Raw genomic sequence first — 57,671 nt, forward strand, 5'->3', positions numbered from 1 at the left:
ACAACCGGCGTTCGCGGCAATGTTCGCGATGGCTCAACCGACCTCACCGCATTTGGCGAACCCATGCACAACTGGGCCTGCCACCAGCTTGTCAATCTTTAAGGAGAATTGCGAATGACACGACTTGTTGTCGTCCCCGGAACCCGTGGCATCATCTTGCCTAATGCCCCGAAAATCCAGATGACGGATTTCGAAAAAACCATCGCCAACATTCCCGGTCTGCGCTTCGTGATTGATCCCGCCACGCTCGCCAGCGACGGCTCCGGCCGGGACAGGTTTAGCCAGACGCTGATTGCGCCTCGTGGGACAGGTAATTCCCGGATCGCAAACGATGCCGATTTCAACGGCCTGCCGGTGATTTCAATCGCTAACGGCTCATCTGGCCTCGGTTTGCCTCCCGGCAGTCTCACGTCGAGCTTCACCATGATCGGTGTGGCCCGGTTGGACACTGCACGTTACGACGCCGCCACGACCAGCATCCTGTTCGCGTCATCAATCAATGACGGAACGCAAATATCCTCGCTGCGGGCAAACTCGGCCAACGATCCAACCTTTGTGCCTGTGGAAGGGGTAAACTCCAACAATATTGCAGTGTCTGGAAAGCCGGGTCGCGGCGCAACCGCAGTCTGGGCGCTGTCCTTTGATTATGACACGAAGGAGTCCGCGCTGGTCACTGGAAATGGCACCGTGATCAAACTGTTTACCCACGCGTCTTCGCATCAGGCCGTTGACGGAGACCGCTGGCATTACGGCGGCAACCGTAACACCGCCGCAGGCTGGGTTGGGAAGATCGGCATGGGCCTGATCTGTGACCGCGCTTTGCACAAGTCCACTCTATTGCCGTATCTGCAGGGAGCGATAGCCGTCCTAAGAACTCGATACGGAATTGTGTAGCGTGACCCATCCCTGAAACGGTTCTCATCTGCCTCAGCGATAAACCCTTGGCGATAAAGGGGTCTCGTGATTACGATCACTGTGTCACGCTGAGGCAGAGGGTAAGGGATGAACCGGCAATATCTGAAAGAGGCAAAGGAACGCCTGCGCGCAATGGAGCGCGGAATGGAAAGTCTAAATCGGCTCGATGAATTAAGCGACATTAATACGGCATGGACAAACCTCATTGCCGCTGGCGACATAATTTACGAGAAACTGAAGCTTGCTACACGAGATACGTCGTTTAGCGACTGGTATGGCAAAAAGATTAAGCAGCGCCGCTCTGATCCGCTGCTCAATTATCTGTGGCAAGCACGGAACGTGGAGCACCACGGTGGGTCCAGTCTTACAGTTCTCAAGTTCGGTCCGGCCTACGAACCCGTTCCGAAAGATATCGCGGTGCGGATCAAGAACATACTATTACTGAGTGATGTCGACGTGAACATTGCCGAGCACGATGATGCAAATGATGTGATGGAAATGGCATACGAGCTGGACGATGGAACCGTATTCGTCCCAAAAGGAAAACCTCGTCAAGCCGCCATCATGCTGGAGAAGTTTTCGTCGCGTGGAGTTGTCTACGTTCCGCCAACGGAGCATTTGGGCATAAAGGCGGATTTCACTGTCCACAATGCAGCTGCGGCTTATGTTGCCTTTATGAAAGAGCTTCTATCGGAAGCAGTGACCTTAGCTAATAAGTCAGCATGAGAGGGATGCGTCTGCCACGCTATCGTTTTCAGTTTTGGTGTCCAGAAGCTGATGCCATTTTGTCCAGAAGCCGCCGCCGCGCCACAGCAAACGGGAGAGCAACGGTTTTCCACAGACGGCGAAGCCTGGTGCAAGGTTGGAGGCGATTGAAACGATTATATTCGGCTTCTTTGCCCAAGCTGCTGAAAAACCGCGAGAAATCGGCATTTTTCGTGATAAATTCACTTTACACCTACACGTGGCTGTCGCATCCATTTGCCAGACATATCTTTCTATCCAAGCAAAGGAGAGCCACAATGGCCAAACAGAAAGTCGCAATGCTGACCGCGGGTGGCCTTGCTCCCTGTCTCTCTTCAGCCGTTGGCGGCCTGATCGAGCGTTATAGCGACGTCGCGCCTGATATTGACATTGTGGCCTATCGTTCCGGCTATCAGGGCGTGCTTCTGGGCGACCGGATCGAGATCAACAAGGACATGCGCGAAAAGGCGCATCTGCTGCACCGTTATGGCGGATCGCCGATCGGCAACAGCCGCGTAAAGCTCACCAACGCTGCCGATTGTGCCAAGCGCGGGCTGGTGAAAGAGGGTGAAAATCCGCTGCGCGTTGCCGCCGAACGGCTGGCTGCCGACGGCATCACCATTCTCCACACCATCGGCGGCGACGACACCAACACGACGGCCGCCGACCTTGCCGCCTATCTCGGCGCCAACGGGTACGATCTGACCGTCGTCGGGCTGCCGAAGACCGTGGATAACGACGTGGTTCCGATCAGGCAGTCGCTCGGCGCATGGACCGCGGCGGAAGTGGGCGCTTCCTTCTTCGACAATGTCAGCAACGAGCAGAGTGCTGCGCCGAAGACCTTTGTCATCCATGAAGTCATGGGCCGCCATTGCGGCTGGCTGACGGCTGCGACCGCCCGCGCCTACATCCAGAAGACCAACGGCAATGAATATGTCGAAGGACTGATGATGAACACGCAGATGAAGAACATAGACGGCATCTACCTGCCGGAAATGGCGTTCGACATCGAAGCGGAAGCCGAACGGCTGAAGGCGATCATGGACAAACACGGCTACGTCACGTTGTTCGTTTCCGAAGGTGCGGGGCTCGATTCCATCGTTGCCGAACGCGAAGCCGCCGGTGAGGCCGTCAAGCGCGATGCCTTCGGCCATGTGAAGATCGACACCATCAATGTCGGCGGCTGGTTCCAGAAGCAATTCGCCGGCCTCATCGGCGCGGAACGCTCCATGGTCCAGAAATCCGGTTACTTCGCCCGCTCCGCTCCCGCCAATGGCGATGATCTGCGCCTCATCCAGGGCATGGTCGATCTTGCCGTCGAAAGCGCGCTGAACAAGGTCTCGGGCGTCACCGGCCACGACGAAGACCAAAAGGGTAAATTGCGGACCATCGAGTTTCCGCGTATCAAGGGCGGAAAGCATTTCGACCTGTCTGCAAAATGGTTCACCGAAGTGATGGAACACGTCGGTCAACCGTTCACAGCGGCCTAATTTTACGATAGGCTGGATAAAGCGGCGACAGGGAGGGCAAGGAGGAAGAGAATGTCTGGACAGGCGTGGCTGGTTTTTTGTGCAGCATGTGCCGTTGTGTTCGCACTTCCCTCTCCCCTTGTATTCTCTGTCGCCTCCTATGCTGCTATCCGCGGCAGAAAAACGGTGTTTCCCTCCGTCACTGGCGGCTCGCTTGGCATCGTCACAGCCATGACGATATCTGCGATTCCAGCGGCTGGCCTTGCCTATCTGCCGCATGCCTTTGTGGAAATCGTTCAGTGGACGGGTATCGGCTGGCTGATTCTTTTCGTGTTATGGACCTTTGCCACCCCCGCCGCCCAGGCAGCCAATGCAGACAATGACAATCTGCCCGGCAAATCATCCAGCGGCATTTTCCGTGATTGCTACGCCATTGCAGCGTTGCGTCCGCGCTATTTCATGTTCTTCCTGGCACTGTTGCCGCAATTCGTTTCCACCTCCGGCAATGCGGTCGAAACGCTGGCCGTAGCGCAGGCCGCAATCCTGTTGCTGGCACTTGGCATTCTGGCAGCGCAGGCACTCTTCGCCGGCTCCACGCTGGCACTGGTGCGCCGCATGTCCGGCAACAAAAAAATCCGGCCGAAATACCGCACTCACTTCATTTCTGGCCGTGCCGTCAGCGCCGGATACCGCCGCATCGCCGCCTGAAAAACCGCGACGCCACGTCCCGGCTTGCCGCTATCCTTACAATAGGTTAATGAAGGCTCGATGGGACACTGCCTGCTTCGCTCGACGCGGGGGTATCGACAGACAGGCATAACGAAGGCGGCAACATGCGAAATTCGGCAAAATTCCGCGGAAGAAGCGCACTTCTTCTGTCTTCCACGGTGGGCCTTGCACTGGCTTTGGTCGGATGCACCAGCGTCGAATATGCCGCAAAGGAAGGGCCGAACGGCCCGAAAATAGCCGCAGTCAACCAAACCGCACCGGCACAAGCCTCCGCACAGTCGGAAACGGCTGGTACCCCGGCTGATGCCGCCGCACCGGCAGCACATGCCACTGACGTGGCAGCCTCTTCCCAGCCCGAATCGCTTCCAACCGTCGCCGCCGTCAAGGGTGGCCGCGTGGCGCTGCCGCCGGCAGCGGAAATTGCAGCGGCAGTGGCAAGCCCAACCCAGATGCAGCCGCAGCAACAACAGACAGAGGTCGCGCAGGCAACGGTAACGACAGCCGCGCCGACGACGGCTGCGGCACTTGCACCGCACGCCGCAACGCCGGCAGCCGCAGCGATCGAAACCGCAAGTGCCGCCGCGAAACCGGCGGCCCACAACTCTGCCGCCGACCTGCCGCAGGTGGTTGCCGTCAAGGGCAGCTTCCCGCCCGCACCGCCGCCGCCCGGAACGCCGTCGATCGGTACCGAACTGACCGCGGAGCGGAAAGTCATTCCACTGCCGAAGCCGGACAGCACGGTTCTGGCCTATGCGGCCGGCCCGACCAACGCCGCCCTTGCCGCTATCCGGCAGAACGAAACGATGACGGCGCCGTACAAATCCGCGCCGGCCGGACGTGAAAAGCTGAGCGGGCTTATTTCGAAATACGCTGTCATGTATAATGTGCCGGAAGATCTGGTGCATCGCGTGGTGCAGCGTGAAAGCAGATACAATCCCGGCGCCTATAATGGCGGCCACTTCGGCCTGATGCAGATCAAGCACGCCACGGCCCGCTCCATGGGCTTTGATGGCCCCGCCTCTGGCCTGTTCGATGCCGAAACCAACCTCAAATATGCCGTCAAATATCTGAGCGGCGCCTGGCTTGTTGCCGACAACAACCGGGACAATGCTGTCAGGCTTTATGCACGCGGTTATTATTACGATGCCAAGCGCAAGGGCATGCTGCACGTTCTGCGCAAGTAAGCCTTTGAGCAGCACCGGGACTACAATGCAGCAAAGCAGCTTTTCTTAAAAACGTCGAGCACGTCACTTTTGTCATCCTCGGGCTTGTCCCTGGGATCTGCAAGCTTTTGATTTTACGATATGTGCTTAGATCCTCGGTACAAGCCCGAGGATGACGCCGCATCCAAATCAAAGCTTGAGACCCGAGTTGGTTTCATACCGCCTTTTCGATTCGTTACGTCGGCCCACAACCCCTGTCATCAAACTGTAGCGTCGTGACTGTAGACGCCTCTCAATCTATTGAGAGGTGAACATATGACGAGTGCGGCACCCAAGACCGGCTTCAGCAAGAATACGAAACTGAAGTCCGCATTGCTCCAGCACAAGGCGCTCTCGAAAAGCGGTTTTTCCGAACGGTTCTTCGGGGTTCTCTTTTCCGGTCTGGTTTATCCGCAAATCTGGGAAGACCCGGAAATCGATATGGAAGCGATGGAGCTTGCTGAAGGCCACCGCATCGTCACCATCGGCTCGGGTGGCTGCAACATGCTGGCCTACCTATCCCGCAACCCTACCAGCATCGATGTGGTGGATCTCAACCCGCATCACATCGCCCTCAACAAACTGAAGCTTGCCGCCTTCCGCCATCTCCCGGCCCATCAGGATGTGGTTCGCCAGTTCGGCCGCGCCAATACGCGCAGCAATAGTCACGGCTACGACCGATTCATCGCCGACCATCTCGACGACACGACCAAGGCCTACTGGTCGAAACGCACCCTATCCGGCCGTCGCCGCATCTCGGTATTCGACAGGAACATATACCGCACCGGTCTGCTCGGCCGTTTCATCGGCGCCGGCCACCTTATGGCGCGCCTGCATGGCGTCAAGCTGACCGAAATGGCCAATAGCCGCACGCTGGATGAACAGCGTCGGTTCTTCGACAGCAAGGTCGCACCGCTGTTCGACAAGCCGGTGGTGCGCTGGCTGACGAAGCGAAAAAGTTCGCTGTTCGGCCTTGGCATTCCGCCCCGCCAATATGACGAGCTGGCAAGCCTTTCCAACGACGGCACAGTCGCCTCCGTCCTCAAGGAGCGGCTGGAAAAGCTTGCCTGCAACTTTCCGCTCAGCGACAATTATTTCGCTTGGCAGGCCTTCGCGCGCCGTTATCCCGAGCCGCATGAGGGTGCCCTGCCCGCTTATCTCAAGCGGGAATATTACGAGACGATCCGCAACAACACCGCCCGCGTTGCCGTGCACCACGCCACCTATACCGAGCTGCTTTCCAAAAAGCCGGCAAACGGCGTCGATCGCTACATTCTGCTCGATGCGCAGGACTGGATGACGGACGTGCAGCTCAACGAATTGTGGTCGCAGATCAGCCGCACCGCCGCTCCCGGCGCCCGCGTCATCTTCCGCACCGCCGCCGAAAAGAGCGTGATTGAAGGCCGTCTCTCGGCCGATATACGCAATCAGTGGATCTATCTAGAGGAACGCTCCAATGAGCTCAACGCCATGGACCGTTCGGCCATCTATGGCGGCTTCCATATCTATCAGAGGGCTCTGGCATGAAAACCATTGGCGAGAATGTCGGCCTTGCGGATGAGGCGCATGCGAGCCTGATGGACCGCATGTATCGCCACCAGCGGCATATCTACGATATTACCCGCAAATATTACCTTCTGGGCCGCGACAGGACCATTTCCGGCCTCGACGTGCCCAAGGGTGGCACGCTGCTTGAAGTCGGCTGCGGTACCGGCCGCAACCTGCTGCTGGCCAGCCGCAAGTTTCCGGAAGCAAGACTGTTCGGTCTCGATATCTCCGCCGAAATGCTGCTGACCGCATCCGAGAATTTTACCGGAAAGACGGAACGCCCCGTTCTGCGCGTGGCCGACGCCACCGCTTTCCGCGCCGCAGAATTCGGTCAGCCGGACGGTTTCGACCGAGTCATGATCCCCTATGCGCTTTCGATGATACCGGACTGGGAAAAGGCGATCGAACAGGCGCTGACAGCTCTCAAGCCCGGCGGCTCGCTGCACATCGTCGATTTCGGCCAGCAGGAACAGTTGCCCAAGTGGTTCCGCGCACTTTTGCAGGCATGGCTCACCCGCTTCCACGTCACGCCCCGCGCCAATCTCCGTTACGTTCTGGCCAACATGGCAGGCCGTTTTGACGGTAATCTCGAATTCGAGGAGATTGCCCGAGGTTACGCTTGGCGGGCCATCATCACGCTTCCGGTCGCCGAAGTGCAGCCAAAAGTCAGCCGCATTCTGGCAGACGCCTGATCTTCAAGGGTTACGGCGCCTCGCCTCTGCAAATGCGGGCGAGACGCTGCCAGCCGACGGTCCTACAAGTATACGCGACTGGGACTGAAAGACCGCAAATCTCTTGGAATCCAGCGACTTGCGAGCCGAAAAAACGCCACGGCCCCTTGCCATAACGGCTTGTTTACCATGTTATGGGTAAATCGGGAGACGCGGCGCGCCATTTTGCGGCTGCGGATGGGCAACAATAATTCATCAGGGTTCCAATGCGGCTGCGTCTATCGGCACTTTTGTCGGCTATGTTGTTGATCGGCGGCTGTACGTCCACGAGCTATGACTTGCTTGAAACGGCTTCTGTTTCCAAGCCGAAATTCTCCGATACCGACCCACAGGATTTTGGCACGAACAACCCGCATCGCCACGAGGTGCATGGTATAGATGTGTCCAAATGGAATGGCGACGTCGACTGGCGGACCGTTCGCAAATCCGGCGTTTCCTTCGTCTTCATCAAGGCCACCGAAGGCTCAGACCGCATCGATCCGAAATTCAGCGACCATTGGCGCAGTGCGGCGGCGGCAGATATCCTGCACGCGCCATACCATTTCTACTACTTCTGCTCGACAGCGGACGCTCAGGCCGACTGGTTCATCAGCAACGTGCCAAAGGAAGCCGTCACCCTGCCGCCCGTTCTCGATGTGGAATGGAACCCCTCCTCCCCCACCTGCAAGACGCGCCCGGCTCCTGGCATCGTCCGTGCCGAGATGCAGCGTTTCCTCGACCGCCTCGAGGCCCATTACGGCAAGCGCCCGATCATCTACACCTCGGTCGACTTCCACCGCGACAACCTCGTTGGCCAGTTCAAGAATTACCATTTCTGGGTGCGCTCCGTCGCCGCGCATCCCGCCAAGATTTACGAAGACCGGCAGTGGGCCTTCTGGCAATATACGGCCACCGGCGTCGTGCCCGGCGTCAACGGCCCAACCGACATCAATGTCTTCGCCGGAAGTGAGAAAAACTGGCGGAAATGGATCGCCTCGGCCAAATAATACGGCCAAGAAGCAACACATTCGAAAAATCGGCGTTCTTCTGCACCGGCAGATCGCTGGACCCGTTTTTTTGTCGCAAACATGTGGGTAAAGCGGGCTAACAACCTATCGAGGAAATTCTCATGCCCACTTTTCGGTCGCGCAGCATCATTTTTGCCGCCGCTCTGTCGCTTCTCTCCACCGGCTCCGCCCTTGCCACACCGCCTGTGGCCTCGCCTGACGATCCAAAGCAGGTTGCCTGCGGCGGTGATCTGGGCGTATTTCTCGAGGGCGTGAAGGCTGAGGCCGCTGCCAAGGGTGTTCCGGCGGCTGCCATCGAAAAGGCGCTGGCCGGCGCGCAGATAGACCCCAAAGTGCTTTCGCGTGACCGCGCACAGGGCGTCTTCCGCCAGACCTTCCTCGAATTTTCCCAGCGCACTGTCAGTCAGGCCCGTCTCGATATCGGCCGCAAGAAGCTGCAGGAGCTGTCATCGACCTTTGCCCGTGCCGAGAACGAATTCGGCATACCGGCTGGCGTCATTGCCGCCTTCTGGGCCATGGAGACCGATTTCGGTGCCGTCCAGGGCGATTTCAACACCCGTAACGCGCTGGTGACCCTCTCGCACGATTGCCGCCGCCCGGAACTCTTCCGTCCGCAATTGCTGGCGCTCATCGAAATGGTCCAGCACGGCGATCTCGACCCCACGTCCAACACGGGTGCATGGGCCGGTGAAATCGGCCAGGTACAGATGCTGCCCAAGGACATCATCGCCTTCGGCATCGATGGTGATGGCGATGGCCATGTCAACGTCAAGAGCAGCGCACCGGATGCGATCCTCACGGCGGCGAAATTCATCCAGCACCTCGGCTTCAAGAAGGGCGAACCCTGGATGCAGGAAGTTTCCGTACCGGAAAACCTGCCCTGGGAGAAATCCGGCCTCGGCGGTTCGCTTACCGCCGGTGACTGGTTTACCCTTGGCGTGACCCCGCGCGACGGTAACAAAAATTTCGCCTCGCTGCCCGCAGCCCTCATCATGCCGCAGGGCCGCAAGGGACCGACCTTCCTCACCTATCCCAACTTCAACATCTATCTGGAATGGAACCAGTCGTTCATCTACACGACCTCGGCTGCCTATTTCGCCAACCGTCTGATGGGCGCCCCTGTTTATAACAAGGGCAATCCCGATCCGGGCTTCGATGACGCGACGATGAAAGAGTTGCAGACCAAGCTTGAAGCGCGCGGCCACGATGTTGGCAAGGTGGACGGAATTCTCGGTTCCGGCACCCGCGTCGCCATCCAGAAGGAACAGCAGCGTCTCGGAATTCCCGCGGATGGATGGCCGACCCAGGCACTTCTCCAGGCGCTTTAACCTGTGTTAATCGCACGTTCGGGCCTTTAATCTATCGGCCGGAATCAAGGCTTAAACTGTTAATCTCGACCGGATGACTGGGGATAACACCCCGGTCATTTACTTTTTTTAAAGATATGAAGCACTGCGTGATGAGAAAATAATCTTTTATTTTCAATGAATTACAGAAGTTACTTTTTTAAGCGGCCACAAAGCATGCTGCACCGCATCACAGAAACCGCTTTTCAAGTGCCACAAAACGGTCATATTATCGAACCTGTCAACAACAGGAGGCACCCATGGGACTTACAAAATCTCTCAATGCCTTGGCAGTCGGTTTGGCGTTTTTGTTCGTAGCGATGATGCTTTTCATCTGACGAGACGTGAAGACCAAACGCAGAAAAGAACCGTAGATGACACGAGTTTGAAAAGCGCAGGTCCTGTCGGGCCTGCGCTTTTTTCCTGTCGTAAATGGAATATCTGAAATCAGGCGGCGCTGCGGCGCAAACGCTCAAGACCGAGGTTCTCAAGCACCGCATCGACCAGCGGCGCACGGTTCATGGTGTAGAGATGGAACTCGTTGACACCGCGCCGTTGAAGATCAGCGATCTGCTCGGCAGCAACTTCCGCCGCAACGCGGGCGCGTCCCTCGAGATCGTCATCATAACCTGCAAAACGCTCATCCAGAAAACTGGGCACACTGGTGCCGCAGCGGCCGGCGAAACGCTTGAGCTGGGTCAGGTTCTGGATCGGCATGATACCCGGAACGACCGGAATGGTGATGCCCGCAGCCGTAACCCGCTCCATGTAGCGCTCGAACACGTCATTATCGAAGAAGAACTGCGTCAGCGCCCGCGTTGCGCCGTTGTCCGCCTTGCGCTTCAGCATATCGATATCGACCGCATCGCTGGCGCTCTCCGGGTGCTTTTCGGGATAAGCAGAAACTGAAACCTCGAAATCGCTGATATCGCGTAGCCCCTTCACCAGAGCGGCGGCATTCTCGTAACCTTGCGGATGCGGCCTGTAGTCCGTGCCGATACCGGTCGACGGATCGCCGCGCAGCGCCACGAAATGGCGAACGCCAGCATTGCGAAACTCTTCAACGACCTGATGCACGTCGTCACGGCTGGCATCAACGCAGGTCAGGTGCGCGGCGGTCGGCAGATGACTGTCACCGATCATCCGGCGCACCGCATCCAGCGTCGGCGCCTTGGTGGAACCGCCCGCGCCATAGGTGACGGAGACGAAATCCGGATCCCATTTCTTCAGCTCGGCAACCGTTTCCCAGAGCTGGTTCTCCATCTCGGGGTTCTTGGGCGGGAAAAACTCGAAAGATAACCGGATATCCCCCCGGATTTCGCCATTGTGGCGCGCGGTTTCCGACCTCAACATATCATGCCCTCCCGGCAGCAAGTAAAACGGCCTCTTGCACCACATCGTCTGCCATCAGCAGCCGCTGGTCGCGGGCAACCCATATCGTGACGTCCAAGGATTCATCGGACGCCCGTTCAGAATGAAGATCGACGGCACGGTCGAGCACGAGCCCGGCCTTTTTCAGCCATTCATCCATAAGCGGATGCGAAAAGCCGAGCCGCACATGCGCATGCTCGTCGCGAAGATGCTCGAAGGAATGGGGTGCAAGATCGATGACGATCAGCCGGCCACCGGCACGCAGCATGCGGGCGGCTTCGGAAAGCGCGATCTCCGGCTGGTCGAGAAAATGCAGAACCTGATGGATGACGATCAAATCGAAATCCTGGCCTTCCAGCGGCAGGTTGAGAATATCACCATGGCGAACGGATGCATTGACCACGCCCGCCTTGTCCAGATTGGAGCGCGCCACCGACAACATGTCGCGGCTGGCATCGACACCGATTGCCCGGCGATAGATACCGCTCAGAAGCTGGAGGATGCGGCCCGTGCCAGTACCGAGATCGAGCAGCGAGTCGATCGGGGTGGTTCCGACCAGCTTCAGCAATGCCCCTTCCACGGCCTCGTCGCTCACATGCAGGCGGCGCAGCTCGTCCCAGGCGGAGGCATTGCGGCTGAAATAATCCTGCGCCCGCTCCGCCCTTACCCGCTTGACGGTGGCAAGGCGTTCGCTGTCGCGCTGGAGAACGGCGTCAGAGGGCGATGCGGCGCCCAGCAGCTGCCTGATAACAACGGCGGGCTCGCCATCCTGCCGCAGGCGGAAATAGGCCCAGGCGCCTTCCTGATAGCGCTCGATCAACCCTTCTTCCGTCAAAAGCTTGAGATGACGGGAAATACGGGGCTGCGACTGGCCTAGAATTTCGGTAAGATCGGTGACGGTCAGATCGCCGGCCGCCAGAAGCGCCAGCAAGCGAAAGCGCGTCGGCTCGCCGGCCGCCTTCAAGAGATCCACCAATTTATCCAAACCGAACGCCACGTCTGCCGCACCTTGCAATCTAATCAACATATAAAGATATCTTTATGTCGGCGTGACGCGAGATGCAAGCGCAATTTGCCACGCTCTCCCCTCAAGCCCCATTTATTGCATCAAAAAAGGCCCGCTTTTGGGCGGGCCTTTCTGAAGTGATCCGAGAACAGGATCAGCGCGTCAGGCGCTTGTAGCTGACGCGGCCGGGCTTGATGCTTTCCGGGCCGAGACGACGGACCTTGTCCTTTTCATAGTCTTCGAAGTTGCCTTCGAACCATTCCACGTGGCTGTCACCCTCGAAGGCGAGGATGTGAGTGGCCAGACGGTCGAGGAACATGCGATCGTGGCTGATGATAACGGCGCAACCGGCGAAGGCTTCCAGCGCTTCTTCGAGCGCTGCCAGCGTTTCCGTATCAAGGTCGTTGGTCGGTTCGTCGAGCAGCAGCACGTTGCCGCCTGCCTTCAGCATCTTGGCAAGGTGAACGCGGTTACGCTGACCACCGGAGAGGTTGCCGACCTTCTGCTGCTGATCGCCGCCCTTGAAGTTGAAGGCGCCGCAATAAGCGCGGGAGTTCGTTTCGAACTTGCCGAGCTTGATGATGTCGTTGCCGCCGGAGATTTCCTCCCAGACGGTTTTGTCACCCGCCAGCGTATCGCGGCTCTGGTCGACGTAACCAAGGTGCACGGTCTCACCAATGGTCACCGAACCGCTATCGGGCTTTTCCTGACCGGTGATCATGCGAAACAGCGTGGTTTTACCAGCACCGTTCGGGCCGATGACGCCGACGATGCCGCCCGGAGGCAGCTTGAAAGTGAGGTTTTCGATCAGAACCCGGTCACCATAGGACTTTGTGAGGTTTTCCGCCTCGATAACGACGCGGCCCAGACGCTCGGCGACCGGGATAACGATCTGCGCGTCACCGGGACGGCGATTTTCAGCGGCTTCCACCAGTTCGTCATAAGCGCGGATACGCGCCTTGGACTTCGTCTGGCGAGCCTTGGGGCTGGAAGCGATCCACTCCTGTTCGCGGCTGATGGCCTTCTGGCGCGAGGCGTCTTCGCGGGATTCCTGCTGCATGCGCTTGGCTTTTGCCTGCAGATAGGCGGAATAGTTGCCTTCGTAGGGAATACCACGGCCACGGTCGAGTTCGAGAATCCAGCCGGTGACGTTGTCGAGGAAGTAGCGATCGTGGGTGATCATCATCACGGCGCCGGGATAGTCGCGCAGGTGCTTTTCGAGCCAGGCGATGGTTTCGGCGTCAAGATGGTTGGTCGGTTCGTCGAGCAGCAGCAGGTCAGGCTGCGAAAGCAGCAGCTTGCAGAGCGCCACGCGGCGACGCTCACCACCCGAAAGGCCGGTTACTGCCGAGTCGCCAGGCGGGCAACGCAGCGCATCCATGGCCATTTCGACCTGATTTTCCAGATCCCACAGGTTCTGGCTGTCAATGATGTCCTGAAGCTTTGCGCCCTCATCCGCCGTTTCGTCGGAATAGTTCATCATCAGCTCGTTGTAGCGGTCGACGATTGCCGTCTTGCTCGCCACACCTTCCATGACGTTTTCCATCACGGTCTTGTTTTCGTCGAGCTTCGGCTCCTGCTCGAGATAACCGAGCGTCGCACCCTCAGCGAGCCAGGCCTCACCGGTATACTCCTTGTCGAGACCGGCCATGATCTTCAAAACGGTCGACTTACCGGCACCGTTCGGACCGAGGATACCGATCTTGGCATCTGGATAGAAGGAGAGATGGACGTTCTCAAGAACCTTCTTCGCGCCATAGGACTTGTTCAGCCCGGCCATGTGATAGATGAATTGACGTGCCATTGTAGCGAATGCTCCACATCGGATTTTAAAGAGTACGTATCGGGAAATTTGCCGCTATGTAGGGTAAATAGGACCTTGGGGCAACCTCTGGCACGATTATGACCCCATGATTATGACAAGGGATACCATGGCAGGCACGGGCGAAAGCATGAATGAGACGACGGATGACTTGACGTTCAGCCGGATTGAGAGGCTCGACGCTCCATCAGGCGCATCCATCGCCTTTCGCCACCAGCCCTCTGCCCTTTCTCCGGCGCGCGGCGTGCTGATGATCTGCCACGGCCTGGTGGAGCACGCCGGCCGTTACCGCCGTTTTGCCGATGTCATGGCAAAGCAGGGTTTCGAGGTATACGCCCACGATCATCGCGGCCATGGCCGCACAAAGGCTGCCGATGCGCCTCTCGGTCGCTTCGCCTGGAAGGACGGAGACAGCAAGGTCGTTGCCGATGTCATGGCGATGCGCCGGATGGTCGGCGAAAGACATCCCGGCCTGCCGGTCATCCTGTTCGGCCATTCCATGGGCGGCCTTGTGGCGCTCAACACCGCCGTCAGCCATCCGGATGCCTTTGATGGTCTGTCCATCTGGAATTCCAACCTCAATCCCGGTGTCATGGGCCGTCTTGCACAGATCGTGCTGCGCCTTGAAAAGATGCTGAAAGGCTCTGATGTGCCGAGCGCCATTCTGCCCAAAGCAACCTTCCGTGCCTGGAATGCCAGAATGCCGGAAAAACGCACTCATGCGGACTGGCTGAGCCATGACAGGGCAGCGGTGGATGCTTATGTGGAGGATCCGCTTTGCCAGTTCGAGGCCAGCGTCTCCCTGTGGCAGGATGTCTTTGAATTGTCCTATCGTGCGCCGAGGCTCATCGAACGCCTGCCGAAGACGCTGCCGATTTTGCTTGTCAGCGGCGATCAGGATGCCGCGACCAATGACGGCAAAGAGATCGTCTGGCTTGCCGAACGCTTCCGCGAAGCGGGTTTCGGCCATGTAGAGCACACGATCTATCGGGGCATGCGCCACGAAACCCTGAACGAGATCGGCTGGCAAGCCGTGGCTGCGGATTTCGCCGCCTGGTGCAGCCGCATCGTTGGCAACTGACGAGCCTTTGCCGAAACGGAATAAGTCCATGAGATAAAATCACATGCGGCAATGCGGGGAGACGTCTATAAACCGGCAAGCAGAAACCACCGGGGGACAAATGACCGAAACGCCGAACAGGAAACCGCCACTATCCGGCATTCGCGTCATCGAACTGGCGCGTGTTCTGGCCGGTCCCTGGGCGGGGCAGATGCTGGCCGATATGGGTGCGGATGTCATCAAGGTCGAGAACCCTGAAGGTGGAGACGATACCCGCGCATGGGGTCCGCCCTTTGTCGAAAGCGCAGATGGTGAAAACCTCTCCGCCGCCTATTACCATGCCACCAATCGCGGCAAACGCTCCATCGTCGCCGATCTCAAGACGGCGGAAGGCTGCGAACTGGTACGGCGGCTCGTGCGCACCGCCGATGTTGTCATCGAGAATTTCAAACGCGGCGGGCTTGCCAAATATGGCCTCGACTATGAGAGTCTCAGGGTTCTCAATCCGAAGCTGATCTACTGCTCCATCACCGGCTTCGGCCAGACCGGGCCCTATGCCGATTTCGCCGGATACGACTATATCGTGCAGGGCATGTCCGGCTTCATGTCGATCACCGGCGAACCCGACGGTCAGCCTATGAAGGCGGGCGTTGCCGTTGCCGATATCTTCACCGGCATCTATTCCGTGTCAGCGATTCAGGCCGCGCTGATCCACGCAATGCGGTCAGGTGAAGGCCAGCATATCGACATGKCGCTTCTGGACGTGCAGTCGGCCGTGCTCGCCAACCAGAATATGAATTACCTGATTTCCGGCAATGCCCCCGTCAGGCTCGGCAACGCCCATCCGAATATCTCACCCTACGAGGTCATGCCGACAGAGGATGGTTTTCTCATCCTGGCCGTCGGTAATGACGGCCAGTTCCGCCGTCTCTGCAAGATCCTCGGAATCGAGGCGACCGCCGATGACGAACGTTTCGCCACCAACAAGGCGCGCGTGGCGCATAAGGCAGAGGTGCGGCAGATCATTTCCACCGAAACGCTGAAATGGCAGAAGCGCGATCTTCTGACCGCTTGCGAGCAGAACGCCGTACCGGCCGGGCCAATCAACTCCATCGAGGAAATGTTCGCCGATCCACAGGTTCAGGCACGCGGCCTGCGTGTTGATCTCGAGGCGCAGGATGGCACCGTCATCCCCGGTGTGCGGACACCGATTATCATGTCACAGACGCCGCTGCGTTACGAACGCCCGAGCCCGAAGCTTGGCGAGCATCAGGCGCAAGTGCTGGCCGAACTGGAAAACATCGAAAGGACCACGACGCCATGAAAGCAACCGGAATGAAAAGAACAGGCGGACAACTGATCGTCGAAGCGCTGAAAGCCAATGGCGTCTCCCGCGTTTCCTGCGTTCCCGGTGAAAGCTATCTGGCGGTGCTGGACGCGCTCTATGAAAGCGGCATTGAAACCGTGGTCTGCCGCCAGGAAGGCGGCGCTGCCATGATGGCCGACACCTGGGGCAGGCTGACCGGCGAACCCGGCATCTGCATGGTAACGCGCGGTCCCGGCGCAACCAACGCCTCGGCCGGCCTGCATATCGCAAGGCAGGATTCCATTCCGATGATCCTGTTCATCGGCCAGGTACAGCGCGAAGCCCGCGAGCGTGAGGCGTTTCAGGAAGTGGAATATCGCCGCGCCTTTACCGAATTCGCCAAATGGGTGGGCGAGATCGACGATGCGCGCCGCATTCCGGAATTCGTCACCCGCGCCTTTGCCGTCGCCACCTCCGGCCGCCCCGGCCCCGTGGTGCTGACGTTACCCGAAGACATGCTGGTTGAAGAGGTTGAAGCCCCCGAGGCAAAGCCCTATACCCCGGTCGAAGCGCATCCCGGCCCGTCGCAGATCGCCGCTTTCTCAAAAATGCTGGGCGAGGCCAAGCGGCCAATCTTCATCATCGGCGGCACACGCTGGTCCGAAGAAAGCGTCGCAAGCTTCACGGCTTTTGCCGAAAGGAACAAACTGCCCGTCGGCTGCTCCTTCCGTCGCCAGATGCTGTTCGATCACTTGAGCCCATCTTACGCGGGCGATGTCGGAATTGGCATCAACCCGGCCTTGGCGAAGGAAATCAAGGAAGCCGACCTCGTGGTGCTGCTCGGCGGTCGCCTCTCGGAAATGCCTTCCTCCGGCTACACGCTGATCGACATTCCCTACCCGTCGCAGAAACTTGTGCACATCTACCCGGAAGCCGAAGAGCTTGGCCGCGTCTATCGCCCCGATCTCGCAATCTGCGCCTCACCGGATGATTTCGTCGCCGCCCTTTCTTCCGTAACGCTCCCCGATAACGCCGCCTGGGCGGACCGCACGGCCACCATGCATTCGGCTTACCTTACCTGGTCGACACCGCCGCAGACCGGTCCGGGCGCGGTTCAGATGGGTCCGATCATGGACTGGATCGAGGCCAACGTGCCGGATGATGCCATCTTCACCAATGGCGCGGGCAACTATGCCACCTGGGTACACCGCTTCCACCGCTTCCGCCGCTTCAACACTCAATCGGCGCCGACCTCCGGCTCGATGGGTTACGGCCTGCCGGCGGCCGTGGCCGCCAAGCACCTGTTTCCCGAGCGCGAGGTGATCTGCTTTGCCGGTGATGGCTGCTTCATGATGCATGGGCAGGAATTCATCACCGCCGTGCGGTATGGACTGCCTATCATCACCGTGCTGGTCAATAACGGCACCTACGGCACGATCCGCATGCATCAGGAACGGGAATATCCCGGCCGCGTCAGCGGCACCGATCTCGTCAACCCGGATTTCGCGGCCTTCGCCAAGGCCTATGGTGGCCACGGCGAAACGGTCGAAAAGACGCAAGACTTCGCCGCCGCCTTCGAACGCGCCCGGGCAAGCGGCAAGCCCGCCATCATCGAGGTGAAGCTGGATGCCGAAGCGATCACGCCAACCCGCACGCTGACCCAGATCAGAAGCCGGACCTGATATTGCGCATGGACATGGCTCCGGCATGGTGTAAATCCTGACTAGAACATACAGGTTAGGAAACGACATGCCGGATGCAGCCCCTCCCGTCATCACCCCACGCGGCGCAAAGATCGAACCTTCGGCCGGTGCGCCATTCGAGGCCGTGCGCGTGGCACGCGATGTCCTGCACACATCCCGCACAGCGGCGCTCGCGACCCTCGATCCGGTCAGCGGTTATCCCTATACGACCGCCACCAATATCGGCATAGAGCCGGATGGTACGCCGTTCTTCTTCGCGGCGGGCCTGACGCTGCATGCCCGAAACATGGAGGCCGACCAGCGTATCTCGTTGACACTTGCCCCCTTCGGCAAGGGTGACGCGCTGACGCTGGCCCGGCTGACACTGGTAGGCAAGGCGGAACTGATCGATCCGGAAGAAGTGCCGCTTGCCAGACAGCGCTACATCGACCGCTATCCCAAGGCAAAACTCTACCTCTCTCTTCCCGATACAAGGCTCTACCGGCTGCGGACAGAGGGCGTTCAGATCAATGGTGGCCCGGCCCGCAACGCCAGCAACATCACACCTGCCGATCTGCGCAGTGACCTTTCCGGCGCGGAACAGCTAATGGCTGCGGCAGCGGACGAGGCCGCGCGCCTCAACGCCATCAAGGGCGAGGCATCACGGCTGGCCGCTCTTGCGGGTGCGAAAACCGCACGCTGGAAAATCACTTCCATAGACCCTGATGGTATCGACCTCGCCTCAGCCAACGACCTGGCACGGCTGTGGTTTGCAGAACGGGTGAAGACGTTGAAGCAGCTTGAGAAGGCGCTTGCTTAGCTTCTGAAATGAAGGGCGCAAGCGATTCACAAACCTGGGACAATCGCCTCTCCTCCGTCATGCTCGGGCCTGTTCCGAGCATCTGCTACCTATCAATTTGCGATACGTGATTGGATCCTCGGGGCAAGCCCGAGGATGACAAAACGAGCGTTTCGAATTTTCCCAACAAAAAAGGCCGGGCTGCATTCCGCAACCCGGCCTTTCTCAAAATCAAACCGTTACTCAGAGAGCAGCGGTAACGATGAACTCAACCTTGTAGTCCGGAGTAGCAAGCGCCGCTTCGCTGGTGGCGCGGGCCGGCGGGTTTGCCGGGTCGATCCAGCCTTCCCAGACGGCGTTCATTTCGCCGAAGGTGGACATGTCGGAGAGGTAGATGATGGTCTGCAGGATCTTCGACTTGTCGGAACCGGCAGCGGCCAGCAGACGATCGACTTCAGCCAGCGCCGACTTGCTCTGATCGGTCACGGACACGCCCTCACCGACCTGGCCGGCCAGATAAACGGTGTTGCCGTGGATGACGGCGCCGCTCATGCGCTTGCCCGGTTCGATACGCTTGATGGTCATGGAAAACTCCTGTTGATTGGCTTTAGAAAATCGAATTATCCGCGGAAAATCAGCCGCGCAGGTGGTGGGTCTTTTCGTAGATCGCGGTCGAGCGCGCGCCGGAACGGCAATAGCCGAGCATCGGGCGCTGCAATTCGTCAAGCGCATCCACCATGCCGGTAACCGCATCCGCATCGACGCCGTAGCGGCCAACCGGTACATGCACGATGGTCAGGCCAAGCTGTTCGGCACGCTCGGCAATATCGGCGAAAAGCGGCTGGCCTTCTTCTTCGCCATCCGGGCGGTGGCAGACGATCGACTTGAAGCCGAGCGCCTTGACCTCGTCGAGATCGGCAACGCTGATCTGTCCCGTGACCGAATATTCGTCGTCTATGCGCCTGATATCCATAATAATGCCTCCGCTTAAACCGGCGCCTTGGCGCCGCTGGCACGCTGTCGCCACTGTCTGAAATCCGCATCCGATGTAAGGGCTCAAAACTCTTGCGTCAATGATGCGGCGCCTTCATTCGGTACACCATTCAGTCGCCTATTCAGAGGATGGAAAAGCGAAGACCATAGGAGCGGCTTTCGCCCGGCTGCAGCATATTGAACTCGCCGGCGGCCTCAAGCTCGCCGCGCCCCACCCAGCGGTGCGAAACCGGTTCGATGCCAAGCACATTGGCCGGATCCTTCTGGTTCCGCCACATCTGCAGATGGGGCAACGTCTCCGTGCCGAAACGTACTTTCAGCGTCTTGCCGCCAATTGCGGCAATCGGACCGAGCGCAATTTCCGCCCATTCGTCCTGACCGGCGGGTACACAGAACACCGTGCCTGGCTCCTCGCCAAAGCGCCAGCCATGACCACCGCCATCGAGCATGGCACCTTCCAGCCGAACGGCCTCGTCAAACAGCCGCGCGCCGACATTCATGTGGTACATCAGAAAGACCGGGATCGGCCGCGAACTCGTATTGACGATCCGGTCATCGAGGCTCACTTCGCCGCTTTCGCCATCGATGCGCCATGTCCGCTCGAGAAGGGCCGTGCCGCCATCGGCAAGGTTCACGGGAACCTCGGCACGCGCCAATGCATTGGACTCATGAACGTCGAAGGCAACTATCTTGGCGGGATGCGCGGAGAAGGACCCATGCAAAGGATATCGACGCCCCTCGCCCTCACCGCCGATCGGTTCGGGATGGCGGATATGATCGGGACCGCAGGTGAACAGAAAGCCTTCCAGCGAATGGTCGATGCGCGGATCGCCATCATCTGGAATGGCACGGCCGGGCGCGATGTCGATACCATCGACAACACAGGCGCCAATATCGAAAACGGAGGTTTCATCGAGGAAAATGCGTGGCGATTTGCCGGCCTGAAACGAACGCAAGACAACCTCCCTGTGGCAGTAAAAGCGCAATAATCACGGAAACGCTACTAACCGTGACGTAAATTAAGATTGCTTTAACCGTGAATTCACCTTTTTCACAATAGGGTCAAGATTACGGTGTGTTTATCGGTGAACGAAGTAAGGGATAGCAGAATCGTGAAACAGTTTGTTAACGCAGCTCTGGGTCTGGCGATTGCCTTGGCGGCGGTTTGCGCGCCTCTACAGGCTGGCGCGCAGCAGCGTTATGGCTATCAGGAACAGCCGGTTCTGGTGACGCCGGATGGCCGTGTTCTCGATTTCGTGCCCCAACGTGGCGACATCGTCATCAGTCGCGACAATATGGGCCGCACGGTATTTTATGACCGGTACGGCAATCTGCTGGCCACTGAAATGCCGTCAGGCTATCAGCAGCGGCAACAGGTACAGCAACGCGACACCACCTATTATCCCCCGGCCCCCGGCGGTGAATATCGTGAGCCGCAGCGCGATTACGGTTATCAGGATAATGGAAGCGTGCGCGATTACCGCGAATATCGCGGCAATGGTTCCGGCGACGATGTCTATACCGGCTCGGTTCCCGGCCCGGGCGCTGTCGAAAGCGCGCCGCTCAACCAGCCGATGCCCGAAGAAAGCACCACGGCTGCCGTTCCGCAGCCGCACCACCTGATCGAGCGCCACACGCCCGTCACCACACCGGTCAACAGGTCTCGCCAGGAGATCGTGGCACTTCAGACCTTCCTCGACCGCGAAGGCATCTCGCCCGGCGTGATCGATGGCAAGATGGGCGACAACGTCAACAAGGCGATTGCCGCCTGGCAGGACATGACCGGCGAAAAGCTCGACCCGAACAATTCCGAGGACATTCTCGAGCGTCTGCGCGCCTCCGGCGGCATGCCGATCGTCGATTATACGATCACCGCAGCCGATGCAGCCGGCCCCTATGTCGCCTCCATTCCGGATGACTATGCCGAGAAGTCGCAGCTACCCGCCCTCTCCTTCACCTCCACGTCGGAGGCGTTGGCCGAACGCTTCCACATGGACGAGACCTATCTGAAAGAACTGAACCCCGGCATCGATTTCTCCGTGCCCGGCACCATCATCAAGGTCGTCAATCCCGGGGAACCCAAAAAGGGACAGGTGGCCCGCATCGTCGCGCATAAGGGCATCAAGCAGGTCTTCGCTTACGGAGAGGATGGCGCTCTGATCGCCGCTTATCCCGCCACCATCGGTTCTACCGACACGCCTTCGCCAAGCGGCACGCACACGGTCGAGCGCATCGCGCTTAATCCGGGTTACACCTACAATCCGAAGATCAACTTCAGGCAGGGCCAGAACGACAAGATCCTGCAAATTCCGCCCGGTCCAAACGGCCCAGTTGGCACGGTCTGGATTGCCCTTTCCAAACCGACCTACGGTATCCACGGCACGCCGGAACCCTCGAAGATCGGCAAGACCAACAGCCACGGCTGTATCCGCCTCACCAACTGGGATGCGACGGAGCTGGCAAAAATGGTCCGCCCCGGCGTCGTGGTGGAATTCGCGGAATAGGTTTGACCGCGAAGACGAATTGCAAAAGCCCGGCGGATGTCATTCCGCCGGGCTTTTTCGTTGATGAATGTTATCCGCGCTTTTCAGTCAGGAAGTAAAGCAGCGCTGCCGCTGGTAGAGCAAAGCCGACCCAGGACGCAGCACCCCATTCCCCGACGGAATAGGCCCAGCCGCCGACGGCAGAGCCAATCGCACCGCCCATGAAAAATGTCGCCATGTAGACGCCGTTCAGACGGCTGCGGAATTCCGCCCCGAGCGTGAAGATGGCGCGCTGACCGAGCACCAGATTGGTGGTGACGCCGAAATCGAGAACGATGGCGGAGACCACGAGAATGCCAAGTGCCAGATGCGATCCTTCCGGCGCAAGATGCGTGACGGCGAATGACAGCGCCGCTGCCACCATCGCGGCAAAAGTAGCGGCATAGGTCCAGCCCCGGTCAGCCATGCGCCCCGCAATCGGAGCGGCGACGGTGCCTGCTGCACCGGCAAGGGCAAACAGCGCAATCTGGCCCTGGCTGAGATTGAAATGCGGCCCGCTCAGATAAAGCGGCGTCGTTGTCCAAAACAGGCTGAAGGCAGCAAACAGGAAGGCGTGATAGATCGCCCGCCGCCGCAGGATAGGCGTATGGGCGGCAAGCCTGCCCATGGAGGCCATCAACGCCCCATAACCCAGCCTTGCCTCAGGCACACGAACGGGCAAAAGGCGATAGAGCACAACGGCGAGAATTGCCATGACGCCAGCCGACGTCAGGAACACACCGCGCCAGGAGACCACTTCCGACAGGAGGCTGGAGACCGGGCGCGCCAGCATGATACCCGCCATCAATCCGCTCATGACATTGCCGACTACCCGCCCTCGAACAGCGTGCGGCGCCATGTGCGCCGCATAGGGAACGATAACCTGCACCGCGACCGAACTGATACCGACCAGAAAGGCCGCAATCAGAAAAGGTGCCGCATGCGGGGCAAAAGCCGCCGCTAGGAGCGCAAGCACCGCCATCGAAACGGTGCTGACGACCAGCCTGCGATTCTCGACCAGATCGCCAAGCGGCACGACGAACAGCAGGCCGACGCCGTAGCCGATCTGCGTCAGGGTCACGATCAGACCGGTTGCGCCGGCAGACAGGCCAAGCTCCGCCCCGATGATGCCGGCAAGGGGCTGGCCATAATAAAGATTAGCCGCAATCAGTCCGCAGGCGGTAGCCAGTAGAAAAGTCAGGGCCGGGGAAATGGATGTTTCGTAAACATCCTCCCCTTCAACTACACGCGTCGTCATCATTTTCTCCAATATGGAAACGAATGTTTCCTAAATAGCCACAAAATTATTCGGCAAGTTTCAGGGCGATATCCACCACGGCCGTCATCTCTTCCAGACTGCGCCCGGTCTTTCCCACCACCCGCATCCCGTACATCATGCACAACATCGCTCTGGCGAGATCATCGGGATCAGTCTTCGACTGCACGGAACCATCCCTCTGCCCCTCAGCCACCAGCCGGGCAACGATCCGCTCCCTCGCCTTCACCGCCCGCTCGACCACGACAGCGATATCGTCGTCCAGTGCGGCGAGATCGGCGGCGGCGCCAACCACGAGGCATCCATCCGAACCGGTGGCACCGTGCGACCGTTCCGCATAAAACATCAGGCCGGATCGCAAACGCTCGTAACCGGTATCGTAACCGGCAACGGCGGCTTCAAACCGCTCCGTCTGCAAGATCCTGTAGCGCTCCATCGTCGCGATGAAGATGGATTTCTTGTCCTTGAAAGCCTTGTAGAGACTGCCCTGCGCCAGTTCCATCGCATCGGTAAGATCACCGACAGAGGTGGCGTGATACCCGCGCCTAGAAAAAACACGGATTGCTCCATCAAGCGCGCGGTCGATATCGAACTCGCGCGGCCTGCCGCGATGGCGTTGTTCCGGGGAATTGGTGTGGCTGGTATCGGTCATGATCGCAATATAGGAAATGATCATTTCCAAATCAAGCAAAAATAATGCCCGCACCTCCAGCAGTCCGGGCATTGGCAGTGTTTTCAAGCCGCCTTGCGGGTGAAAAAGCGCGCGGGTTGCGTACCGAACCGCGATAGGCGTTTCGGCAAAAGGCCTAGCACCTCGCTCGCGAATGCTTTCGCATTCTCCACCGCCTTGTCGATATTGCTGACCTTGTCCTTGTCGAGACAGAGAAGCGTCCCGCCATAATCGAAGATATCGCGATAAGCCGCTCTTTCGACAATCGGCGTATTCAGGACCGAAACGTTCTTCTCGGCCAGCAGCATTTTGACGAGCAGCAGCGAGCGCGTCGCCACCATGGCGTTGACCCGCGTCAGCACGATGGAATGGGCGATCGCCTTGCCCATCTTGCGGTTCAGGAACTCGATATGGTCAAGAACCTCGGCAGCCCCACGCGCATCCATGGCGCAGCCCTGCACCGGTATCAGCACATGGTCGGAAATACCAAGCGCCATGGTCAGAAGCGGGTTTTTCGCTCCCGGCAGATCGATGATGAAACAGTCGGTATTGGCATTGTTTTCGCGGATATGCCCCTCGAGGGACGCCATCGTGACATGCGAAATTACCGAGAGATTTTCGATCTCGCCTGATAATTCGTGCCAGCGGGAAATCCACAATTGCGGATCGGCATCCAGAACCGTTACGCGGTGGCCGCTGCGGGCAAGTTCGGTTGCCAGAAGCAATACGGCAGTTGTTTTTCCCGCGCCGCCCTTGGTGTTGGCAAAAGTAATGACAGGCATGATATCCCCTGATGATCAGAGCTGTTTCATGCTCATTCACGCACCGAACCAATCATGGTGCTTTCCATAACCTTAACGAATATGGTTAAGAAAAGACTAAGATCGTTTGTGTGGACAACAAAAAGCCCGCGATAAATCGCGGGCTTTTGCCATCTGATTGATCACGCCAGCTTTCGGCAGGAACCCACATCGTCCGCACGCAGGCGGCCGGCTTTTAGATCCTCGTACTTCGGCAAGTTCAGGGAACTGCCCAGCCTTTTCTCAACAGTTGCACGATCAAGCGTAATCATGCGTCCGGCGCTGGTGAAGGACACCATGCCGTTCTTTCCAGAATACGCCATAGTCGCGCGCATTTCACAGAAATAGCGGTCTGAACCCCTGGACAAATTCCATCCCCGGATTCCCGCCTTAGTGCTCGACAGAGCTCCGACTTTGTAATCCTGACCGGAAAGTTCCTTGAAAGAAGCGGCCTGCGCCGCAAGGGGCAGGCTTAGAAACGCCACTGCGAGCAATGGCGAAAAAACTGAAAATCTCATGGCTGCCATAACTACCCTTTAAAAGCAGTCCTCAAACAATTTCCTGGTATTCTCCAGCGTCATCGGCACCGGATTGCCGCCGCAGCTCGGATCCTTGATCGCTTCTGCCGCCAGTTCGTCAATGCGGTCAGGCTTAATGCCCATGGCGGTCAGGTTATCAGGCACGCCGAGTTCCTTGCGAAGCTCCAGCACATAATCATAGAAACCATCGAAACCGCCCGAAATGCCGAGATATGCGGCAGCGCGGGCAATCTTGTCTTCGATGGCCGGGCGGTTGAAACGCAGGACGGCAGGCATGACCACGGCATTGGTCATGCCGTGATGGGTGTTATAGACAGCGCCGATCGGATGCGAGAGCGAGTGAATGGCGCCGAGACCCTTCTGGAAGGCAACCGCCCCCATCGCAGCCGCCGCCATCATATTGGTGCGCGCTTCGATATCCGTGCCGTCCTTATAGGCGCGTGGCAGGAATTCCTTGACCAGACGCAGGCCTTCAAGCGCAACGCCGGCGCTCATCGGATGGAAGAACGGCGACGAATAGGCTTCGAGGCAATGGGCAAAGGCGTCCATGCCCGTGCCTGCCGTGATGACCTTCGGCATGCCGACCGTCAGTTCCGGATCGCAGATGACGACGCCGGGCAAAAGCTTCGGATGGAAGATGATCTTCTTCACATGGGTCTGCGAATTGGTGATGACGCTGGCGCGGCCAACTTCCGAACCGGTGCCCGCCGTCGTCGGAACCGCGACGATGGGCGCAATCTTCGAGGCGTCCGCCCGCGTCCACCAGTCACCGATATCCTCGAAATCCCAGACCGGGCGCGTCTGCCCGGCCATGAAGGCGATGGTCTTGCCAAGATCGAGGCCGGAACCACCGCCGAAGGCGACGACGCCGTCATGGCCGCCATCGCGATAGGCTTTTACGCCGGCTTCCATGTTGATTTCGTTGGGGTTCGGATCGACGTCGGCGAAGATCGCCCGGCCGAGCCCAGCCTCTTCCAGTACATCGAGCGCATGCGCGGTAATCGCCATATTGGCAAGGCCGCGATCCGTGACGAGAAGCGGCTTCTTGATGCCGAGCGTCTTGCAGGCTTCCGCCAGTTCCTTGATCCGGCCACGGCCAAGCTTGACGGCGGTGGGATAGCTCCAGTTGGCGACGATATTCATTTCGTGACTTTCTTCAGATGGTAGGATTTCGGTCGGGTCAGGTTCTGGAAACCGAGAACGGAAAGCGAGCCGCCACGGCCCGTTTCCTTCACACCTGTCCAGCAGAGCGCGGGATCGAGATAATCCGCACGGTTCATGAACACGGTGCCGGTTTCGATCTCACGGCCGATACGCCCGGCACGCGCTGCATCCTGCGTCCAGAGCGAGGCGGTGAGGCCATATTTACTGTCATTCATCAGGGCGATGGCCTCGTCGTCGTTCTTCACCTTCATGATGCCAAGAGCGGGGCCGAAGGTTTCTTCGGTCATGAACTCCATGGAATGATCGACATTGACGAGCACTTGCGGAGCGACGTAAGCGCTCTCGCCGTCATCGGCAGGGAAAAGCTTGGGATCGACCAAAGCCTTGGCGCCCTTTGAGACGGCATCAGCGATCTGTGCGCGCACCACCTTGGCGAAACGCTTGTTGGCCATCGGCCCCAGTGTCGTTTCCTGTTCCAGCGGATTGCCGAGCTTGTAATTGGACACCCACGCCACGGACTTCTCGACGAATGCGTCATAGAGGTTTTCGTTGACGTAGATACGCTCGATGCCGCAGCAGCATTGCCCGGAGTTATAGGTCGCGCCATCCATCAGCGTATCGACGGCAGCGTCGAGATCGGCATCCTCCATCACATAGCCGGGGTCCTTGCCGCCGAGTTCAAGCCCGAGACCGGTGAAGGTGCCGGCAGCAGCACGCTCAATGGCTCGGCCGCCTTCCACCGAACCGGTGAAGTTGACGAAATTGAACAGGCCCTCGGAAATCAGCGCCGAGGTCGTGCCGTGATCGAGGAAGACATTGATGAAGACATCGTCTGGCACGCCGGCCTCCACGAAAGCCCGCACCATCCGCTCGCCGACGAGAAGCGTTTGCGCCGCATGTTTGATGACGACTGTGTTGCCGGCCATCAGAGCCGGGGCAACGGTATTGATCGCCGTCATGTAGGGATAGTTCCACGGCGCGATGACGAAGACCACGCCATGTGCTTCGCGCTCGATGCGGCGTTCGAAATTACCGCTTTCCTCGATGACGAGTGGCGCCAGCGCATCCGCGGCAATGGAGGCGACATAATTGGAGCGCTCATTGAAGCCCTTGAACTCGCCGCCATAACGAACCGGGCGGCCCATCATATGCGCCAGTTCCGGCACCACCTCGGCCACCATTTCGTTAAGGCGCGCCACACCTTTGAGAACCAGCTGAACGCGGTCCTCAAGCGGACGTCGCGCCCAGTCCTTCTGCGCCTTGCGCGCTTTCGAAACGGCGGCGCGCGCCGCTTCCAGCGACATCGCCTCCCGCTCGGCATAAACCGAGCCGTCGATGGGCGAGATATTCTGGATCATGGTCATGATGTTTTCCCGTAATGATTAGGCTCTCTCGAAACCGCGCGCAACTTCCCAGTCGGTCACGCGGCGGTCGTATTCTTCCTGCTCCCACCTTGCGGCATGCACATAGTGATCGACCACGTCGTCGCCAAAGGCCTCACGCAGCATTTTCGATCCGTCCAGGAAGGCGGTCGCGTCGCGCAATGTCTTGGGTATCTCGCGCACGTCCTTCCCGCCATAGGCGTCACCGACAAAAGCGGGCTCAAGTTCGAGTTTATTTTCAATGCCGTCAATGCCCGCCGCAAGAAGAGCGGCCATGGCGAGATAGGGATTGAGATCCGACCCGCCGACACGACACTCGATACGGATGCCCTTGGTTTCCGCGCCGCAAAGGCGATATCCTGCCGTGCGGTTGTCGAGGCTCCATATCGCCTTGGTCGGCGCAAAGGTGCCAGCCATGAACCGCTTGTAGGAATTGATGTAGGGCGCCAGGAAATAGGTGATGTCGCTGGCATGCGCCAGAAGCCCGGCAACATAATGCCGCATCACATCCGACATGCCGTGTTCGCCGTCCTTGTCGAGGAAAGCCGGCTTGCCATCCAGGCTCCAAAGCGACTGGTGGATATGCGAGGAACTGCCAGCGGCATTGTAGTTCCACTTGGCAAGGAACGTCACCGCCTTACCCTTCGACCAGGCAATCTCCTTGGTGGCGTTTTTGATGATGGCGTGCCGGTCGGCCATGGTCAGCGCCTCGGCATAACGCACATTGATTTCCGCCTGACCGGGAGACGCCTCGCCCTTGGAATTCTCGACCGGAATTCCCGCACCCTGCAGGCCCTTGCGCAGCGCCCGCATGACGTCCTCTTCCTTGGTCGTCTGGAAGATATGATAGTCTTCGTTGTAGCCGCTGGCGAGGTTCAGGTCCCTGTAGCCGCTGACGCGTGCCGCATCGAAGGTCTGGTCGAACAGGAAAAATTCGAGCTCGGTCGCCATATAGGCCTTAAGCCCCATCGCCTCCAGCCGCGCCACCTGCTTTTTCAGCAGCGCGCGCGGCGAATGCGGCACTTCTTCATGGGTGTGGTGATCGAGCACATCGCACAGAACCAGCGCCGTGCCTTCCAGCCACGGCACCTTCCGCAGCGTCGAAAGGTCGGGCTTCAGCGTATAGTCGCCATAGCCCTTTTCCCAGCTTGAGGATTTGTAACCGGGAACGGTTTCCATTTCCATGTCGGTGGCAAGCACATAGTTGCAGCTATGGGTTTCCTCAAAGGCGCTTTCAACGAAAAACTCCGCCTGGAACCGTTTGCCCATCAGACGCCCCTGCATGTCGACAAGGCAGGCCAGAACCGTGTCGATGCGCCCTTCGGCCACATCCATCTTCAGCGCGTCGAATGTATAGCTCGTCATTTTGTCCATCCCTTTTCATGTGGCGAGCAGGCAGCCGGTATGCGGCCGCCCGTCAGTTCGAGCATCAGGCCTTTGCAGCCGCCGCTGCCATGGCAGCCTGCTTGTGCTCCAGCGCGAACTCCTCTTCCGGCGACAGGATGAGGCGATGGCGTCCGACAAAGGCGAAGTAGGCAATGGCAACCGCAAACCATACGGCTACCCACAGCACACCCTTGGTGAAGTTCGGATCCTGGATCTGATAGAGCAGCGTCACGATGGCGATGATGATTGTCAACACCGCGCCCGGAATGCCGAAGGGCGAGCGGAACGGCCGCTCGATATGCGGCAGATTTTTCCTGAGCAGGATGAAGGAAATCGCCTGCAGGATGTAGGAGAACATCGCACCGAACACGGCCATGTTCAAAAGCACGCTGCCGATGATGCTGCCGCCCTGTTCCGCACCCAGCGAGAACCAGATGACGAGCATGACCGCAAGGCCGACGAGCGCGCCGGCAATATTGGCAACGTATGGCGTCCGGTATTTCGAATGAGTGATCGACAGCACGGTCGGGAAGTAACCCGCACGCGACAGCGAATAGATCTGGCGGCCCTGCGCATAGAGGATCGTATGGAAGCTGGCAATCAGGCCGGTCAGCGCCACGAGACCGAGCAGCACCACGCCGCCATCGCCGTAGATCGCCTTGAAGCCATCCAGCAGCGGTTCAAGCGACGAGCTGAGATGAAAGGCGCCGACGCCCGGTAGTGACGGGTTCAGCAGCACGATCATGAAGGCCGAAACCATCAGCGTGATGACGCCGAGAATGATACCCTTGGGCATATCGCGTTTCGGATCAACGGATTCTTCAGCCGCCAGCGGCAGCTGCTCGATGGCGAGGAACAGCCAGACCGCAAAAGGCAGCGTGGCAAGAACGCCCGAAAAACCGAATGGGAAGAAGGAACCGTTGCCTTCCGGCAGCTCCACAGCCTTGCCATCAGGTCCGACACCAATATTCAGCGCGTAACGCGAAAAATCCATGTTCGGAATGGCGCTCACCCAGAAAAACACCAGAACGCCGAGCGAAATCAGCGTGATGACCAGGGTGACCTTGAAAGAAAGCTCAAGTCCGAAGACGTTGAGAGCAAGGAAGATGGCGTAGAAGGCTATCCACACGAAGGGTGAATAGGCCGGATCGAGGCCGAGAATGGAGTTCACATAGGCGGTGATGAAGGTAACGACGACCGCCGGCGTCAGCACATATTCGACATTCTCGCAAAGTCCGGTGACGAAACCGCCCCACGGGCCCATGGCCGTGCGGGCGAAGGAATAGGCGGCACCCGTGTGCGGCAGCGCCGGGCTCATTTCCGCAATCGAGAATGTCAGCCCGAGATACATGATGGCGATGATGATGCCCGCCACCAGCATGCCGCCCCAGCCGCCGGTGGAAAACCCGAAATTCCATCCGGAAAAATGCCCTGATATAACCGCGCCGACGCCAAGCGACCACAGCGACCACACGCCCGCGTATCGGGATAGTCCACGTTTTTCGAAATAGGATGCATCAGCCTTCTTGTAGCTGACGCCTGATGATGAACCGTCCATGCCCTTCTCTCCTTAATAGAAAAAAAAGCCAGCCAGCCGTTATTGGCCGATTGTGCCCCCAGTTTCCGGCATCGCCCGGGAGGTTTCCCGCACTGCGCCGCACGCATCTGCTGTTCCCTTGCCGCTTCATGCCGTTCCGGCTTTTGTCGATTGCGGCAGTCTCATTGACGGTCGGCCGCGGTGTTTTCACCATAAGCCGCCCCATTGCTCCCTCACTCATCGATTGATGAGAGCGCCTTCCCCATAAGCTCGTGAAGAAAATCGGCAATTGCCGATTGGTCTCCTTCATTGGCGATCAGATCGTTGCGGATCTCGATCATGACGTTCAAAAGTCCGTCCGGCAGCGCATGCAGCCGCAATGTATGCGTTACACCGTCTTCCGGACCGTAGGGATCGTTGCGCTTTACCGTGAGCGCAGAACCCTCGGCGCCCACCAGCATCGCATCGGCCAGCCGGCTGTCAGTATCGTGCAGGATGCCGATCTGCACTTCACGGAACTGACCGTGATAGACCGGCGTGAAACTGTGAATGGTCACCACCACCACCTTGCGGCCGCGGTCCTGCCGCTCGGCAATAATCTCACTGACACGGTCGTGAAACGGCACGTAAAGCGCCGAGGTTCGGGCAAACCGTTCCGCATCGCTCAGATCGAGATTGCCGGAAATATTGTAAATCTCGCTTTTGACCGGCATGGCAGAAGGCGATTCCGGCGGCCGGTTGCAATCATAGACCAGGCGCGAAAACCGCTGATGAATGAGCGTGGCATCAAGCTTCTGCGAAAGCAGCCTTGCAACCGCCAAGGCGCCCGGATCCCAGGCCGCATGGCTCGAAAGCACGTCCGGCGAAAGACCGAGCGTACCGAGTTTTTCCGGTATGGTGGCTGAAGCATGTTCGCAGACCAGAACGACGTCGCCCTTTGCTGCGGCGTTCTCGACGCCGACAGCCTGTCCTTCCGCTTCCGTGAAAAACCGTGAACGCACCGTCATGCACGCATCCCGCCCCGAAACCTGCCATCCCGCCGATGACGAAAAGAATTCTTCACATTATCGCGAGTGTCAAATGGAATTTTGAAATTTTCTCTTCATTTTCCCCATTGACTCGATAGCTGGCACAGATGCTTATATTCGCCAATACACCGGCAAAAAGACCGGAAGGGGAAAGATTTGCGCAGTACGACGGCCACCGTGTCGGATGTCATCCATGCCCACTATGACGCGCTGACCCGTTCGGAAAAACGGCTGGCGGAGAGCCTTCTCGGCAACTACCCCGTCTCGGGTCTCGGCAGCATCACCACGATTGCCGAAAATGCGGGTGTTTCGACGCCGACGGTGGCGCGCATGGTGCAGAAGCTCGGATACAAAGGTTACCCGGAGTTTCAGGCCCATCTGCACCAGGAACTGGAAGCGACGATCTCCGGCCCGGTTGCCAAACATGACCGCTGGGCAACCAATGCGCCGGGTCTGCATATTCTCAACCGTTTCGCCGACGCCATAACGGGCAATCTGCGCGACACTTTGAGCGATCTCGACACCGCGGTCTTCGACAATGCCGCAAGGCTGCTCTCGGACCGCAAACGCAGCATCTATTTCGTCGGCGGGCGCATCACCGGCGCGATTGCCGAATATTTTTTCACGCATATGCAGGTGATCCGGCCGAAGACGACGCTGATGTCGTCCAACTCCAGCGCCTGGCCTCAATATATGTTGAATATGAGCGCCGGCGATGTGCTGGTGATCTTCGACATCCGCCGTTATGAGCACGACATGACGACGCTTGCCGAGGTGGCGAAGGCAAACGGCGTACAGATCATTCTTTTCACGGATCAGTGGACATCGCCGGTGGCGCGCCACGCGCTGCACACCTTCCGTGTGAAGATCGAAGCCCCCTCGGCATGGGATTCATCGGTCGTTACATTGTTTGTCGTCGAAGCGCTGATCGAAGCAGTGCAGAGCAGCACCTGGGATGAAACCAAGGAGCGCATGAACGCGCTGGAAGGCCTGTTCGAGCAGACGCGTCTGTTCCGCAGGCCGGACCGGACATGAACATTAGTAGCCGGCACAGTGCTTGACGCGGAAACCGCCGGCTGATTGGATACCCGAAATCGCTACCAGCGCGATAAAGCGGGATAAAAACAAGCTGGGGAACATATCTGTCCAACACGAATGATGATGGGATTACCCCGCGATTGCAGGCACAAAGCCGGGTGATGGCGGAAAATGGGCGTAAAGTGACGGAATCCGGATAAATAAATTGCAATCCAGCCGTCACATTAGCTTCATCCAGAATCCGTATCAGCGTCCGTAATACGAGAACACGAAGAGGAGAAAAAAGTGATCTCTCATTGCCGTCGACTGCTTGCTGCCACCACCGCTCTGGTAATGGCCTCCACCGCGATCGCTGCCGCTGCGCCAAGCGCCGAACTGATCGCTGCCGCCAAGAAGGAAGGCATGCTGACCACCGTCGCGCTGCCGCACGACTGGTGTGGTTACGGCGACGTCATCGCCGCTTTCAAGGCGAAATATCCGGAAATCACCGTCAATGAACTCAACCCCGACGCCGGGTCTGCCGATGAAGTCGAAGCGGTAAAGGCGAACAAGGACAACAAGGGCCCGCAGGCTCCTGACGTTGTCGACGTCGGTCTCGCTTTCGGCCCGCAGATGAAGGCCGAAGGCCTGCTGCAGCCTTACAAGGTCTCCACCTGGGACGAAATCCCTGACAACGTCAAGGATCCGGAAGGTTACTGGTACGGCGACTATTACGGCGTGATGTCCTTCTTCGTGAACAAGGACCTCGTCAAGAACGTGCCGAAGGATTGGGCCGACCTGCAGAAGCCGGAATATTCCGGTCAGGTAGCGCTTGCCGGCGATCCGCGCGCTTCCAACCAGGCTATCCTCGGCGTTCTCGCCGCCGGTCTTGCCAGCGGTGCGAAGTCCGGCAAGGAAGCCGGTGAGGCTGGTCTGAAATATTTCGCCGAGCTCAACAAGGCTGGCAACTTCCTGCCAGTCATCGGCAAGGCCGGCACGCTGGCACAGGGTGCTACCCCGATCATCGTCGCCTGGGACTATAACGCGCTCTCCTGGAAGAAGACGCTGAACGACAACCCGCCCACGGAAGTCGTGGTTCCGGAAAAAGGCGTTCTGGCTGGCGTTTACGTTCAGGGCATTTCCGCTTACGCCCCGCATCCGAACGCTGCCAAGCTCTGGATGGAACACCTCTACTCCGACGACGGTCAGCTCGGTTGGCTGAAGGGTTATTGCCACCCGATCCGCTTCAACGCGATGGTCAAGGCCGGCAAGGTTCCGCAGGAACTGATCGACAGCCTGCCGCCGGCAGCAGCCTATGAAAAGGCAATCTTCCCGACGCTCGAAGACGTCGACGCCAACAAGGCCGCCGTTACCGGCGGCTGGGACAGCGTCGTCGGCGCGAACGTGAAGTAACCTTTGAAAAATACACCCCGGCTTTTCAAAAAGCCGGGGTGCTTCTTTGAAAGCATTTCAGGTAAAACTCCCTTGGTTTTACCCCCGGAAATTGCACAAAACAAAGATCGAAAGTGCGTCTGACGATTCCGTTTTTACCGGACGTGCGATAATAAAGAACTTTATAGACAGACCGTTTGAAAACGGCGTTTGGGGACCAGGCATGCCATCAACCAACACCGGCGGACCATCCGATGCGGGCAGAAAGTTGCCGCTTCATTGGTTAGGCGTCGTACCTTTTGCTGTTTTTGTTCTGCTGTTTCTGATTTTTCCGACGATGAAAATCGTGGTCGGTGCGTTCCAGCGTCCCGATGGCAGCCTGACGCTGGAAAACGTCGCCGGGCTTTTCACCTCGTCCATCCTCGCGGCCTACTGGATTTCGATCAAGATCAGCCTCGCCTCGGCGGCTCTTGGCTGCCTGATTGGTTTTGCCGTCGCCGCCGCCGTGGTCCTGGGTGGTCTGCCGCAGCGCATTCGCGGACCGCTCCTGACCTTTTCGGGCGTCGCATCGCAATTTGCCGGCGTGCCGCTCGCCTTCGCCTTCATCGCCACACTCGGCCCGGTCGGCCTACTCACCGTGTTTTTGAAGACGCAGATCGGCATTGATCTGAGACTCCTCGGCTTCAACATCCTGTCCTTCTGGGGCCTGACCGTCACCTATCTGTTCTTCCAGATTCCGCTGATGATCCTCATCATCACGCCGGCGCTTGACGGATTGAAGCGCGAGTGGCGCGAAGCTGCGGAAATCCTTGGCGCGACCGGCGTACAATATTGGCGCATGGTGGCCTTCCCCATCCTCCTGCCATCGTTGCTTGGCACCATGTCGCTGCTGTTTGCCAATGCCTTCGGTGCGGTGGCCACCGCGATCGCGCTTACCGGCTCGTCGCTCAACATCGTGCCCATCCTGCTTTTCGCGCAGATCCGCGGCGACGTTCTCGGCAATCCGCATCTGGGTTACGCTCTCGCCTTCGGCATGATCGTCGTCACCGGCATCGCCAATGCGCTTTACATCTGGCTGCGCGCCCGTAGCGAAAGGTGGCTCAAATGAAGAAATTCTTCGCCTGGGGCGCGCTGATCTTCGGCCTGCTCTATTTCGCCCTGCCGCTGATCGGCATGACCAACTTCTCGCTGAAAATGCGCCGCGGTGAATATTCCTTCGACGCCTATGGCAAGGTGCTCACCGACCCGCGTTTTCAGGAAACCTTCAGCTATTCTGTGGTGATGGCTCTCTTCACCATCGTTTTCGGTGTACTGCTGGTGGTGCCCACGGCCTATTGGGTCCGCCTAAAACTGCCGGGCCTGCGCCCCTATATCGAATTCATCACGCTCCTGCCGCTGGTCATCCCGGCCATCGTCATCGTGTTCGGTTATATCAGGCTTTACAACACCTCTAGCTGGCTTCCGCTGACCGGCACGACCTTCGGCACCAACCTGCTTTTGATGTTCGGTTATGCCACGCTAGCCTTGCCCTACATGTACCGCGCCGTCGATACTGGTCTGAGGACCATCGACGTCTCGACGCTGACGGAAGCGGCGCAGAGCCTTGGCGCGGGGTGGACGACCATTCTGTCGCGCATCATCCTGCCCAATGTTCTGGTCGCCGTGCTGTCAGGTGCGTTTTTGACCTTCGCCATCGTCATTGGTGAATTCACCATGGCCGCCCTTTTGAACCGCCCGGCCTTTGGCCCCTATATGCAGCTGCTTGGCGCCAACCGCGCCTATGAACCGGCTGCACTTGCCGTGATCTCCTTCGGCATCACCTGGGGTTGCCTTGGGTTGATCCAACTCGTTTCACGCTACCAGAAGGGCGCGCCTCCCAAGGCCTGAGGACAAGATTTTCATGAGCTTTTTGACACTTAGCAATATCAAGAAATCCTTCGGCTCCGTACAGGTCGTCCATGATTTCAACATGGCCATCGAAAAGGGCGAGTTCGTCTCCTTTCTAGGCCCGTCGGGCTGCGGCAAGACCACCGTGCTGCGCATGATCGCCGGTTTCGAAATCCCGACCGGCGGATCGATCGTCATCAACGGCAAGGACCAGACGACGCTCAGGCCCAACCAGCGCAATATCGGCATGGTGTTTCAGGCCTATGCGCTGTTCCCCAACATGAACGTCTACGAAAATGTCGCCTTCGGGCTCAAAGTCGCCGGCAAGCCGAAAGCCGAGATCGATGCACGCGTGAAGGAAATGCTTCAGCTCATCCATCTGGAGCATTTGGCGGATCGTTACCCCTACCAGATGTCAGGCGGCCAGCAGCAGCGCGTGGCGCTTGCCCGCGCATTGGCCCCGAAGCCGGAAGTGCTTCTGCTGGACGAGCCGCTTTCCGCGCTCGATGCCAAGATCCGCGTATCGCTGCGCGAAGAAATCCGCCAGATCCAGAGAAAGCTCGGCATCACCACGATTTTCGTGACCCACGATCAGGAAGAGGCCCTGTCGATCTCCGACCGTATCGTTGTCATGAATTCCGGCCGCGCCGACCAGATCGGTTCGCCCTTCGATATCTACAACAAGCCCGCGACCCGGTTTGTCGCCTCCTTCGTCGGCACGCTGAACCTGATCGACGCAACCGTCGTCGATTCCTCTACCAGCACGATCCGTGTCGGGGAGCAGAACGTGACGCTCCACAAGCCGGTCGATGTTGCAAACGGTGAAAAAATCACCCTGGCCTTGCGCCCGGAAGCAGGAGCTCTCGGGGCTGACGCAAAGGGAGACGTCGCTATTTCCGGTATCGTCACCTCAAGCCAGTTCCTGGGTTCGGTCATCCGAACCCGTCTTGATCTTGGCGGTTCGACCTTGTCTTTCGACATGTTCAACGATCCCGGCACCGCACCGCCCGCCCTTGGCGAACAAGTAACGCTTAAATTCGCGGCTGGTGATCTTATGGTGATCAAAGATTAAATGGCTTTTCTCCAGCGTCGGAAGCAGATAGAGCAGGTATAATTCAAATCTGCTTACCGACAATATGAGGCCAGGATGCGCGCGCTTTTTTACGAACTGTTCGGCGAGACCCCGATTGTGGCACCCCTGCCTGATCCGGAACCGACCGACGGCGGCGTGGTCATCGAGGTGAAGGCGACGGGCCTCTGCCGCAGCGACTGGCATGGCTGGATGGGCCATGATACGGATATTCGCCTGCCGCATGTCCCCGGCCACGAATTCGCCGGCGTTATCGCTGCGGTCGGAAAGAACGTTACCAGGTTCAAGACGGGCGACCGTGTCACCGTTCCCTTCGTTTCCGGCTGCGGCCGTTGCCATGAATGCCGCTCCGGCAATCAACAGGTGTGTGAGACGCAGTTCCAGCCCGGCTTCACCCATTGGGGTTCTTTCGCCGAATATGTCGCCATCGATTACGCGGACCAGAACCTTGTTCATCTGCCTGATACGATGAGCTACGCCACTGCCGCCGGTCTCGGCTGCCGTTTCGCCACGTCCTTCCGGGCTGTGACGGACCAGGGTCGCCTGAAAGGCGGCGAGTGGCTTGCGGTACATGGCTGCGGCGGCGTCGGCCTCTCCGCCATCATGATTGGCGCAGGCCTCGGCGCTCAGGTCGTCGCCATCGACATTGCGGAAGACAAGCTCGAACTTGCCCGCCAACTCGGCGCAACCGCCACCATCAACAGCCGCTCGGTTGCCGACGTTACGGAGGCGGTGCGCGAAGTGACCGGCGGCGGCGCGCATGTCTCTATCGACGCGCTTGGCCACCCGCAGACCTGCTGCAATTCCATCAGCAACCTGCGCCGGCGCGGGCGCCACGTTCAGGTAGGGCTGATGCTGGCCGATCACGCCATGCCAGCCATCCCCATGGCCCGGGTGATTGCCCACGAGCTGGAGATTTACGGCAGCCACGGCATGCAGGCATGGCGCTACGAAGACATGCTGGCGATGATCGAGAGCGGCAAGCTCGCGCCCGAAAAACTGATCGGCCGCCACATCACCCTTTCCGATGCCATCACCGCCCTTCCCGCCATGGACCGTTTCCAGGAAAGTGGCATCAGCATCATCGACAGGTTCGAATAACAGTCACAGCCGGAACGCCCTGGAAAATGCCGTTTGTCTAGACGGCATCAGGGATTCCTGCGTCCGAATGGCCGTGCTGCCATCCCCGCGCGATTTGGCGCGGTCTCCGGTCTTCTGGTCGGCGGTGCAACCTCATTGAGAGCGGGCGTATAATCCTGGGTAACTGGCGCACGTTGCTGACGTATGGTCGGCGGACGGGGTTCCGGTAATTCGACGACCGCCTCGATATCTTCCCGCTCGAGACGAGCGTTTCTGCTACCCGACCGATAGTACCAGCGAATGCCCCTGCGCAGGAGCACGAACAGGCCCACGAGCAGCACAAACCCACCTATCAGTCTCCCTATAGGCTCAGCCGCCTCCGAAGCCGCCGCACGTTTTTTGCGGTCCTCGACGGTAGGGTCAAATCCAAGCATACTGGAAATGCCCTTAAGGCCCACCTCGTCCAACTTCACGTATTGGTCGCCATTATAAAGAACATAAGCGTCGCCACTACTGCTGTTCAGATAGCCGAGGTCAAAGAACTTCCCTTCCACCACGAAAGTCGTTTGATTGGGCAAGTCGTAGACCCTGTCGATCGTCTCACCGCGACTGAAGCCAGGCACCGCAAAAAACCGAAAACGCTTGGCATCGGCATCCACAGCAGACGCGAACAAAAATATGATGGCGACGTAAACCAGCGCAATCTGATTCATATCTTCCCCGCAATACAAAAATATCGGGATATATTTCCACAATCGCCTTAATATAAAATTTAATCGATGATTATTCATTTAATTACTTTAAAAATACACAGGTGTAATTTTGATACTTATAATATACACCAATATAATATACTCCTCTTCCGCCGCAAACGGACGCACAGAAAAAGAAGCATCGATAAAGAGGATTGAAAATGCTGTTTCTCGACAGCGTGACCATGAAGGAAACTCCGGACCGAAGGGACGAATACCCCTTTACCGTTCCGGCGCTGCGCCAGCTGGAACGCCTCGAATTCAAGACGCCGATCACCTTTTTCGCGGGCAATAACGGCTCCGGCAAATCCACGCTGCTGGAAGGGCTGGCGGCCGGAATGACAGCCTACGCCATCGGCAATCATGGACAGGTTGCCGGCGACCTCTATCTTCAGCATGCGGAAACCGTGGCGAAGGCATTCTATTTCGCCCGCAAGAAATACCCGAAAATCCGCATGTTCATGCGCGCCGAAGACGTGCTTGGCTACATCCGCAAGCAGAATGAAGAGACCCTGGATGACTTTCGCTGGGAGCGGGAAAAAGCCCTGAAAAGAGGCGAAGATTTTCCCGAGGAAACACCGGACACTTTCAGGCATATCGTCAGAAGCAACGTCATAGACCGGCGTTCGCATGGCGAGGGATTTCTCGATATCATGCAGCAGCGCCTGCACGGCGCCGGCCTTTATTTTCTTGATGAACCGGAAAGCCCTCTTTCACCGCAAAAGCAGCTGGAGCTTGCAGCCCTCGTCCGTCACACGGCAGATAGTGGCGGGCAGTTGATCATCGCAACCCATTCGCCAGTACTCTTGGCCATTCCCGAAGCGACGATTTATTACTTCGACGAGAGCGGCATCACCGAGCGTCATTATGATGAGCTGGAAAACATCAGTTTCCTGCGGCGCTTTCTTGATCGTCCATCAAAATTCATGAGCGACTAGGAGCTGATAAGGCTTGAAATCGCGCATCGCTTGCCGCATGCCCATTAGCAACATGTGAATTAGAAAAAGAAGCAGGCTTATGTCTCCCACCACCACACCGGCAGCTGCCCGGCCCCTGAACAGGCAGGACTACAGAACTCTCGGCCTTTCGGCCCTCGGCGGCGCGCTGGAGTTCTACGATTTCATCATTTTCGTGTTTTTCGCCACCGTCATCGGCCATCTGTTCTTCCCACCGGAAATGCCCGATTGGCTGGTGATGATCCAGACCTTCGGCATCTTCGCCGCCGGTTATCTGGTGCGGCCGCTGGGCGGCATCGTTCTCGCGCATTATGGCGATCGTTATGGCCGCAAACGCGTCTTCGCCTTCTCCATCCTGCTCATGGCGCTTTCGACGCTCGGCATGGCGCTGATGCCGACCTATGCCGCCATCGGCGTTGCGGCCCCCATCCTGCTCATCGTCCTGCGCATGCTGCAGGGTGCGGCCATTGGCGGCGAAGTGCCGGGTGCCTGGACCTTCGTTGCGGAGCACGTGCCCTTTCGCCGCGTCGGGCTCGCCTGCGGTTTTCTGACGTCCGGCCTCTCGTTCGGCATCATGCTCGGTTCGCTGATTGCCTTTGCCATCAATTCCCTCTTCTCAGCAGAAGATGTGGCGGCCTATGCATGGCGCATTCCCTTCCTGCTCGGCGGCATATTCGGCCTGATTGCCGTCTATCTGCGCCGCTGGCTGGAAGAGACACCGATCTTCATGGAGATGAAAAAGTCGAAGTCGCTGACGGACAAGCTTCCGCTTGGCCTCGTACTGAAGCACCATATGCGCGGCGTGATCATTTCCGCGCTGCTGACCTGGGTTCTGTCCGCAGCCATCGTCGTTACCACGCTGATGACGGCAACCTTCCTGCAGAAGCTCTATGGCTACACACCGACCCAGGCGCTGGCAGGCACCAGCTTCGGCACGCTGTTCCTCATCTTCGGCGTCATCATCGCCGGCGCATTGATCGATCGTGTCGGCTCCGGCATTTTCTTCATGGCCGCCAGCATCTTCTTCGGCATCGCCACCTTTACTTTCTACAGCTATGCCGGCACATCGCTAGAAACCATGTTCGTGCTTTACGGCGTCATGGGCCTGTCGGTTGGCATGGCGGGTGCAGTGCCCTATGTCATGGTGCGCGCCTTCCCGGCCTCGGTCCGCTTCTCGGGCCTCTCCTTCGCCTACAACGTCTCCTATGCCATCTTCGGCGGGCTGACACCGATTGGCGTAACGATGGCGCTAGCCGTCAATCCAATGGCGCATGCGTGGTATCTGGTGTTCATCGCCGCCCTCGCCTTCTGCATCGGCGTTTACCTCTATCTGCGCGGCAGCGAGATCGAAAGCCATGTCGGCATAGAGGAACTGGCGGCCTTAAGGTCGTAAGCCCAACGACGACACAAAAAAGCGCGGGCAGGACCCGCGCTTTTTATTGCAACAACGGTGGCCGAAACGTCAGGCCGCGCTGTCGATCTCCTCGGCACCGTTTACCGGTACGTAGTTGAGCACCGGTCCGAGCCAGCGCTCTACCTCTACCAACGGCATGTCCTTACGACGCGCATAGTCCAGCACCTGATCGCGTTCCACCTTGGCAACACCGAAATAATAGCTCTCGGGATGGCCGATATAGAGGCCGGAGACGGAGGAGCCGGGCCACATGGCATAACTCTCCGTCAGCTCCACGCCCGCCGCGTTGGTGGCGTCGAGCAGGGAGAACAGGGTTTTCTTCTCGGTATGATCAGGCTGGGCCGGATAACCGGGCGCAGGGCGGATACCGGCATAGGCCTCGCCGATCAGCTCATCGCCGGCAAGAGCTTCTTCGGGCGCATAACCCCAGAATTCCTTGCGCACCCGCTCATGCATACGTTCGGCAAAGGCTTCCGCAAAACGGTCGGCCAGCGCCTTGACGAGAATCGACGAATAATCGTCATTGGCCCGCTCGAAGCGTTCAGCAATCGCCACCTCCTCGATACCCGCCGTCACGACGAAGCCGCCGACATAATCGGCAACGCCGCTATCGACAGGCGCGACGAAATCGGAAAGCGCCACATTGGGGCGGCCGTCACGCTTGGAAAGCTGCTGGCGCAGCGTGAAGAAGGTCGCCAGTTCTTCGGAGCGGTTTTCATCCGTGAACAGCCTGATGTCGTCGCCCACCGCATTGGCGGGCCAGAAGCCGATAACAGCCCGCGGCCGGAACCATTTTTCCTCGATGATCTTCTTCAGCATCGCCTGCGCATCGGCATAGAGCTGCCGCGCGGCCTCGCCCTGTTTCTCGTCTTCGAGGATCGCCGGGTAGCGACCCTTCAGCTCCCAGGTCTGGAAGAACGGCGTCCAATCGATGTAACGGGACAGCTCCTCAAGGTCATAGGTCTCGAACACCTTGGTGCCGAAGAATTGCGGCTTCACGACACTATAGGTCGACCAGTCGATCTTGTGCGCATTCTCGCGGGCGCGGGAAAGCGGCAGACGCTGCTTTTCGCGCTCATTGCGGGCGTGCGCCTCCGCCACCTTGGCATATTCAGCCCGGATGCCGTCGATATAGGCTGGCTTCTGCTCGGCGGAGAGAAGTGCGGAGACGACGCCCACCGCGCGCGAGGCGTCGGTGACATAGATCGCCTGGCCCTGTTCGTAACGCGGATGGATTTTCACCGCCGTATGCACGCGGCTCGTCGTTGCGCCGCCGATCAGCAGCGGGATGTTGAAACCCTGCCGCTCCATTTCCGCCGCCACATGCACCATTTCATCAAGCGATGGCGTGATGAGACCGGAAAGACCGATCACATCGACCTTTTCGGCAATCGCCGTTTCAAGGATTTTCGTCGTCGGCACCATCACGCCGAGATCGATGATCTCGTAATTGTTGCAGGCAAGAACGACGCCGACAATGTTCTTGCCGATATCGTGCACATCACCCTTCACGGTCGCCATCAGCACCTTGCCGGCGGCCTTGTTCTGCTCACCGCCATTCAGGCGCTTTTCCTCTTCCATGTAAGGAAGCAGAACGGCTACGGCCTGCTTCATCACGCGGGCGGATTTAACCACCTGCGGCAAAAACATCTTGCCAGAGCCGAACAGGTCACCGACCACGTTCATGCCCGCCATCAGCGGCCCTTCGATAACGTGCAGCGGGCGGGCGGCCTGCTGGCGCGCCTCTTCCGTATCGGCTTCGATGAATTCGGTAATGCCGTTGACCAGCGCGTGTTGCAGCCGCTTTTCGACGGAAAGCTCGCGCCAGGAAAGATCCTGCACCTTCGCCTGCTTTTCACCCGTGCCGCGGAAACGCTCCGCCACGTCAAGCAGCCGCTCCGTCGCGTCGTCGCGGCGGTTCAGCACCACATCTTCGCAGGCCTCGCGCAGTTCCGCATCGATGTTGTCGTAAACCGCAAGCTGCCCGGCATTGACGATGCCCATATCCATGCCGACCTGGATGGCGTGGTAGAGGAACACGGCATGCATCGCCTCACGCACCGGCTCATTGCCGCGGAAGGAGAAGGACAGGTTGGAAACGCCACCGGAAATATGCGTCAGCGGCATGGTTTCGCGGATGGTCTTTGTGGCTTCAATGAAGTCCACGCCGTAATTATTGTGCTCCTCGATACCCGTGGCCACCGCAAACACGTTTGGATCGAAGATGATGTCTTCCGGCGACAGGCCCGCCTTTTCGGTCAAAAGCTTGTAGGCGCGCGTGCAGATCTCCACCTTGCGCTGATAGGTATCCGCCTGCCCGACCTCGTCAAATGCCATGACCACGACCGCAGCACCGTAATTGTGGACGAGCCGCGCCTGCTGGAGAAACTTCTCCTCGCCTTCCTTCAGCGAAATAGAATTGACGATCGATTTGCCCTGCACGCATTTCAGACCGGCTTCGATGATTTCGAACTTGGATGAGTCGATCATCACAGGTACGCGGGCAATATCAGGCTCGGCGGCAATGAGGTTCAGGAACTCCACCATCGCCTTTTGCGAGTCGATCAGGCCTTCATCCATGTTGATGTCGATGATCTGCGCACCGTTTTCCACCTGATCGCGGGCGACAGCCAGCGCCGCCGTGTAATCGCCGGCGGTGATCAGCTTGCGGAAGCGGGCCGAGCCGGTGACGTTGGTACGTTCGCCCACGTTGACGAAGGGAATGTCCTTGGTCAGCACGAAGGGTTCGAGACCCGAAAGCGACATGAAGGGCTTGTGCTCGGGAATGGGGCGCGGCTTGTAATCCTTGACGGCTTCGGCAATCGCCCGGATATGCTCGGGCGTCGAGCCGCAGCAACCGCCGACGATGTTGACAAGACCGTCGCGGGCAAAACCCTGCACCTGGCGCGCCATCATTTCGGGTGTTTCGTCATATTGCCCGAATTCGTTCGGCAGGCCGGCATTGGGATAGGCGCAGACGAAGGTGTCGGCCACATCCGAAAGCTCCTGCAGATGCGGACGCATGGCATCTGCACCAAGAGCGCAGTTGAGGCCGATGGTGAAGGGGTTGGCGTGTCGCACCGAGTTCCAGAAAGCAGACGGCGTCTGGCCGGACAGCGTGCGGCCGGAAAGGTCCGTGATCGTGCCTGATATCATCACCGGCAGACGGATGCCCTTGGCCTCGAAGCGCTCCTCACAGGCGAAGATTGCGGCCTTGGCGTTCAGCGTATCGAAGATCGTCTCGATGAGGATGATATCCGCGCCGCCATCGATCAGACCGTCGATCTGCTCGCCATAGGCGATGCGCAGATCGTCGAAACTGACGGCACGGTAACCAGGATTGTTGACATCAGGCGAAATCGAGGCGGTGCGGTTGGTCGGGCCGATAGCGCCCGCAACGAAACGGCGGCGGCCATCTTCGCGCTCAGCCCGCTGGGCAGCACGGCGGACGATCTGCGCCCCTTCGCGGTTGAGATCGTAGACGGCATTTTCCATCTCGTAGTCCGCCTGCGCGATGCGCGTCGACGAAAACGTGTTGGTTTCGAGAATATCCGCGCCCGCCATCGCATAGCGATAATGGATTTCTTCGATGGCATCCGGCTGGGTCAGGATCAGAAGGTCGTTATTGCCCTGCTGGTGACAGGCGCAGCCGATGAAACGATCACCGCGAAAATGATCTTCATCAAAACCCAGCCCTTGAATCTGCGTGCCCATTGCGCCATCGAGAATGAGGATACGTTCGCTGGCGGCCTGGCGCAGCGCGCGCAAAATTTCCGCGCCGTCGCGCTTTGCCCCTTCAGGGCCGAACAGATCGTCAAACACGGGCGCACTCCTCATTTCGATTTGCAAGATCGCAAGCCGTCAAGTCACATAAAGATATGTTTATGTCAATATATCTTCAAGGTATAGGTATGGCTTTGCGTCGTTGCGGCAGACTACGAAATTTCACTGACAGATGACAGGTTTATGCAGCAAGGATATAAGCCGAAGCAGCAAACCGCATGGAGGACGAAATGCCCGAGGACGACCACAACAACCGGAACTGGAACACCTTGCCATGGCATCGCCAGTGGCTGGTCAAACAGGCCGATGGGCTTTTCGACTTCTTCCAGTACCGCGCCGTCAATCCGGCCGGCGGCTTCTTCGATCTCGACGCCAAGGGTGCGCCGCTGCAGAAAAACGATCCTGTGCGCGGCATCCATGCCTCGGCACGCATGGTGCATTGCTTCTCCATCGGCCACCTGCTCGGACGGCCGGGCTGCGGCGATATCGTCGACCACGGTATGACCTACCTCTGGAACAATCATCGTGACAGCGAGCACGGCGGTTATTTCTGGCAGGTCAACGATGGCGGCCCGGTGGACGCCACCAAACAGGGTTATGGCCACGCCTTCGTGCTTCTGGCCGCCTCCTCCGCCAAAACTGTCGGCCACCCGCTTGCTGACAAGATGCTGGCCGACATCACCGAGGTTCTGGAAACCCGTTTCTGGGAAGAAAAACACGGCGCTATCGCCGAGGAATTCAACCGCGACTGGTCACCCATCGACAATTATCGCGGCCAGAATTCCAACATGCATCTGACCGAAGCGCTGATGGCCGCCTACGAGGCGACCGGCGACAGCCATTACCTGACAAAGGCCGAACGCATCGCCGATCTCGTCATCCGCCGCCGCGCCGGTGAGCTGGATTTCCGCGTGCCGGAGCATTTTGACGAGAACTGGACGCTCGACAAGGAGTATCGTGGCAACGAAATGTTCCGCCCCTCCGGCTCCACTCCCGGCCACTGGCTGGAATGGGCGCGCCTCATACTGCAATTGTGGGTGCTGGGCGAACGCCGCCATGACTGGATGCCGGTGGCGGCAAAATCGCTCTTTGTGCAATCCATGGCGCTTGGCTGGGACCGCGAAAAAGGCGGCTTCTTTTATACGCTCGACTGGCACGACAATCCCGACAAGACGGCAAAGCTCTGGTGGCCCATGTGCGAGGCGGCGGGTGCAGCCCACTTCCTCAACGAAAATCTGCCGGCGGACGAATTCTACGAAGACAGCTACCGCCGCATCTGGAGCACGATCGCCAACAATTTCATCGACCACGACAATGGCGGCTGGCACGAGGAGCTGACGGAAAATCTGATTCCAGCCAACACGCTTTTCCCCGGCAAGGGCGACATCTACCACGCGCTTCAGGCCTGCCTGATCCCGCTATTTCCGGCAACGGGAAGTTTGACGAAAGTGATCAAGGAAGGCGGCGGCTCCTATTGAGGCCGCTGCAAGAATGAAGCATCTGACACGCTGCGTCATGCCGGACGTTATCATGCTGGACCCCGGATCAAATCCGGGGTGTCGGCATATCGAGGCGCCTCAAAATCCGATAGTTTCCTCGAAATCATCCCAGGACTGGTACATTTCATAACGGCCGATACCCGGGATCGGCACATGTCCGTAATAGGGTGAAAGCTGGAACTCGGCGGCAGCCTCGCTTTTGCCGGCAACGGCGCTCACATAGATCGCGGAGGCGAGCCCGGTTCGGTTGGCGCCGTGTTCGCAATGGATGAGGATCGGTTTTTCAGCGTTGCGCAGCACGGCGACGAGCGTTTCCGCTTCCTCCACCGAGACCTTCTCGCTTGAACTCAGCGGATAATCGACAAGCCGAACACCGTTTTTTTTCGCTGCCTGGCTTTCGGCGTCATACCAGCCTTCACGCTTTTCATCGCGCAGATTGATGATCGTCTTGATGCCGTAGGCCTTGGCATAGGCCGTGATGTCCTTGCCGCTCGGCTGGGCCGAACGATAAAGTTCGCCGGGGATGACCTCGTGAAAATTTCCAGTCAGCTGGCCAATGCCCATATGCGCGCCGGCCAGAACCGGCAGAGCCACCAGGCCAATGGCGGCAATTTTCAGAAACTTCAGAACTATACGCAAAACCTAAACCCGCAACATTCATCGGACGGGTGGGCAGGTGGCATTGCAAATCGGCGAAAACAAGTCCCGCGACGGCGAAAGCGGCCTCGGCGTGGCCGGCAACGACGCGGGCACCTTTACGAACCCCTTGCGAAACAAGGGGTTCAGGCGACAGCACGAAAATGTTCAAGAAACCGTGAGGGTCGGAAGCAGCGACAGCCGTTCAATCGAATTCCGCAGAAACGATGGTGACGCGCCATTCCAGCCGTTGCGGATCTACCGTTTCATTGTTGCGCAGTCGGAAAGAGCGGCAAGCGGCAAATGTCTCTCCAGCCTCGATCCGCCTTTCACTCACCTGATAGGGATCGAAGGCGACGGAGGCGCGGAAGGCAGGCTCGAACCCTTCAAGCGTATAGGTCAGGCGCTGCACGGCAACATTATTGTCGTTGCGGAAGCTGACGCGGATCGGCAATGCCGCATCCGTGCACGCCGCATCGAAGCTAGCCGTCGCAATGACATGGTCGAGCCGCTGGCTGCCGCGCTGCCAGTCGTAAATGACAAAGGCGGCAGTGGTTCCCCAGATCAACAGCAGGCAGATGACGACCGGTTTGAGGTGCCGCGGAAACGCGATGAGGGTGAGAAGAAGAATGGCACTGAGAACGGCTCCGACAATCACGTCGCCCCTCCCCCATGAAAACTAACCCGCATGCGATCCTGTCCTCCCTTGCCCATTCCTGCCCGCAACATCAGCCCTATCCAGGTGCCGAAGCACCGGCGTTGCCGCAGACAGGCACAACTCTATGGTCGTGCCCCCCGCTGTCAAGACAACCAAGCGTGACCCCTCTCCCGTCGCTTTGACAAGGCGGCGAAAGGAACCAAACGCCGTTGAAGGCGTTCGCCGCATCAGAACAGCATGACGGGGCGGTAAAAACGTCGCGATTTGGGCAAGGGAGGCCGGCAACGCGAGGGAACAATCTGCCCCTTGGAACCGCCGATCTCCGACCCATATTAAATGCACCTAATATATGTTATAGAAGTCAATCAGCTCAGGGAGAAAAACGATGAAAACGCTGATCGTAACGTCACTCTTGGCCCTGTCCGCCAGCACCGCGATGGCTGCGGATGCCGTCTACGAAACCCCGGCGCCTCCGGTCGCGCAGGAAACCCTGCCGGTATTTACCTGGTCTGGTCCCTATCTTGGTATTCAAGGCGGCGCAGGCTGGGCGAACGGCGATTTTTCGGCTGGCGGCCCCGTCGCGTCGGATAGTTTCGATGGCGGCATTCTGGGCGCTTTTGCCGGTTACAATTACCAGTTCGACAATAATTTCGTCCTCGGTATCGAAGGTGATGTCGATTATAACTGGAACGACAATGACTATGCCGGCGTGAACATCGGCACCGACTGGCAGGGCTCCGTTCGTGGCCGTGTCGGTTACGCTTTCGACCGTGCCTTGATCTATGGTACCGCCGGCTGGACAGCGACGCGCGGCTTCATCGAAACGCCTGGCGCCGGCAAGGATAGCACCACGTTCAACGGTTACACCGTCGGCGCTGGCTTGGACTATGCCTTCACCGACAATGTGTTCGGCAGGATTGAATATCGCTACAATGACTATGGCGACAAGGACATCTTCGGCGTCAACACCGATTTCGACCAGAGCACCGTCAAGGTCGGCCTTGGTGTGAAGTTCTGATAGCGTCGACAAACGTCAGCAAAAGAGCCCGGCCAAGTGCCGGGCTTTTTCTTTGTCGGAATGCCGCACCAGCTTCGCCCTGAGACTGTAAAAACGTGGAAAATGTGAACATCGCAAAAATGAGATATTCACGGACCGTTCAGCCGGCCCGTGCCATCATGCGGGCATAATGAGCCTCTATCTCCCGAAGCAGGCTTATGGAGTAGCCCTCGATGAAAAAGATCATTCTTACAACCCTTGCCGCGCTGGTTGCCACCGGCAGTGTCTTCGCGTCCTACGGCACCGCTGCCGCGCAGGACTATCCCTATCGTCCGCGCTACGACCGTGGCGGCCCGCCCCCACCGCCCTATCGCGAACACCGCCGCCACAATGATGGTGCTGCGATTGCCGGCGGACTGGCTGCAGGCGTTATCGGCGGCCTGATCGGCGGCGCAATCGCCAACGGCGGCAACAGCGGTCCCCGCTACTACGAGCCACCACCGCCGCCCCGCCCACGCTGCTGGTTCGAAGACCGCCGCGTTCCCAATTCCTATGATGGCGGCTGGCACACCGAAAGCATGCGGGTCTGCGACTGACCCCATAGCTGAAAATCCGTAATGAACAATCCGATCAGTCTGAATGGCTGGTCGGATTTTTTGTTGGATGAGCAAAATCCAAGGAATGCGCAATGATCGATGATGTGTCGACTTGCTATACGGAATCGCACCAACTCGTTCAAAATATAAGGAAAATGGTGGGCCCGGAGAGACTCGAACTCCCAACCAAGCGGTTATGAGCCGCCGGCTCTAACCATTGAGCTACAGGCCCTTTCGGAAAAATTATCCGAAACACCGGCTTCGCAATGGTTCGAATCCGGTGGGTCACGCTCTAACGTAATTTTTACGGCCCGACAAGCCATTGATGCTATCGCAAGCTGCCGTTGCCGTATTAGCTTCACAATCTAAGGCAATACCCTGCAAAGGGACACAATCAACGAGGAAACACCATGACGACGACAAAGGCCCGCCTTTTCGCACTTAGTGCATTGACCGCAGCAGCAATGATGCCGCTTGCCGGCAATGCCCTTGCGCAGGATGCCACTCCGCGCGAAGCAACCATCAGTGTTTCCGGCGAAGGCCAGTCGGCAATCGCGCCCGATATGGCGATCCTGTCATTCAGTGTCGTCAAGCAGGCGGAAACGGCGGCTGCGGCTCTGACAGAGAATTCCAAGGCGCTCGCCGAGGTTCTGAAATCGCTGAAGGCGTCCGCCATCGAAGACCGCGACCTGCAGACCAGCAATTTCTCCGTACAGCCGCTTTACAAGCATTATGAGCCGAAAGACGGCGTTTACGTTGCACCGGAAATTACCGGCTATCAGGTTTCCAACGGACTGACCGTGCGCGTACGCGACCTGAAGAAGCTGGGCGAGATACTCGATACCTCCGTCAAGCTCGGTATCAACCAGGGCGGCGATATTACCTTTACCAATGACAAGCCGGAAGCAACCGTAACCGAGGCCCGCAAGCAAGCCGTTGCCGATGCGCTGGCCAAAGCGAAAACGCTGACGGAAGCGGCGGGCGTGAAGCTTGGACGCGTGATCCAGATCAGCGAGAACATGCAGCGCCCCATGCCGGTGCCGCAGACCATGATGCGCGCTTCGATGGCGAAGGAGGCCGACAGCGTGCCGATCGCTTCGGGTGAGAACAGCTACAGCGTGGTGGTCAACGTCACCTTCGCCCTGGGCGAATAAAACAGTCGGAGCGGCGGCATTGCCCGCCGCCCGCATCTGCCGAACGGCTGCGCGTAACCGCCACCCGAGAGGCCACAAAAAGAAACGCCCCCCGCCTGTCATAACAAGCGAGGGGCATTTTTTTTGATCCGCGCGAAGGGCGGGGGATTTCCGCGGATCAATATCAGCCGTTTAGCGACGGATCACCGGGCAACCACGCTCATTGGCGAAGAAGATGCGGTCAGGGCCGCGACGGTCGAATCCTGCAACCACGACACGGCGCGACGATACATCGACAACGCGCGCGCGGCGAAGACCCATGCGGCTAGCCTTTTCCTCCGCAAGCCGCGGCGAGCAACCGTAACGCGGGCGGTCAGGACGGCCCCAACCCGGACCAGGACGATCGGGACGACCCCAGCCCGGGCCGCGGCCTCTGTCATGACCGTATCCATCCTGAACCTGAACTCTGAGCTGAACATCCGGGCCAGCCGAAGCAGCTGGAGCGGTGACGGAAATTCCGCCGAGGGCGATGAGGGCAGCCAGGCCGGCTTTTGCGAAGGTGCTGAACATGAACTCACTCCGTTTGTTTCTGCGCCGGCAGGGACGTCCCCCGGCGATTGACGAGACCCTAGACCCGCCCGCCTGAACGCCGACAGAACCGCATGTTCAGCAGACGTTCAGAGACATTAACGGGAAAACGAAAGGAAAAGGCAGGGCTTTTGACGGGAATCATGGGGAGATATGCAGAACGATTTCACGGCGGTGCGGCCGGTCGCGATGTTCGAAAAGATAAAAGCCCTGCCATGTGCCAAGGGTAAGCCTGCCATCGCTGATCGGTACTCCGATGGAAACCGCGGTCAGGGCCGATTTGATGTGAGCAGGCATGTCATCAGGGCCTTCGAGCGTGTGGACGACCCAGCGCATGGAGACATCGTCGGAAGGTGGCACGAGGCGGGAAAAAAATACCGCCAGATCGCGCCGGACATCCGGATCGGCATTTTCCTGGATAAGCAGGGAGCAGGATGTGTGCCTGACGAAGACGGTCAAAAGGCCTTCGTCCACCCCTGCCTCCTTCACAAAGCGCTCGGCCTCGGACGTAAATTCGTAGAGCCCCTGCCCGTGGGTGGTGGTAATGGTCATTTTCTTCTGCGGCACGTTATTTCCTTTAGAAAATTCGGAACAAATTAGGCACTGCAAACGTTGGACCATGTCGAATTGTAACTGATGGCGAAAAGGCGTGCTTCCATGACATGGCGGCTGCCTTTAATAGAACGGAATACCGGCGTCACGGTTGCAAAAAACGGGGAAGGATTGGCACTATCAGAATGAACCATTCAGGCTTTCCCGTCTGCGGACGACTAAACTATTTTCAGTGCAAGACAGGCAGAGGGTGCGAGAGATAGATTCATGGCATCCACTGATTATAATGTCGACCTGACAAATTGCGACCGCGAACCCATCCACATTCCAGGTTATATTCAATCGCACGGCTGCCTGATCGCTTGCGATAACGCCATGCGCATGGTCCTGCGACACTCGGAAAACTGTCGCGAGATTTTGCGCGTCGATGGCGATATCAACGGCAGAACCGCCGAAGAAGTGCTTGGTAAAAATCTCGTCCATGACCTTCGCAACGCACTCACGGTAACTGGCAGAACCACCCGCCCTGCCATGCTGCCCAATATGGAACTGCGCGATGGTCGCAGCTTCGATATTGCGCTCCACCGCTATAAATCCACGACGATCATCGAATTCGAACCGTCGGGGAGCGAGACCCAGCCGCTTGGCACCGCACGTAAGATGGTGGACCGCATTCGCGAGGCAGACACGGTCGAAAGCCTGATTTCGAGAACAACCCGGCTGGTAAAGGCGACCTTGGGTTACGACCGGGTGATGATCTACCGTTTCGAGGATGACGGTGCAGGCAAGGTCGTGTCGGAGGCAAAGCAGTCGGAACTGGAGAGCTTTCTCGGACAATATTTTCCGGCAAGCGACATACCGCAGCAGGCCCGCACGCTCTATCTTAAAAACACACTGCGCATCATCTCCGACGCCAGCGGAATACGAGTTCCCGTATTGCCCGCCATCGATGTGTCTGGTGAACCGCTTGATCTGTCATTCGCGCATTTGCGCAGCGTTTCTCCCATCCATTGCGAATATCTTCGCAATATGGGCGTTGGTGCCTCCATGTCGATTTCGGTGATCGTCGATGGCGCCCTGTGGGGTCTTATCGCCTGCCACCATTATTCGCCACGCGTTCTGACGATGTCAGTCAGGATCGCCGCAGAAATGTTTGGAGAGTTTTTCTCCATGCATTTGCAGGTCCTTAAGCAGAAGCGCAAACTCGATACCGTCAACCACGCCCACGCCGCTCTCGACCGCTTCCTGCGGCTCGCCGCCCATCACGCGCACATCGAGGAACTGCTGATCGACAGTTTCCAGGATTTTGCCGATCTGATGCCATGCGACGGCGTCGGGCTTTGGGTGGACAACAACTGGCACGGCCACGGCGCAACGCCGCCCGCGGATGCCATTCCCAGGCTGGCCCGCTTCGTAACCTCTGTCAGTGAGGGAAGGGTCTGGGCAACCCATGCCATCTCGCAAGCCATACCGGAAGCGGAGATTTATGCGGATATCGCTGCCGGAATGCTCGCCATTCCGCTGTCGCAGGTCAAAAACGACTATCTGCTGTTTTTCCGCAGGGAGATCGTGCAGAACCTGAACTGGGCCGGCAACCCGGAAAAATCCTATGAGACCGGTCCGCTCGGCGATCGTCTCACCCCGCGCAAGAGCTTCGCGATCTGGAAGGAGACCGTGCGCCTGCAGGCGCAGCCATGGTCAGATGCGGACCGGGAAATTGCCGAAGCCGCAAGAATAGCGTTGGTCGAGGTCGCATTCCATCACAGCGAGCTGATGGCGGGCGAAAGGGAGCGCGCGGAAGTGCGCCAGCGCATGCTGAACGAGGAACTCAACCACCGCGTCAAGAACGTTCTCGCCATTATCAAATCGCTGGTCGGCAATCCCTCGCAGGAGGGTAAAACCCTGCAGGAATATGTCGGTGCGCTAAAGGGTCGTATCCAGGCATTGTCCTTTGCCCATGACCAGATCATTCGCGGTGAAGGCGGCGGGTCATTGCGCGACCTACTGGACGCCGAATTGTCGCCGCACCGTTCAGCCGAGGCGATTGTTGATCTCGCCGGACCACAGGTCACGCTCGATTCGCGCGCATTTTCCGTCATGGCCCTCGTACTGCATGAACTGGCGACGAATGCTGCCAAATACGGCGCGCTTGCTCAGACCGGCGGAAAACTGGATCTACGCTGGGAAGTCGACGAAAACCGCGATTGCCTGATACATTGGCGCGAAACTCTGCCTACCAAGCTGCCCACACCATCACGCTCCGGGTTCGGCACGGCGCTCATCAGCCGCAGCATCCCCTACGATCTGGGCGGACGCAGCACCATTCGGTATTTGCCTGATGGGCTGGAGGCGGAAATTCTCCTGCCCTCCCGCCATATCTCAGCAGTCATGACAGCTTCCGAGATGAAGACGGAGGATGACACCGTACCACAACCCAGACGGTCCAACCGGGAGGAAACGTTGAAAATATTGCTCGTAGAAGACCAGATGCTGATCGCCATGGATGTGGAGAACATGCTGGAAGACAACGGCATCAAGACAATCGAAACCGCGACCTCCTCGGCAATGGCCATCGAGAAGCTGAAGAGCTACGTGCCGGATGTGGCTATCCTCGACATCAATCTCGGTTCCGACACCTCCATCGCCGTCGCACGCGAGCTTCACCGCCGCGGCATCCCCTTCCTGTTCGCCACCGGCTATGCCGATGCCAGCATGGTGCCTGACGACTTCGGCAACGTGCCTGTTATCAGGAAGCCGTACGACGAAGATGCGCTGATGGCGGGTATCGGGCTGTTGGTCGGGGATACGGAGAGGGTGTAAGCTCCTAGCCCTGCTGACCGACACATGTCCAGACTGGACGTCATCCTTGGGCTTGTCCCAAGGATTTAAACACGTCTACAAAATCAGTCGGTTGCATCTCCTCGGGACAAGCCCGAGGACGACGGAGTGGCGGACGGAAACCTTCGTCAGCAAACCAAAAGTTTAAAAAAACTAGCCTTCATTGAAATCGAGTGAAGCCCCGCTTTTTCGCCTCATCCGGTGTTAAGGCGTTCCCAATCTTAAACCGGAATGCCGTTACGGCGTAGTTATCCAGATCGACCTCGCACTGAAAAGACACATCGTGCCAGCTATTGCCGGTGTTGAATGCGCCGCCGGAAGCATCAATCGAATTCCCCGATATCCTCCCGCCCGTATCCGAATAGGGTATCATGCCACGGGCGGCAAAACCCGCGCCCTGAATTTGCGCCAGAGCCTCCGTGCTGCAAAGCTGAACAATGCGGCGGCGGGGCGGCAGATCACCAAACATCTGGCGTCTTTGGGCCGGAGAAAGCAGCGACGAAGACAATAATTGTTTGGCGGCCGGAAGTTTCGCGGGCTTCTCCTTTGCCACCTCGGCAGGTTTTTCGTCAGCCGGTTTCTCCTGCGGCACAGGCGCCTTTTCCGGCTCAGCCTCTTGCTTGACGGGTGAAACCGCAATTTCTCCCTGCTCGGCGGACGCCTTGAGATCGCCGTTGGCGGCAGATGGCGCGGGCTTGTCCTCAGCCGTCTTTTCAGGCTGGCTTTCAGGCTCCTTGGAAGGCTCGGCCTTGTCCGCTTCCTCCGCCTTACCTGGCTTGTCCTCTGGGTCCGCCTGCGTCTCCTCCGGCCGCATGGCGATCGCCGGCAGCGTCGCCTGCAAGGGCGGCGAAGGTTTCGGCTCCTCTGCCGGCGGAGCGGGCGGCGGCGGTGGAGGCTGCGGCTTTTCTTGCTTTGCCTGCTCGGCGGCGGGAGGCTTGGCTTCCTCCGGCTTCTTTTCCTCAGGCGGCGGCACCAGATCGACGCTGATGCTTTCCGGCTCCTGCGGTTCGACTATGCGTTCGGGCAGTTCAAAAAGAAAGATTGCGACCACAGCCAAATGCAGCAACACGGAGACGGGCACCGCCCATCCCTTCCCTCGCCATCTGCTTGCCGAAACCTGTTGCATGTTATCGAGCCAAATCGAACCTGAGCATTTCCGAAAACGCGGAACGCTTTGTTTTCACACATAAGGCTTGTCGCAGAGATCGCCAGTGCGGGAAACAAAAAACCCGGCCAGAGGTGACTGACCGGGTTCAATTTTAAAGCAGGCAAAGGCTTAGCTGTCGAGGAAGCTTCTGAGCTTTCTGGAGCGGCTCGGATGCTTCAGCTTGCGCAGTGCCTTCGCCTCGATCTGACGAATACGTTCGCGCGTGACCGAGAACTGCTGGCCGACTTCTTCCAGCGTATGGTCGGTGTTCATGCCGATGCCGAAACGCATGCGCAGAACACGTTCTTCACGCGGCGTCAGCGAGGCGAGAACGCGGGTCGTCGTCTCGCGCAAGTTGGCCTGAATGGCGGCGTCGATAGGCAGCAGCGCGTTCTTGTCCTCGATGAAGTCGCCGAGATGCGAATCCTCTTCGTCACCCACAGGGGTTTCGAGCGAAATCGGCTCCTTGGCGATTTTCAGAACCTTGCGCACCTTTTCAAGCGGCATGGCCAGCTTTTCCGCCAGCTCTTCCGGGGTCGGCTCGCGGCCGATCTCGTGCAGCATCTGGCGCGAGGTGCGAACGATCTTGTTGATCGTCTCGATCATGTGAACCGGAATACGGATCGTGCGCGCCTGGTCGGCGATCGAACGGGTGATCGCCTGTCTGATCCACCATGTCGCATAGGTCGAGAACTTGTAACCACGGCGATATTCGAACTTGTCCACCGCCTTCATCAGGCCAATATTGCCTTCCTGAATGAGATCGAGGAACTGCAGGCCGCGGTTGGTGTATTTCTTGGCGATGGAGATCACGAGACGCAGGTTGGCCTCGACCATCTCCTTCTTGGCGATACGCGCTTCGCGCTCACCCTTCTGCACCATGGAAACGATGCGGCGGAATTCGGCGATGGAAATACCGGTTTCCGTCGACAGATTCTGGATTTCCTGACGGATCTCGCGGATCGTGTTGCTTTCCTCGCGGGCGAATTCCTTCCAGCCGCGGGCGGCCAGATTGGCAATCGACTTCATCCAGTTCGGATCGAGTTCCGCACCGTGATACTGCTCGAGGAAGCTGTCGCGCTTGACGCCATAGGATTCGGCAAGGCGCAGCAGCCGGCCTTCGTTCTGCATCAGACGCTTGGAAATATCGTAAAGCTGCTCGACAAGGCTGTCGACACGGTTCTGGTTCAGCGACAGCGACTTCACAGCCGTGATCAACTGGTCCTTGAGATCCTTGTAGCGGCGCTCCTGACCGGAGGACAGGGTCCCCGTGCAGGCAAGGCGAGCCTCGACCTGCTGGTCCTGAAGCTTGCGCAGCTTCTTGTAGGTGTCGGCAATGGTGTCGAGCGTTTCCATGACCTGCGGACGCAGCTCAGCTTCCATCGCGGCAAGCGAAAGGTTGGACTCGTCGTCGTCCTCTTCTTCCTCTTCCGGCGGCAGGCCATCGCCACCCACGTCAGTCACATCCTCGTCACCGGAGGGCGCACGCAGTCTGCGGGTCTTTTCCTTCTCTTCGGCGGCCTTGCGGTCCGCCTCGATCTTTTCCGGGCTCTGGAACTGCGGGGCAGCCTTGGCTTCCGGGCCGGAATAGGTGGTCTCGAGATCGATGATCTCGCGCAGAA

Annotated in this window: 50 protein-coding genes and 1 tRNA gene (1 of these 51 running past the window's edge); 27 read left to right on the forward strand and 24 right to left on the reverse strand. The window is 58.6% G+C overall.

Going from position 1 to position 57,671, the window contains the following annotated elements; all coding sequences use genetic code 11:
- Nucleotides 1–114 precede the first annotated feature (114 nt).
- The 9 genes from AC1DCP_RS19035 to AC1DCP_RS19075 all read left to right on the forward strand — a co-directional run bounded on the left by AC1DCP_RS19035 (nt 115) and on the right by AC1DCP_RS19075 (nt 9,673).
- On the forward strand, nt 115–894 hold the full coding sequence (locus AC1DCP_RS19035) for a hypothetical protein (protein ID WP_476774568.1): 780 nt from the start codon (nt 115–117) through the stop codon (nt 892–894).
- 108 nt (nt 895–1,002) lie between these two features.
- Nucleotides 1,003–1,641, forward strand: a complete 639-nt coding sequence (locus tag AC1DCP_RS19040; protein ID WP_476774569.1) for a hypothetical protein — start codon at nt 1,003–1,005, stop codon at nt 1,639–1,641.
- Between the two features lie 296 nt (nt 1,642–1,937).
- Nucleotides 1,938–3,149 (forward strand): pyrophosphate--fructose-6-phosphate 1-phosphotransferase, encoded by a 1,212-nt coding sequence (locus AC1DCP_RS19045; protein WP_003513264.1) that lies wholly within the window; start codon nt 1,938–1,940, stop codon nt 3,147–3,149.
- Nucleotides 3,150–3,200: 51 nt separating this feature from the next.
- Entirely contained in the window at nt 3,201–3,836 is a 636-nt protein-coding gene (locus tag AC1DCP_RS19050; protein WP_112153277.1) for a LysE family translocator, read from the forward strand.
- 125 nt (nt 3,837–3,961) lie between these two features.
- On the forward strand, nt 3,962–5,041 hold the full coding sequence (locus AC1DCP_RS19055) for a lytic transglycosylase domain-containing protein (RefSeq protein ID WP_065687178.1): 1,080 nt from the start codon (nt 3,962–3,964) through the stop codon (nt 5,039–5,041).
- A 294-nt stretch (nt 5,042–5,335) separates the two neighbouring features.
- The gene (locus AC1DCP_RS19060; protein ID WP_065687177.1) at nt 5,336–6,586 is read left to right on the forward strand and encodes a BtaA family protein; all 1,251 of its coding nucleotides are present in this window, start codon (nt 5,336–5,338) and stop codon (nt 6,584–6,586) included.
- The gene (locus AC1DCP_RS19065) at nt 6,583–7,299 is read left to right on the forward strand and encodes a class I SAM-dependent methyltransferase (protein ID WP_013636524.1); all 717 of its coding nucleotides are present in this window, start codon (nt 6,583–6,585) and stop codon (nt 7,297–7,299) included. The genes AC1DCP_RS19060 and AC1DCP_RS19065 overlap by 4 nt, the downstream gene beginning before the upstream one ends.
- Nucleotides 7,300–7,544: 245 nt before the next feature.
- On the forward strand, nt 7,545–8,324 hold the full coding sequence (locus AC1DCP_RS19070; protein ID WP_035251825.1) for a glycoside hydrolase family 25 protein: 780 nt from the start codon (nt 7,545–7,547) through the stop codon (nt 8,322–8,324).
- A gap of 122 nt (nt 8,325–8,446) precedes the next feature.
- Complete coding sequence (locus AC1DCP_RS19075; protein ID WP_065687176.1) at nt 8,447–9,673, forward strand: lytic murein transglycosylase; 1,227 nt, start codon at nt 8,447–8,449, stop codon at nt 9,671–9,673.
- Nucleotides 9,674–10,138: 465 nt separating this feature from the next.
- Here the strand turns inward: AC1DCP_RS19075 and metF are convergent, their stop codons facing one another.
- From metF to ettA, 3 genes are all read right to left on the reverse strand, one after another.
- On the reverse strand, nt 10,139–11,044 hold the full coding sequence (metF, locus tag AC1DCP_RS19080; protein ID WP_013636527.1) for a methylenetetrahydrofolate reductase [NAD(P)H]: 906 nt from the start codon (nt 11,042–11,044) through the stop codon (nt 10,139–10,141).
- A 1-nt stretch (nt 11,045) separates the two neighbouring features.
- Complete coding sequence (locus tag AC1DCP_RS19085) at nt 11,046–12,059, reverse strand: ArsR/SmtB family transcription factor (RefSeq protein ID WP_065687175.1); 1,014 nt, start codon at nt 12,057–12,059, stop codon at nt 11,046–11,048.
- A gap of 163 nt (nt 12,060–12,222) precedes the next feature.
- Nucleotides 12,223–13,872, reverse strand: coding sequence for an energy-dependent translational throttle protein EttA (gene ettA / locus AC1DCP_RS19090; protein ID WP_003513287.1), 1,650 nt, complete (start codon nt 13,870–13,872; stop codon nt 12,223–12,225).
- Nucleotides 13,873–13,999: 127 nt separating this feature from the next.
- Here ettA and AC1DCP_RS19095 point away from each other — a divergent pair, with 127 nt between their 5' ends.
- From AC1DCP_RS19095 to AC1DCP_RS19110, 4 genes are all read left to right on the forward strand, one after another.
- Nucleotides 14,000–14,971: an alpha/beta hydrolase gene (locus AC1DCP_RS19095; RefSeq protein ID WP_003513288.1), complete on the forward strand. Its 972-nt coding sequence runs from the start codon at nt 14,000–14,002 to the stop codon at nt 14,969–14,971.
- A gap of 100 nt (nt 14,972–15,071) precedes the next feature.
- A complete protein-coding gene (caiB, locus tag AC1DCP_RS19100) occupies nt 15,072–16,274 on the forward strand; it encodes a succinate--glutarate CoA-transferase (RefSeq protein WP_476774570.1) in 1,203 nt (400 codons plus the stop codon).
- Nucleotides 16,271–17,938, forward strand: coding sequence for a thiamine pyrophosphate-binding protein (locus AC1DCP_RS19105; protein ID WP_065659179.1), 1,668 nt, complete (start codon nt 16,271–16,273; stop codon nt 17,936–17,938). Before caiB ends, AC1DCP_RS19105 begins: the two co-directional genes overlap by 4 nt.
- A gap of 67 nt (nt 17,939–18,005) precedes the next feature.
- A complete protein-coding gene (locus tag AC1DCP_RS19110) occupies nt 18,006–18,758 on the forward strand; it encodes a HugZ family pyridoxamine 5'-phosphate oxidase (protein ID WP_065687174.1) in 753 nt (250 codons plus the stop codon).
- Nucleotides 18,759–18,980: 222 nt separating this feature from the next.
- On the opposite strand, the gene AC1DCP_RS19115 is transcribed toward AC1DCP_RS19110, so the two are convergent.
- The 3 genes from AC1DCP_RS19115 to AC1DCP_RS19125 all read right to left on the reverse strand — a co-directional run bounded on the left by AC1DCP_RS19115 (nt 18,981) and on the right by AC1DCP_RS19125 (nt 20,686).
- Nucleotides 18,981–19,322 (reverse strand): RidA family protein, encoded by a 342-nt coding sequence (locus AC1DCP_RS19115; protein WP_003513295.1) that lies wholly within the window; start codon nt 19,320–19,322, stop codon nt 18,981–18,983.
- A 49-nt stretch (nt 19,323–19,371) separates the two neighbouring features.
- Nucleotides 19,372–19,710: a protein tyrosine phosphatase family protein gene (locus AC1DCP_RS19120; protein ID WP_003513297.1), complete on the reverse strand. Its 339-nt coding sequence runs from the start codon at nt 19,708–19,710 to the stop codon at nt 19,372–19,374.
- 142 nt (nt 19,711–19,852) lie between these two features.
- Nucleotides 19,853–20,686: an aldose 1-epimerase family protein gene (locus AC1DCP_RS19125; RefSeq protein ID WP_065687173.1), complete on the reverse strand. Its 834-nt coding sequence runs from the start codon at nt 20,684–20,686 to the stop codon at nt 19,853–19,855.
- A 156-nt stretch (nt 20,687–20,842) separates the two neighbouring features.
- On the opposite strand from AC1DCP_RS19125, the gene AC1DCP_RS19130 reads away from it, so the two are divergent.
- Nucleotides 20,843–22,234 (forward strand): L,D-transpeptidase family protein, encoded by a 1,392-nt coding sequence (locus tag AC1DCP_RS19130; RefSeq protein WP_065687172.1) that lies wholly within the window; start codon nt 20,843–20,845, stop codon nt 22,232–22,234.
- 70 nt (nt 22,235–22,304) lie between these two features.
- Here the strand turns inward: AC1DCP_RS19130 and AC1DCP_RS19135 are convergent, their stop codons facing one another.
- From AC1DCP_RS19135 to AC1DCP_RS19175, 9 genes are all read right to left on the reverse strand, one after another.
- Complete coding sequence (locus AC1DCP_RS19135; RefSeq protein WP_035198628.1) at nt 22,305–23,510, reverse strand: MFS transporter; 1,206 nt, start codon at nt 23,508–23,510, stop codon at nt 22,305–22,307.
- A 46-nt stretch (nt 23,511–23,556) separates the two neighbouring features.
- Complete coding sequence (locus tag AC1DCP_RS19140; protein WP_038492891.1) at nt 23,557–24,204, reverse strand: TetR/AcrR family transcriptional regulator; 648 nt, start codon at nt 24,202–24,204, stop codon at nt 23,557–23,559.
- Nucleotides 24,205–24,263: 59 nt separating this feature from the next.
- Nucleotides 24,264–24,980 (reverse strand): ParA family protein, encoded by a 717-nt coding sequence (locus AC1DCP_RS19145; protein ID WP_038491666.1) that lies wholly within the window; start codon nt 24,978–24,980, stop codon nt 24,264–24,266.
- Between the two features lie 161 nt (nt 24,981–25,141).
- Complete coding sequence (locus AC1DCP_RS19150) at nt 25,142–25,525, reverse strand: hypothetical protein (protein WP_065687170.1); 384 nt, start codon at nt 25,523–25,525, stop codon at nt 25,142–25,144.
- Between the two features lie 9 nt (nt 25,526–25,534).
- Nucleotides 25,535–26,680 carry an iron-containing alcohol dehydrogenase gene (locus AC1DCP_RS19155; RefSeq protein ID WP_003513312.1) on the reverse strand — a complete coding sequence of 382 codons (1,146 nt, stop codon included), beginning with the start codon at nt 26,678–26,680 and terminating at the stop codon, nt 25,535–25,537.
- Entirely contained in the window at nt 26,677–28,065 is a 1,389-nt protein-coding gene (locus tag AC1DCP_RS19160; protein ID WP_013636539.1) for an aldehyde dehydrogenase family protein, read from the reverse strand. Before AC1DCP_RS19160 ends, AC1DCP_RS19155 begins: the two co-directional genes overlap by 4 nt.
- An 18-nt stretch (nt 28,066–28,083) precedes the next feature.
- Entirely contained in the window at nt 28,084–29,448 is a 1,365-nt protein-coding gene (locus tag AC1DCP_RS19165; RefSeq protein WP_065687388.1) for a glutamine synthetase family protein, read from the reverse strand.
- 64 nt (nt 29,449–29,512) lie between these two features.
- On the reverse strand, nt 29,513–31,027 hold the full coding sequence (locus tag AC1DCP_RS19170; protein ID WP_003513319.1) for an amino acid permease: 1,515 nt from the start codon (nt 31,025–31,027) through the stop codon (nt 29,513–29,515).
- Nucleotides 31,028–31,239: 212 nt separating this feature from the next.
- On the reverse strand, nt 31,240–32,013 hold the full coding sequence (locus tag AC1DCP_RS19175; RefSeq protein ID WP_065687169.1) for an N-formylglutamate amidohydrolase: 774 nt from the start codon (nt 32,011–32,013) through the stop codon (nt 31,240–31,242).
- Nucleotides 32,014–32,190: 177 nt separating this feature from the next.
- Between AC1DCP_RS19175 and AC1DCP_RS19180 the strand changes: the two genes are divergently transcribed.
- From AC1DCP_RS19180 to AC1DCP_RS19205, 6 genes are all read left to right on the forward strand, one after another.
- Nucleotides 32,191–33,069 (forward strand): MurR/RpiR family transcriptional regulator, encoded by an 879-nt coding sequence (locus tag AC1DCP_RS19180; protein ID WP_003513323.1) that lies wholly within the window; start codon nt 32,191–32,193, stop codon nt 33,067–33,069.
- 288 nt (nt 33,070–33,357) lie between these two features.
- Complete coding sequence (locus AC1DCP_RS19185) at nt 33,358–34,464, forward strand: ABC transporter substrate-binding protein (RefSeq protein ID WP_003513325.1); 1,107 nt, start codon at nt 33,358–33,360, stop codon at nt 34,462–34,464.
- A 202-nt stretch (nt 34,465–34,666) separates the two neighbouring features.
- A complete protein-coding gene (locus AC1DCP_RS19190) occupies nt 34,667–35,551 on the forward strand; it encodes an ABC transporter permease (protein ID WP_003513327.1) in 885 nt (294 codons plus the stop codon).
- Nucleotides 35,548–36,330 carry an ABC transporter permease gene (locus AC1DCP_RS19195; protein ID WP_003513330.1) on the forward strand — a complete coding sequence of 261 codons (783 nt, stop codon included), beginning with the start codon at nt 35,548–35,550 and terminating at the stop codon, nt 36,328–36,330. Before AC1DCP_RS19190 ends, AC1DCP_RS19195 begins: the two co-directional genes overlap by 4 nt.
- Nucleotides 36,331–36,343: 13 nt before the next feature.
- On the forward strand, nt 36,344–37,402 hold the full coding sequence (locus tag AC1DCP_RS19200; protein ID WP_003513332.1) for an ABC transporter ATP-binding protein: 1,059 nt from the start codon (nt 36,344–36,346) through the stop codon (nt 37,400–37,402).
- A 75-nt stretch (nt 37,403–37,477) separates the two neighbouring features.
- Nucleotides 37,478–38,521, forward strand: a complete 1,044-nt coding sequence (locus AC1DCP_RS19205) for a zinc-dependent alcohol dehydrogenase family protein (RefSeq protein WP_065687167.1) — start codon at nt 37,478–37,480, stop codon at nt 38,519–38,521.
- A 47-nt stretch (nt 38,522–38,568) separates the two neighbouring features.
- On the opposite strand, the gene AC1DCP_RS19210 is transcribed toward AC1DCP_RS19205, so the two are convergent.
- Nucleotides 38,569–39,213, reverse strand: a complete 645-nt coding sequence (locus AC1DCP_RS19210; protein WP_065687166.1) for a hypothetical protein — start codon at nt 39,211–39,213, stop codon at nt 38,569–38,571.
- A gap of 200 nt (nt 39,214–39,413) precedes the next feature.
- Here AC1DCP_RS19210 and AC1DCP_RS19215 point away from each other — a divergent pair, with 200 nt between their 5' ends.
- Both AC1DCP_RS19215 and AC1DCP_RS19220 read left to right on the forward strand, forming a co-directional pair.
- On the forward strand, nt 39,414–40,190 hold the full coding sequence (locus AC1DCP_RS19215) for an AAA family ATPase (protein WP_065687165.1): 777 nt from the start codon (nt 39,414–39,416) through the stop codon (nt 40,188–40,190).
- A 79-nt stretch (nt 40,191–40,269) separates the two neighbouring features.
- Entirely contained in the window at nt 40,270–41,601 is a 1,332-nt protein-coding gene (locus tag AC1DCP_RS19220; RefSeq protein WP_065687164.1) for an MFS transporter, read from the forward strand.
- 69 nt (nt 41,602–41,670) lie between these two features.
- On the opposite strand, the gene metH is transcribed toward AC1DCP_RS19220, so the two are convergent.
- On the reverse strand, nt 41,671–45,444 hold the full coding sequence (gene metH / locus AC1DCP_RS19225; RefSeq protein WP_019565253.1) for a methionine synthase: 3,774 nt from the start codon (nt 45,442–45,444) through the stop codon (nt 41,671–41,673).
- A 179-nt stretch (nt 45,445–45,623) separates the two neighbouring features.
- Between metH and AC1DCP_RS19230 the strand changes: the two genes are divergently transcribed.
- Entirely contained in the window at nt 45,624–46,883 is a 1,260-nt protein-coding gene (locus AC1DCP_RS19230) for an AGE family epimerase/isomerase (protein ID WP_065659168.1), read from the forward strand.
- A 99-nt stretch (nt 46,884–46,982) separates the two neighbouring features.
- Here the strand turns inward: AC1DCP_RS19230 and AC1DCP_RS19235 are convergent, their stop codons facing one another.
- On the reverse strand, nt 46,983–47,543 hold the full coding sequence (locus tag AC1DCP_RS19235; RefSeq protein ID WP_013636549.1) for a dual specificity protein phosphatase family protein: 561 nt from the start codon (nt 47,541–47,543) through the stop codon (nt 46,983–46,985).
- 202 nt (nt 47,544–47,745) lie between these two features.
- Nucleotides 47,746–48,198, reverse strand: coding sequence for a hypothetical protein (locus AC1DCP_RS19240; protein WP_003513344.1), 453 nt, complete (start codon nt 48,196–48,198; stop codon nt 47,746–47,748).
- Nucleotides 48,199–48,583: 385 nt separating this feature from the next.
- On the opposite strand from AC1DCP_RS19240, the gene AC1DCP_RS19245 reads away from it, so the two are divergent.
- Both AC1DCP_RS19245 and AC1DCP_RS19250 read left to right on the forward strand, forming a co-directional pair.
- Nucleotides 48,584–49,216, forward strand: coding sequence for an outer membrane protein (locus tag AC1DCP_RS19245; RefSeq protein WP_003513345.1), 633 nt, complete (start codon nt 48,584–48,586; stop codon nt 49,214–49,216).
- Nucleotides 49,217–49,428: 212 nt separating this feature from the next.
- A complete protein-coding gene (locus AC1DCP_RS19250) occupies nt 49,429–49,791 on the forward strand; it encodes a hypothetical protein (RefSeq protein WP_003513347.1) in 363 nt (120 codons plus the stop codon).
- Nucleotides 49,792–49,947: 156 nt separating this feature from the next.
- Here the strand turns inward: AC1DCP_RS19250 and AC1DCP_RS19255 are convergent.
- A tRNA-Ile gene (locus tag AC1DCP_RS19255) sits at nt 49,948–50,023 on the reverse strand.
- A gap of 178 nt (nt 50,024–50,201) precedes the next feature.
- Here AC1DCP_RS19255 and AC1DCP_RS19260 point away from each other — a divergent pair.
- Nucleotides 50,202–50,945 (forward strand): SIMPL domain-containing protein, encoded by a 744-nt coding sequence (locus AC1DCP_RS19260; protein WP_003513348.1) that lies wholly within the window; start codon nt 50,202–50,204, stop codon nt 50,943–50,945.
- 171 nt (nt 50,946–51,116) lie between these two features.
- Here AC1DCP_RS19260 and AC1DCP_RS19265 read toward each other — a convergent pair whose 3' ends face one another.
- Nucleotides 51,117–51,494, reverse strand: a complete 378-nt coding sequence (locus AC1DCP_RS19265; protein ID WP_065687163.1) for a hypothetical protein — start codon at nt 51,492–51,494, stop codon at nt 51,117–51,119.
- A gap of 159 nt (nt 51,495–51,653) precedes the next feature.
- Nucleotides 51,654–52,079, reverse strand: coding sequence for a secondary thiamine-phosphate synthase enzyme YjbQ (locus tag AC1DCP_RS19270; RefSeq protein WP_065687162.1), 426 nt, complete (start codon nt 52,077–52,079; stop codon nt 51,654–51,656).
- Between the two features lie 252 nt (nt 52,080–52,331).
- Between AC1DCP_RS19270 and AC1DCP_RS19275 the strand changes: the two genes are divergently transcribed.
- Nucleotides 52,332–54,884, forward strand: a complete 2,553-nt coding sequence (locus AC1DCP_RS19275) for an HWE histidine kinase domain-containing protein (RefSeq protein ID WP_065687161.1) — start codon at nt 52,332–52,334, stop codon at nt 54,882–54,884.
- Between the two features lie 178 nt (nt 54,885–55,062).
- Here the strand turns inward: AC1DCP_RS19275 and AC1DCP_RS19280 are convergent, their stop codons facing one another.
- Both AC1DCP_RS19280 and rpoD read right to left on the reverse strand, forming a co-directional pair.
- Complete coding sequence (locus tag AC1DCP_RS19280; RefSeq protein WP_065687160.1) at nt 55,063–55,983, reverse strand: DUF930 domain-containing protein; 921 nt, start codon at nt 55,981–55,983, stop codon at nt 55,063–55,065.
- A gap of 195 nt (nt 55,984–56,178) precedes the next feature.
- Nucleotides 56,179–57,671 carry the 3' portion of an RNA polymerase sigma factor RpoD gene (gene rpoD, locus AC1DCP_RS19285; protein ID WP_003513359.1) on the reverse strand. The gene runs 562 nt beyond the window's last position, so only the last 1,493 of its 2,055 coding nucleotides appear in the window; its start codon lies off the right edge, out of view; its stop codon occupies nt 56,179–56,181.

The sequence above is a fragment of the Agrobacterium sp. 10T429 genome, from assembly GCF_056393925.1.

Coding starts and splice junctions, on each gene's coding strand:
- AC1DCP_RS19035 (WP_476774568.1), top strand. CDS start 115: ATGACACGACTTGTTGTCGTCCCCGGAACCCGTGGCATCATCTTGCCT.
- AC1DCP_RS19040 (WP_476774569.1), top strand. CDS start 1,003: ATGAACCGGCAATATCTGAAAGAGGCAAAGGAACGCCTGCGCGCAATG.
- AC1DCP_RS19045 (WP_003513264.1), top strand. CDS start 1,938: ATGGCCAAACAGAAAGTCGCAATGCTGACCGCGGGTGGCCTTGCTCCC.
- AC1DCP_RS19050 (WP_112153277.1), top strand. CDS start 3,201: ATGTCTGGACAGGCGTGGCTGGTTTTTTGTGCAGCATGTGCCGTTGTG.
- AC1DCP_RS19055 (WP_065687178.1), top strand. CDS start 3,962: ATGCGAAATTCGGCAAAATTCCGCGGAAGAAGCGCACTTCTTCTGTCT.
- AC1DCP_RS19060 (WP_065687177.1), top strand. CDS start 5,336: ATGACGAGTGCGGCACCCAAGACCGGCTTCAGCAAGAATACGAAACTG.
- AC1DCP_RS19065 (WP_013636524.1), top strand. CDS start 6,583: ATGAAAACCATTGGCGAGAATGTCGGCCTTGCGGATGAGGCGCATGCG.
- AC1DCP_RS19070 (WP_035251825.1), top strand. CDS start 7,545: ATGCGGCTGCGTCTATCGGCACTTTTGTCGGCTATGTTGTTGATCGGC.
- AC1DCP_RS19075 (WP_065687176.1), top strand. CDS start 8,447: ATGCCCACTTTTCGGTCGCGCAGCATCATTTTTGCCGCCGCTCTGTCG.
- metF (WP_013636527.1), bottom strand. CDS start 11,044: ATGTTGAGGTCGGAAACCGCGCGCCACAATGGCGAAATCCGGGGGGAT.
- ettA (WP_003513287.1), bottom strand. CDS start 13,872: ATGGCACGTCAATTCATCTATCACATGGCCGGGCTGAACAAGTCCTAT.
- AC1DCP_RS19095 (WP_003513288.1), top strand. CDS start 14,000: ATGGCAGGCACGGGCGAAAGCATGAATGAGACGACGGATGACTTGACG.
- AC1DCP_RS19105 (WP_065659179.1), top strand. CDS start 16,271: ATGAAAGCAACCGGAATGAAAAGAACAGGCGGACAACTGATCGTCGAA.
- AC1DCP_RS19110 (WP_065687174.1), top strand. CDS start 18,006: ATGCCGGATGCAGCCCCTCCCGTCATCACCCCACGCGGCGCAAAGATC.
- AC1DCP_RS19115 (WP_003513295.1), bottom strand. CDS start 19,322: ATGACCATCAAGCGTATCGAACCGGGCAAGCGCATGAGCGGCGCCGTC.
- AC1DCP_RS19120 (WP_003513297.1), bottom strand. CDS start 19,710: ATGGATATCAGGCGCATAGACGACGAATATTCGGTCACGGGACAGATC.
- AC1DCP_RS19135 (WP_035198628.1), bottom strand. CDS start 23,510: ATGACGACGCGTGTAGTTGAAGGGGAGGATGTTTACGAAACATCCATT.
- AC1DCP_RS19140 (WP_038492891.1), bottom strand. CDS start 24,204: ATGATCATTTCCTATATTGCGATCATGACCGATACCAGCCACACCAAT.
- AC1DCP_RS19145 (WP_038491666.1), bottom strand. CDS start 24,980: ATGCCTGTCATTACTTTTGCCAACACCAAGGGCGGCGCGGGAAAAACA.
- AC1DCP_RS19150 (WP_065687170.1), bottom strand. CDS start 25,525: ATGGCAGCCATGAGATTTTCAGTTTTTTCGCCATTGCTCGCAGTGGCG.
- AC1DCP_RS19155 (WP_003513312.1), bottom strand. CDS start 26,680: ATGAATATCGTCGCCAACTGGAGCTATCCCACCGCCGTCAAGCTTGGC.
- AC1DCP_RS19160 (WP_013636539.1), bottom strand. CDS start 28,065: ATGACCATGATCCAGAATATCTCGCCCATCGACGGCTCGGTTTATGCC.
- AC1DCP_RS19165 (WP_065687388.1), bottom strand. CDS start 29,448: ATGACGAGCTATACATTCGACGCGCTGAAGATGGATGTGGCCGAAGGG.
- AC1DCP_RS19170 (WP_003513319.1), bottom strand. CDS start 31,027: ATGGACGGTTCATCATCAGGCGTCAGCTACAAGAAGGCTGATGCATCC.
- AC1DCP_RS19175 (WP_065687169.1), bottom strand. CDS start 32,013: ATGACGGTGCGTTCACGGTTTTTCACGGAAGCGGAAGGACAGGCTGTC.
- AC1DCP_RS19190 (WP_003513327.1), top strand. CDS start 34,667: ATGCCATCAACCAACACCGGCGGACCATCCGATGCGGGCAGAAAGTTG.
- AC1DCP_RS19195 (WP_003513330.1), top strand. CDS start 35,548: ATGAAGAAATTCTTCGCCTGGGGCGCGCTGATCTTCGGCCTGCTCTAT.
- AC1DCP_RS19200 (WP_003513332.1), top strand. CDS start 36,344: ATGAGCTTTTTGACACTTAGCAATATCAAGAAATCCTTCGGCTCCGTA.
- AC1DCP_RS19205 (WP_065687167.1), top strand. CDS start 37,478: ATGCGCGCGCTTTTTTACGAACTGTTCGGCGAGACCCCGATTGTGGCA.
- AC1DCP_RS19210 (WP_065687166.1), bottom strand. CDS start 39,213: ATGAATCAGATTGCGCTGGTTTACGTCGCCATCATATTTTTGTTCGCG.
- AC1DCP_RS19215 (WP_065687165.1), top strand. CDS start 39,414: ATGCTGTTTCTCGACAGCGTGACCATGAAGGAAACTCCGGACCGAAGG.
- AC1DCP_RS19220 (WP_065687164.1), top strand. CDS start 40,270: ATGTCTCCCACCACCACACCGGCAGCTGCCCGGCCCCTGAACAGGCAG.
- AC1DCP_RS19230 (WP_065659168.1), top strand. CDS start 45,624: ATGGAGGACGAAATGCCCGAGGACGACCACAACAACCGGAACTGGAAC.
- AC1DCP_RS19245 (WP_003513345.1), top strand. CDS start 48,584: ATGAAAACGCTGATCGTAACGTCACTCTTGGCCCTGTCCGCCAGCACC.
- AC1DCP_RS19250 (WP_003513347.1), top strand. CDS start 49,429: ATGAAAAAGATCATTCTTACAACCCTTGCCGCGCTGGTTGCCACCGGC.
- AC1DCP_RS19260 (WP_003513348.1), top strand. CDS start 50,202: ATGACGACGACAAAGGCCCGCCTTTTCGCACTTAGTGCATTGACCGCA.
- AC1DCP_RS19265 (WP_065687163.1), bottom strand. CDS start 51,494: ATGTTCAGCACCTTCGCAAAAGCCGGCCTGGCTGCCCTCATCGCCCTC.
- AC1DCP_RS19275 (WP_065687161.1), top strand. CDS start 52,332: ATGGCATCCACTGATTATAATGTCGACCTGACAAATTGCGACCGCGAA.